General features: G+C 59.9%; 47 protein-coding genes. 18 read left to right on the top strand and 29 right to left on the bottom strand.

Going from position 1 to position 57,517, the window contains the following annotated elements:
- Nucleotides 1-84 precede the first annotated feature (84 nt).
- The 3 genes from GGU46_RS18210 to GGU46_RS18200 all read left to right on the top strand — a co-directional run bounded on the left by GGU46_RS18210 (nucleotide 85) and on the right by GGU46_RS18200 (nucleotide 3,108).
- On the top strand, nucleotides 85-1,353 hold the full coding sequence (locus GGU46_RS18210; protein ID WP_183404999.1) for an exo-beta-N-acetylmuramidase NamZ family protein: 1,269 nt from the start codon (nucleotides 85-87) through the stop codon (nucleotides 1,351-1,353).
- 123 nt (nucleotides 1,354-1,476) lie between these two features.
- Nucleotides 1,477-2,424, top strand: coding sequence for a methionyl-tRNA formyltransferase (gene fmt, locus GGU46_RS18205; RefSeq protein WP_183404998.1), 948 nt, complete (start codon nucleotides 1,477-1,479; stop codon nucleotides 2,422-2,424).
- Between the two features lie 195 nt (nucleotides 2,425-2,619).
- Nucleotides 2,620-3,108 carry a dihydrofolate reductase gene (locus GGU46_RS18200; protein WP_183404997.1) on the top strand — a complete coding sequence of 163 codons (489 nt, stop codon included), beginning with the start codon at nucleotides 2,620-2,622 and terminating at the stop codon, nucleotides 3,106-3,108.
- Between the two features lie 162 nt (nucleotides 3,109-3,270).
- On the opposite strand, the gene porU2 is transcribed toward GGU46_RS18200, so the two are convergent.
- A complete protein-coding gene (porU2, locus tag GGU46_RS18195; RefSeq protein ID WP_183404996.1) occupies nucleotides 3,271-7,821 on the bottom strand; it encodes a putative type IX secretion system sortase PorU2 in 4,551 nt (1,516 codons plus the stop codon).
- 74 nt (nucleotides 7,822-7,895) lie between these two features.
- On the bottom strand, nucleotides 7,896-8,993 hold the full coding sequence (locus GGU46_RS18190) for a putative type IX sorting system protein PorV2 (protein ID WP_183404995.1): 1,098 nt from the start codon (nucleotides 8,991-8,993) through the stop codon (nucleotides 7,896-7,898).
- A gap of 385 nt (nucleotides 8,994-9,378) precedes the next feature.
- Here GGU46_RS18190 and GGU46_RS18185 point away from each other — a divergent pair, with 385 nt between their 5' ends.
- Nucleotides 9,379-9,744: a PadR family transcriptional regulator gene (locus tag GGU46_RS18185; protein ID WP_139920746.1), complete on the top strand. Its 366-nt coding sequence runs from the start codon at nucleotides 9,379-9,381 to the stop codon at nucleotides 9,742-9,744.
- Nucleotides 9,745-9,793: 49 nt separating this feature from the next.
- The gene (locus GGU46_RS18180) at nucleotides 9,794-12,430 is read left to right on the top strand and encodes a PspC domain-containing protein (protein ID WP_183404994.1); all 2,637 of its coding nucleotides are present in this window, start codon (nucleotides 9,794-9,796) and stop codon (nucleotides 12,428-12,430) included.
- 550 nt (nucleotides 12,431-12,980) lie between these two features.
- Here GGU46_RS18180 and GGU46_RS18175 read toward each other — a convergent pair.
- The 4 genes from GGU46_RS18175 to mce form a co-directional block, all read right to left on the bottom strand.
- A complete protein-coding gene (locus GGU46_RS18175) occupies nucleotides 12,981-14,396 on the bottom strand; it encodes a CCA tRNA nucleotidyltransferase (RefSeq protein WP_183404993.1) in 1,416 nt (471 codons plus the stop codon).
- Between the two features lie 118 nt (nucleotides 14,397-14,514).
- Nucleotides 14,515-14,796 carry a hypothetical protein gene (locus tag GGU46_RS18170; protein ID WP_183404992.1) on the bottom strand — a complete coding sequence of 94 codons (282 nt, stop codon included), beginning with the start codon at nucleotides 14,794-14,796 and terminating at the stop codon, nucleotides 14,515-14,517.
- Between the two features lie 145 nt (nucleotides 14,797-14,941).
- Nucleotides 14,942-15,523, bottom strand: a complete 582-nt coding sequence (locus GGU46_RS18165) for an L-threonylcarbamoyladenylate synthase (protein ID WP_183404991.1) — start codon at nucleotides 15,521-15,523, stop codon at nucleotides 14,942-14,944.
- A 76-nt stretch (nucleotides 15,524-15,599) separates the two neighbouring features.
- Nucleotides 15,600-16,004, bottom strand: a complete 405-nt coding sequence (gene mce, locus GGU46_RS18160; protein ID WP_183404990.1) for a methylmalonyl-CoA epimerase — start codon at nucleotides 16,002-16,004, stop codon at nucleotides 15,600-15,602.
- A gap of 154 nt (nucleotides 16,005-16,158) precedes the next feature.
- Between mce and GGU46_RS18155 the strand changes: the two genes are divergently transcribed.
- The 4 genes from GGU46_RS18155 to GGU46_RS18140 all read left to right on the top strand — a co-directional run bounded on the left by GGU46_RS18155 (nucleotide 16,159) and on the right by GGU46_RS18140 (nucleotide 18,812).
- Nucleotides 16,159-17,373, top strand: coding sequence for an IscS subfamily cysteine desulfurase (locus GGU46_RS18155; RefSeq protein ID WP_183404989.1), 1,215 nt, complete (start codon nucleotides 16,159-16,161; stop codon nucleotides 17,371-17,373).
- A 95-nt stretch (nucleotides 17,374-17,468) separates the two neighbouring features.
- Entirely contained in the window at nucleotides 17,469-17,885 is a 417-nt protein-coding gene (iscU, locus tag GGU46_RS18150) for a Fe-S cluster assembly scaffold IscU (protein ID WP_054412183.1), read from the top strand.
- A gap of 94 nt (nucleotides 17,886-17,979) precedes the next feature.
- Nucleotides 17,980-18,390, top strand: coding sequence for a hypothetical protein (locus tag GGU46_RS18145; protein WP_183404988.1), 411 nt, complete (start codon nucleotides 17,980-17,982; stop codon nucleotides 18,388-18,390).
- A 95-nt stretch (nucleotides 18,391-18,485) separates the two neighbouring features.
- Nucleotides 18,486-18,812, top strand: coding sequence for a HesB/IscA family protein (locus GGU46_RS18140; protein WP_183404987.1), 327 nt, complete (start codon nucleotides 18,486-18,488; stop codon nucleotides 18,810-18,812).
- A 409-nt stretch (nucleotides 18,813-19,221) separates the two neighbouring features.
- On the opposite strand, the gene GGU46_RS18135 is transcribed toward GGU46_RS18140, so the two are convergent.
- The 12 genes from GGU46_RS18135 to murI all read right to left on the bottom strand — a co-directional run bounded on the left by GGU46_RS18135 (nucleotide 19,222) and on the right by murI (nucleotide 32,958).
- Nucleotides 19,222-22,284: a T9SS type A sorting domain-containing protein gene (locus GGU46_RS18135; RefSeq protein WP_183404986.1), complete on the bottom strand. Its 3,063-nt coding sequence runs from the start codon at nucleotides 22,282-22,284 to the stop codon at nucleotides 19,222-19,224.
- 715 nt (nucleotides 22,285-22,999) lie between these two features.
- On the bottom strand, nucleotides 23,000-24,529 hold the full coding sequence (locus GGU46_RS18130) for a carboxypeptidase regulatory-like domain-containing protein (RefSeq protein ID WP_183404985.1): 1,530 nt from the start codon (nucleotides 24,527-24,529) through the stop codon (nucleotides 23,000-23,002).
- Between the two features lie 42 nt (nucleotides 24,530-24,571).
- Nucleotides 24,572-24,961 carry a curli-like amyloid fiber formation chaperone CsgH gene (gene csgH / locus GGU46_RS18125; RefSeq protein WP_184094105.1) on the bottom strand — a complete coding sequence of 130 codons (390 nt, stop codon included), beginning with the start codon at nucleotides 24,959-24,961 and terminating at the stop codon, nucleotides 24,572-24,574.
- Between the two features lie 107 nt (nucleotides 24,962-25,068).
- Complete coding sequence (locus tag GGU46_RS18120) at nucleotides 25,069-25,614, bottom strand: hypothetical protein (protein ID WP_184094108.1); 546 nt, start codon at nucleotides 25,612-25,614, stop codon at nucleotides 25,069-25,071.
- A 237-nt stretch (nucleotides 25,615-25,851) separates the two neighbouring features.
- Nucleotides 25,852-26,820, bottom strand: a complete 969-nt coding sequence (locus tag GGU46_RS18115) for a hypothetical protein (RefSeq protein ID WP_183404982.1) — start codon at nucleotides 26,818-26,820, stop codon at nucleotides 25,852-25,854.
- Nucleotides 26,821-27,056: 236 nt separating this feature from the next.
- Nucleotides 27,057-28,451 carry a CsgG/HfaB family protein gene (locus GGU46_RS18110; RefSeq protein WP_183404981.1) on the bottom strand — a complete coding sequence of 465 codons (1,395 nt, stop codon included), beginning with the start codon at nucleotides 28,449-28,451 and terminating at the stop codon, nucleotides 27,057-27,059.
- Nucleotides 28,452-28,470: 19 nt separating this feature from the next.
- Nucleotides 28,471-28,896 carry a curli production assembly/transport component CsgF gene (locus GGU46_RS18105; protein ID WP_183404980.1) on the bottom strand — a complete coding sequence of 142 codons (426 nt, stop codon included), beginning with the start codon at nucleotides 28,894-28,896 and terminating at the stop codon, nucleotides 28,471-28,473.
- A gap of 69 nt (nucleotides 28,897-28,965) precedes the next feature.
- Nucleotides 28,966-29,592 (bottom strand): CsgE family curli-type amyloid fiber assembly protein, encoded by a 627-nt coding sequence (locus tag GGU46_RS18100; RefSeq protein ID WP_183404979.1) that lies wholly within the window; start codon nucleotides 29,590-29,592, stop codon nucleotides 28,966-28,968.
- Between the two features lie 145 nt (nucleotides 29,593-29,737).
- Entirely contained in the window at nucleotides 29,738-29,983 is a 246-nt protein-coding gene (locus GGU46_RS21915; protein WP_215906390.1) for a hypothetical protein, read from the bottom strand.
- A 60-nt stretch (nucleotides 29,984-30,043) separates the two neighbouring features.
- Nucleotides 30,044-31,228 (bottom strand): glutathionylspermidine synthase family protein, encoded by a 1,185-nt coding sequence (locus GGU46_RS18095; protein ID WP_183405094.1) that lies wholly within the window; start codon nucleotides 31,226-31,228, stop codon nucleotides 30,044-30,046.
- Nucleotides 31,229-31,288: 60 nt separating this feature from the next.
- Nucleotides 31,289-31,981: a hypothetical protein gene (locus tag GGU46_RS18090; protein WP_183404978.1), complete on the bottom strand. Its 693-nt coding sequence runs from the start codon at nucleotides 31,979-31,981 to the stop codon at nucleotides 31,289-31,291.
- Nucleotides 31,982-32,127: 146 nt separating this feature from the next.
- Nucleotides 32,128-32,958 carry a glutamate racemase gene (gene murI, locus GGU46_RS18085; protein ID WP_183404977.1) on the bottom strand — a complete coding sequence of 277 codons (831 nt, stop codon included), beginning with the start codon at nucleotides 32,956-32,958 and terminating at the stop codon, nucleotides 32,128-32,130.
- A 107-nt stretch (nucleotides 32,959-33,065) separates the two neighbouring features.
- Between murI and GGU46_RS18080 the strand changes: the two genes are divergently transcribed.
- From GGU46_RS18080 to GGU46_RS18065, 4 genes are all read left to right on the top strand, one after another.
- Nucleotides 33,066-33,299, top strand: a complete 234-nt coding sequence (locus GGU46_RS18080) for a hypothetical protein (RefSeq protein ID WP_183404976.1) — start codon at nucleotides 33,066-33,068, stop codon at nucleotides 33,297-33,299.
- 98 nt (nucleotides 33,300-33,397) lie between these two features.
- Nucleotides 33,398-34,939: a hypothetical protein gene (locus GGU46_RS18075; RefSeq protein ID WP_215906389.1), complete on the top strand. Its 1,542-nt coding sequence runs from the start codon at nucleotides 33,398-33,400 to the stop codon at nucleotides 34,937-34,939.
- Between the two features lie 109 nt (nucleotides 34,940-35,048).
- Nucleotides 35,049-36,947 (top strand): ABC-F family ATP-binding cassette domain-containing protein, encoded by a 1,899-nt coding sequence (locus GGU46_RS22660; protein WP_183404974.1) that lies wholly within the window; start codon nucleotides 35,049-35,051, stop codon nucleotides 36,945-36,947.
- Nucleotides 36,948-37,114: 167 nt separating this feature from the next.
- Entirely contained in the window at nucleotides 37,115-37,642 is a 528-nt protein-coding gene (locus GGU46_RS18065; RefSeq protein WP_183404973.1) for a DUF2911 domain-containing protein, read from the top strand.
- Between the two features lie 74 nt (nucleotides 37,643-37,716).
- Here GGU46_RS18065 and GGU46_RS18060 read toward each other — a convergent pair whose 3' ends face one another.
- The 3 genes from GGU46_RS18060 to GGU46_RS18050 form a co-directional block, all read right to left on the bottom strand.
- Nucleotides 37,717-38,490: a hypothetical protein gene (locus tag GGU46_RS18060; RefSeq protein ID WP_183404972.1), complete on the bottom strand. Its 774-nt coding sequence runs from the start codon at nucleotides 38,488-38,490 to the stop codon at nucleotides 37,717-37,719.
- 106 nt (nucleotides 38,491-38,596) lie between these two features.
- Complete coding sequence (locus tag GGU46_RS18055) at nucleotides 38,597-38,947, bottom strand: DUF952 domain-containing protein (RefSeq protein WP_183404971.1); 351 nt, start codon at nucleotides 38,945-38,947, stop codon at nucleotides 38,597-38,599.
- Nucleotides 38,948-39,035: 88 nt separating this feature from the next.
- The gene (locus GGU46_RS18050) at nucleotides 39,036-39,422 is read right to left on the bottom strand and encodes a hypothetical protein (RefSeq protein ID WP_183404970.1); all 387 of its coding nucleotides are present in this window, start codon (nucleotides 39,420-39,422) and stop codon (nucleotides 39,036-39,038) included.
- Nucleotides 39,423-39,709: 287 nt separating this feature from the next.
- On the opposite strand from GGU46_RS18050, the gene hppD reads away from it, so the two are divergent.
- Nucleotides 39,710-40,843 carry a 4-hydroxyphenylpyruvate dioxygenase gene (gene hppD, locus GGU46_RS18045; protein WP_183404969.1) on the top strand — a complete coding sequence of 378 codons (1,134 nt, stop codon included), beginning with the start codon at nucleotides 39,710-39,712 and terminating at the stop codon, nucleotides 40,841-40,843.
- 194 nt (nucleotides 40,844-41,037) lie between these two features.
- On the opposite strand, the gene GGU46_RS18040 is transcribed toward hppD, so the two are convergent.
- Nucleotides 41,038-42,207, bottom strand: a complete 1,170-nt coding sequence (locus GGU46_RS18040) for an LLM class flavin-dependent oxidoreductase (protein ID WP_183404968.1) — start codon at nucleotides 42,205-42,207, stop codon at nucleotides 41,038-41,040.
- 251 nt (nucleotides 42,208-42,458) lie between these two features.
- A complete protein-coding gene (locus GGU46_RS18035) occupies nucleotides 42,459-43,766 on the bottom strand; it encodes an APC family permease (RefSeq protein WP_183404967.1) in 1,308 nt (435 codons plus the stop codon).
- Between the two features lie 441 nt (nucleotides 43,767-44,207).
- Between GGU46_RS18035 and GGU46_RS18030 the strand changes: the two genes are divergently transcribed.
- Both GGU46_RS18030 and GGU46_RS18025 read left to right on the top strand, forming a co-directional pair.
- The gene (locus GGU46_RS18030) at nucleotides 44,208-45,944 is read left to right on the top strand and encodes a phospho-sugar mutase (protein ID WP_183404966.1); all 1,737 of its coding nucleotides are present in this window, start codon (nucleotides 44,208-44,210) and stop codon (nucleotides 45,942-45,944) included.
- 129 nt (nucleotides 45,945-46,073) lie between these two features.
- A complete protein-coding gene (locus GGU46_RS18025; protein WP_183404965.1) occupies nucleotides 46,074-47,231 on the top strand; it encodes a hypothetical protein in 1,158 nt (385 codons plus the stop codon).
- 229 nt (nucleotides 47,232-47,460) lie between these two features.
- On the opposite strand, the gene GGU46_RS18020 is transcribed toward GGU46_RS18025, so the two are convergent.
- Nucleotides 47,461-48,531, bottom strand: coding sequence for a hypothetical protein (locus GGU46_RS18020; protein ID WP_183404964.1), 1,071 nt, complete (start codon nucleotides 48,529-48,531; stop codon nucleotides 47,461-47,463).
- 267 nt (nucleotides 48,532-48,798) lie between these two features.
- On the opposite strand from GGU46_RS18020, the gene GGU46_RS18015 reads away from it, so the two are divergent.
- Nucleotides 48,799-49,917 carry a hypothetical protein gene (locus GGU46_RS18015; RefSeq protein WP_183404963.1) on the top strand — a complete coding sequence of 373 codons (1,119 nt, stop codon included), beginning with the start codon at nucleotides 48,799-48,801 and terminating at the stop codon, nucleotides 49,915-49,917.
- A gap of 168 nt (nucleotides 49,918-50,085) precedes the next feature.
- On the top strand, nucleotides 50,086-51,132 hold the full coding sequence (locus GGU46_RS18010) for a hypothetical protein (protein WP_183404962.1): 1,047 nt from the start codon (nucleotides 50,086-50,088) through the stop codon (nucleotides 51,130-51,132).
- A gap of 6 nt (nucleotides 51,133-51,138) precedes the next feature.
- On the opposite strand, the gene GGU46_RS18005 is transcribed toward GGU46_RS18010, so the two are convergent.
- From GGU46_RS18005 to GGU46_RS17985, 5 genes are all read right to left on the bottom strand, one after another.
- Nucleotides 51,139-52,827: an ABC1 kinase family protein gene (locus GGU46_RS18005; RefSeq protein ID WP_183404961.1), complete on the bottom strand. Its 1,689-nt coding sequence runs from the start codon at nucleotides 52,825-52,827 to the stop codon at nucleotides 51,139-51,141.
- 183 nt (nucleotides 52,828-53,010) lie between these two features.
- Entirely contained in the window at nucleotides 53,011-53,541 is a 531-nt protein-coding gene (locus tag GGU46_RS18000) for a phasin family protein (protein ID WP_183404960.1), read from the bottom strand.
- Nucleotides 53,542-53,715: 174 nt separating this feature from the next.
- Nucleotides 53,716-54,639, bottom strand: a complete 924-nt coding sequence (locus tag GGU46_RS17995; RefSeq protein WP_183404959.1) for an alpha/beta hydrolase — start codon at nucleotides 54,637-54,639, stop codon at nucleotides 53,716-53,718.
- A 100-nt stretch (nucleotides 54,640-54,739) separates the two neighbouring features.
- Nucleotides 54,740-55,894 carry a lysophospholipid acyltransferase family protein gene (locus GGU46_RS17990; RefSeq protein WP_183404958.1) on the bottom strand — a complete coding sequence of 385 codons (1,155 nt, stop codon included), beginning with the start codon at nucleotides 55,892-55,894 and terminating at the stop codon, nucleotides 54,740-54,742.
- Nucleotides 55,895-56,044: 150 nt separating this feature from the next.
- The gene (locus GGU46_RS17985; RefSeq protein ID WP_183404957.1) at nucleotides 56,045-57,340 is read right to left on the bottom strand and encodes an aspartyl protease family protein; all 1,296 of its coding nucleotides are present in this window, start codon (nucleotides 57,338-57,340) and stop codon (nucleotides 56,045-56,047) included.
- Nucleotides 57,341-57,517 lie beyond the last annotated feature (177 nt).

Here is a 57,517-nt window from a genome sequence, read left to right as displayed (position 1 = left end):
GATCTTATTAGATATGTACTGCGAGACGTTCACCGGCGTAAAGCTAGACGAATCCCTGCAGTTTTCCACTTTCCCGCGCTGCCCATGCCCTCCCTACTCTCCGCGAGCCTACTCGGCCTCTCCTTACTGCTTTCCGACTGCGCCCGTCCGCCCCAAACGGCCACGGCTACTACCCCCACCGCGGCGCCGGACACGCCCAGCGCGCCACTGCGCCGGACCATTGCCTCGCCGCCCCAGGTGATTCTGCCGGCTGCCGAGCCGCTGCGCGTGGGCGCCGAGCAGTTTGAGCGGTACGCGGCCTTGCTGAAAGGCAAGCGGGTAGGCTTGGTCGTGAACCAGTCGGCGAAGGTGGGCCGGGCGTTTCTGGTGGATACGCTCTTGGCGCGGGGCGTAAACGTGCAGGTCATCTTCGGGCCGGAGCACGGCTTCCGGGGCGAGGCCGCCGACGGGGCCACCATCAAGGACGGCAAAGACGCCCGCAGTGGCCTGCCGGCCCTGAGCTTGTACGGGGCTACCAAAAAGCCTACCCCAGAGATGCTGCGCAATGTGGATGTGCTGGTTTTCGACATTCAGGATGTGGGCACGCGCTTCTATACGTTTATCAGCACCATGCACTACGTAATGGAGGCGGCGGCGGAGCAAAACAAGGAGGTAATTATTCTGGACCGGCCCAACCCCAATGGATGGTACGTGGATGGTCCGGTGCTGGAGCCCCAGTTCAAAACCTTCGTGGGCATGCACCCCATTCCGGTGGTGCACGGCCTGACGGTGGGCGAGCTGGCCCAGATGATTAACGGCGAGAAGTGGCTGGAAGGCAAGCGCCAGTGCCGCCTGACGGTGATTCCCATGCAGGGCTACACCCACGACACGCGCTATGAGTTACCCGTGCGCCCCTCCCCCAACCTGCCCACCGCCCACGCGGTAGCCCTCTACGCCAGCCTCTGCCTGTTCGAGGGCACCGACGTGAGCGTGGGCCGGGGCACAGCCATGCCCTTCGAGGTAATTGGGGCACCCACCCAGCCCAAAACCCGCCCGTTCAGCTTCACGCCTACCCCCAACCCCGGCTCCACTTCTCCACCCCAGAACGGCAAGCTCTGCTATGGCCTTGATTTGCGCCAGACCGGCAACGACGTAGGCTTTTCTTTGAAGTATCTGCTGGATTTCTATCAGCAAAGCACCGACAAGGTCAACTTCTTCAACAAAGGCTTCGAGCGGCTGGCCGGCACCGCCGCCCTGCGGCAGCAGATTATAGCCGGTAAATCGGAGCAGGAAATCCGGCAGTCGTGGGAGCCGGCGCTGGGCCAGTACAAGGCCCTGCGCAAGAAGTACCTGCTCTACCCCGATTTTAAGTAACTCTCTCACGATGGCAGCCCGCAGAGGGCGCGGAGGTTGGCGCAGAAGGCGCAGAGTCCGTTGAACGATCTGCGTCTTCTGCGCCAACCTCCGCGCCCTCTGCGGGCTAAAAGAACCAGAACAATGCTGCGTATCATTTTCATGGGCACTCCCGAATTCGCGGTGCCTACCCTCGAAGCCCTGCTCGGCTGGGATGGTTGCCAGGTAGTAGCCGTTATAACCGCCCCCGATAAGCCCGCGGGCCGGGGCCGGCAGTTGCAGGCTTCAGCGGTAAAGCAGGCCGCCGAGCGCCACCAGGTGCCGGTACTGCAGCCCACCAACCTGAAGGCCCCGGAATTTCAGGAGGAGCTGCGCGGCTACGCGGCCGACCTGCAGGTGGTAGTAGCCTTCCGGATGCTGCCCGAAGCCGTCTGGAATATGCCGCGGCTGGGCTCCATTAACATCCACGCGTCTTTGCTACCCCAGTATAGGGGCGCGGCGCCCATCAACTGGGCTCTTATTCATGGTGATACGCGCACGGGCGTCACCAGCTTTTTCCTGCGCCATGAAATTGACACCGGCAACCTGATTTACCAGGATGCCGTGGACATTGCCCCGGAAGACGACTTCGGCTCTTTATATGAAAAGCTAAAGCTGGCCGGGGCCCAGCTGGCTTTGCGCTCCGTGCAGGCTATTGCCGCCGGCACGGCCCCCAGCATCCCCCAACAAGAACTGCCCGAGCTACGCCCGGCCCCCAAGCTCCAGAAGGAAACCGGCCGCCTCGATTTCCAGCAGTCGGCGCCGGCCCTGGCAAATCTGGTGCGGGGCCTCTCGCCCATCCCCACGGCCTTTACCCAACTGCCCGACGGCCGCACGCTCAAGGTGTTCAAGGCCCTACCCCTCGACGACGAGGAAGCCAGCGGCCCCGATACCAGTGTGCCCGGCCGCTGGTTTACTGATGGCCGCACCTACCTGCGCGTGCAAACCGCCAACGGCCTGCTGGATTTGCAGGATGTGCAGCTGGAAGGCAAAAAGCGCATGCCGGTGGTTGAATTTCTGCGCGGCTTCAACGCGGCATCGTTGGTCGGCTGATGTGGCTGACTTCGCTCCGATGCCTTTGGTACCGGATTAGCTGACCAGCGTGCAGCCTGCACGGCATCCCCTACCCCCTGTTGCCGGCTAAACCTTTCCGCGTGGAAGTCAGCACGAAGCCAACCGGTCAGACGCCTCCGGCGTCGGACCGGGAGCACCACTGTAAACTTCTCGCATAACCAGCATTCCTTTCTTATGACCTCACTCGTGGTAGCCGTGGCCGAAAACGGCGTGATTGGCGGCGACAACCAGCTGCTCTGGCACCTGCCCCTGGATTTAAAGCACTTCAAGCAGCTCACCCAGGGCCACCCCATCATCATGGGGCGGCGCACGTTTGAGAGCATCGGGCGGCCCCTGCCCAACCGCACTAACATTGTGGTAACCCGCCAGCTGGACTGGCAGGCCGAGGGTTGCGAAATGGCGTACGCCGTACCTCAGGCCCTGGAGCTAGCCCGCACCTACGCCGAGGAAGTTTTCGTGATTGGGGGCGGCGAAATCTACCGTCAGGCCCTGCCCGCCGCCGATGTGGTGTATCTGACGGAGGTGCATCATGCCTTCGAAGGCGACGTGACCTTTCCGGAGCTGAACCCGGCCGAATGGCGCGAGGAATCCCGGGAGCGGCACGAACCCGACGACAAGCACGCCTACCCCTTCAGCTTCGTCACGCTCCGGCGGCGCCGGTAAAGTGGTGAAATAGAGAGGCGGCGAGTTGCCGTTCTTGCCGTTGGTATCACTAAAACAAAACGAAAAGCCCCGACAGAAAATCTGTCGGGGCTTTTGTCTTTGCGGAACAAGGGAGCCGGTGCCGCTGAGTCTATCAGCTTGTCCAACTCACCATGTTCACCATTAGCGCAGCAGTACCAGCTTGCCCCAGCCTTTCTTGAAGGCCTGGTCGGCGCTGGTGGCGCGCTGCTCAAACTTGCCGCTCGGGTCATCCAGCACCACCCGGTAGAGGTAGGTGCCGTTGGCCAGCCGGTCGCCGTAGTCATCGGTGCCATCCCAGGCGTACTCCGAGATGTTGTTGCCGATGCGCAGGGGTCCAAGGTCGGCCATCATAATTTCCTTGACCACCCGCCCCGTCAAGCTTACAATCTGGATTTTCATGTTGCGCGGCACCGTGCTACCCGTGAGCGTGAACACAAACTTCGTTTTGCTGATAACCGGATTGGGGTACGGGAAAACGTTGGTAATGGAAGAGTTGCTGATCACCTCGAAGGTAATGCGGTATGGCTCGGAGCCGGCCAGGTTGCCCGAGCCGTCGCGGCCCTGCACTTCCAGCGTGTACACCCCATCGGCCAGGGGCTTGGCCTTGCCCGGTTGGTACTCCAGGCGCGCCGTACCCTGGGCCGAGTCGGCCACAAAGGTGATGCCGGCCGCATTCAAGTCTACTGGTACTGAGGAGGTAGCGTTGGGCTGGGTCAGGGTCACGATGAAGGCCGAGCGGTCCTTCATGGGGCGCAGCCGGTCGGCGTCGCGGAGTTGAATGCTGATGATGGGCTGGGCCGAAACAATGTCGCCGTTGAGCAAATGGCGGCCGTCAAAAGCCACATCAAGCACCGGAGCCGTGTCGCGGTTCTCTACCTCGAACGAAGGCAAAGCCAGCTCATTGTTGAAGTAGAACTGCTCCGGCTGCCGGCGCGGGTTCATCGTAATCTGGCCGCTGAGCGTGCCACTCAGGCCCACAATGTTCAGCTTCACCTCGTAGGTGCGCTGGGAGTGCGCCAGCAGCGGACTGCCCCGGAACACCAGATTTTTCTGCACCACCCGGTTGGCGTTGTCGCGCACCAGAATGTAGGCCACCAGCGGGTCCTGGAAGTCGAAATCGGACACGTTCTGGAAGGTAACCGGAATGGTGAGCGTGCCAGTGCGGGCCTGACGGGCCAGGGTAGCCGCGTCGTAGGCCGTGGGAGTGGCAGTCAGCACCACGTCGCGGCGCACTACCCCTTCGGGCACGCCCTGGTACGTAACCAGCCACTGCTCCAGCTGGGGCGCCGGTCCCGAGCCGGTTTCGCGCAGCACGGCCTGCAGCTGCAGGTAGGGATACTGCTTGGCCGATATACCGGCCAACGACTGCGTGCGGTTGCCAACGTTGGCTATTAGTTCCTTCACGGTGCCCAGGGAGTCAATGCCCAGCAGGCGCAGGGTGTAGTTGCCGGTGGGGCTGGTCCGGATGGTGTGGTGCAAAGACTGCCACTCCTGGGCCGGGCCAATGCGGGTTGACGTGACGGTAGCTTCCCGGGTACCGGCTTCCGTGAAGCGCCACTGCCCGCCGGGCACGGCCACCTCAATACCGGTGCGCTCGTCGCGGCGGAACTGGCCGGGGTGGCTCTGCGACCAGCCCCCGTTACGGCCATTAATCACCCGGAACGAGCTAACGGCCCACTCCGGGCTTTCGTCACCCTGGGGCGCGCGCAGGCGCAGGCGCCAGTACCATACCACACTGTCGCGCCCGGCGAAGGTGGGCAGGGTCAGGTTCCACTCGGGTACCATTACGGCGGCCACGGTGGTTTTCTTGAGCTGGGCGCTGTTGAAGGTCTGCACCGTGTCCAGCTCCATATCATACTCCCGGCTCGTGAGGGCAAGGGCATTGTCCTGGCCTACCAGGCGCACGGCCGTGCTGCCTACAATGCCGAACTCCGGCGGGCTCAGGGCCGTGACGCCACCCGTCAGGAAGGTATAGGTAACGGTAGCCTGGTTATTGGTTTCATCCAGTTCATCAATTTTATTAGCCGGGTCCACTTCCACCAGAAAGGTATTGAGGCCCGCAATGCTACCCGTGCCAGGATTCGCAATGGTCAGCGTGTAGGTAGTATCGCGGCGGGCCTGCCGCAGGTTCTCGAACAGGAGCACCTCGTTGGGCCGGCCGTTGTTGTAGCTGCGCGTTACCCGAATATCCAGGGGGCTGCCGGCCAGGCTGCGGCCCGGATTGTTCACGTTCACCTTCAGGCTGAAGCTGGGCGCCGTGAGCGGAATTACGGCGGGCGAAAACTGCACCTGGCTGTTGGCCGTCTGGAAATCGGGCTTGAGGGGCGAGAACAGGCGCAGGGCCGGGTCGCCCTGCCAGATGGTGTTCATCAGGGAGCTGATGCTGGAAGGCGCGGTAGTATTCTGCAACCGACGGTTCGCCTCCTGCTGCACTTCCGCCACAGGCTTGCCGTACCACACCGGATCAGAGAAAAGCAACTTCACAATCTCGGTGTGCAGCTCATCTAACGGTTCCGGAAAGCCAAGATCCGATTCGCTCAGGAAGCCGATTACGCCCTTGGCTTCGGCCAGCACATAGTTTTCTCCAAAAGAGCCATAGGATGTAAAGGCATTACCGGCCGAGCAGCCGCTTATGTACCATACCGGATATTTGCCTTGGTTGGCAAATCCAAAGGCAGGGTTCCTGATATCCGCAATAGGCCAGGCCAACACGTTGGGGCCGCCATGACCGAAGTAGGAAATAAATGACAGACCGGCGTTAAAATCCTGAGCTAGGTTCAGTGGAGTAGTGCCCGGAATGTTGTTTGGATAGTCTGCCCGGCGATAGGTCTTTACCACAGTACCGGCGAATGGAGGCCGCTGTACGTAGGAGGTGTACTTATCGAGGTACCCTCCGAATATAGTAGCATCAAGCGGGCTTTGGCTGCCTACCATGTGCAGCACGTTGCGCCGCCAAGGCTCGTATCCCAGCGCCTCGTGCTCCTTTAGCTTGTTTAAATAATTCAGCACCTGCTGAGGCGTCTGGGCCGGTACCCGCCCGGTAATTATGCGCGGCCAGTACTGGCCGTTCTGCCAATCGGCGGTGAAAAAGATGTCGGAGATGCCGCGCGTGCTGGCCGGCACCAGATTGCGCACTACTGCCGAGCTGCCCGTGTTGCCCAAACAGTCTCGGTAATTCTCAGGGTCTTTGCGGAAGGAAACGCCACAGAACTCGCTTACCCCAATCCCCTTACCCAGCAGCAGCAACGACTTGGGCCGGGTACTATTTGCCAGCATCCACTGGGCAAATTGTCGCACGGCCAACGCCGATTGCTCGCCGTAGTGAAACTGGTCGTAGAGCTGCTCAGAGGTTACTACCAATGTATCCCAGCCAGTACTAGCCCGGTAGTTGGCATAGGCCCGTACGGGATTAGCCGTGCTACCAGCCGCATGCATAAGCACCCGGCTGGTTACGATGATAAAATCGTGCGCGGCCGGCGAAATAGACCGGAAATACACCCGCTTGGCAGGCACCGGCACCAGGGCGCGGCTGGCATCGGCCAACAGCAGCCGCCGGGTACGTGCGGTGGCATCCGCAAACACAAAGCCGCGCTGGTTGGCACCGGCCGTCTGGCCTTCCACGCGCTGCACGGCATAAGGGTCGGTAATATCGTAGCCCCGCACCGTAGCCGGAATGGAGTCGAGGAGGTAATAAGCGGGGCCGCTTAGAGTAGAGTCGTTGCTGAAAAACAGCTGACTTTGGCGCTGGGGCCAGCGGACTGATTGCCCGTAGATAAGTTGGGCGAAGGCTACCCGGGCCCGGTCGCCAACCCGGGCGTTGCTGCTGGTGCCCAGCAGCTGCGTTACCTGCAAACTCACGCGTCCGTCAGCCGACCTGTCGGAGGGTAGCAGGGTGTAGGTTCCGCGGGCGTAGTCGAAGTTGGAGTATTCGAGTGTGCCCAATGTGCGGACCGTGCCGCCCGCGCCCACCACACTTATCTGCGACCGGTGGGCCCCAACCGTTTTACCCACTACCTGCACCACCACCCGGGGGGCCGGACCGTTGCTGGCAAATGCCCACACCGAGTCGAGGGTTATTGTAAAGGTATTGCTGCCAAAATCACCGCTCAGGAAATGTTCTCCCCGCTCCGACCAGGGCTGGTAGGAGTTAGTTTCGTCGTTGATGACGTTGTAGGCATCGGTGTACACGCGCAGAGGCTGACGCAGCCGCCGGGCGTGCGGAGCCCCGGTAGCGGCCGGGTTCGTCTGCGTCATGCGCCGGCCCTGCGTGGCGGTTGACCAGGTGAGAAAATACGCGGCGGTATCGGTAAAGAGGCTGTAGTAGGGTTGGGGGTTGTCATCGGCATTCACGAACATGCCCCGGTCCAGAGTGCCGTCATTCTTCTGCCCGAAAAACTCGATAAACGTGCTGGCGTCAAGCGCCGACTGGTTGCCGCCTACGTGAATGGCAACCTGCTTACCCCGCCGCCAGAGCTGCAGCTGCTGGGGGCTCACGCCACTGATGCCGGCCTGCTGCAGGTACTGGTAATCGAGGCGGTAAAGGCCGTCGCGGGCTACTTTTACTTTATAGTACTGCTGGCCGGGCACAATCCACTCGTTGCCGTACGGCCCAGATTGGGCATACGCAACCGGGATGCTGAGCACCAGGAGCAGTAACGAAAGCCACCACTGTTTCTGGTAAGCCTGTTTCATACAAAAGCTACTTATATAATTTCCGGGTAGTTGACTAACGCCACCAGGGTAGGCCGGCGGCGCGGGACGCAGGCCTATTTGAAGCCGTAGCCCAGCGACACGATAATAGAGGTGGGCTGCGACTGTTGCCCCAGCTTCTCCACGGCCAGGCGCGAGAGGGCCATATCCAGGCGCAGGCCGCTCAGGGCCAGCCCTACCCCCAGGCTGGGCTGCACCTTCCACTCTTCCTGCCCCGTGAAGGACTGCACCTGCTGCATATTGCCCACGCCACCGCGCAGGTACACCAGCTGCTTGTAGCCTACCTCCAGGCCCACGCGCGGGTCAATACTAACGGCCCTCGACGACACCAGCGTGTTGCGCTGCCCATCGGTGGTCAGCTCCAGGTCCACGGCGGCCGTGGCGGTAAACTCGCCGGGCAGCTTCATAGTCCGCCCAAGGCCGAGCACGAAGGTGGGCAGCGTGATTTCGGTGCTATTTTTAGGAATAGAGTCCGTATCCACGGCGTAGCCCTCGTATTGCTTGGAGTTGATGGACCAGGCGTTGTAGGTAGTGGTAATGTCGCGGGCCATCAGGGCCAGGCGCCAGTTGTTGCGCTGGTACTGGGCGCCGGCATCAATGCCAAAGCCAAGGGCGTTGGCGAAATCCCCGATGTTGCGGTACACCACCTTGGCACTGGCCCCTACCTGCAGCCCCTCCACCGACCCGATTTTGCGGGCGTAGGACAGTAGCATGGCGTAGTCGGCCACCGAGAAGTAGCGGATGTTATCGTAGTTGATGTAGCCGTACTCGTTTACCAGGGCCCGGGTGTCGGCAATATCATCAACCCCCAGCCGAATCAGGCTGGCCCCAATGGCGCTCTTGTCGTCGAGGGGCATGGAGAAGGCGGCATAATCGTTTTTAACGATGCCCGAGAACAACTCGGAGTGCATGAGCACGGCATCGTACTTGGTTTTCTGGCTGACCAGACCGGCCGGGTTCCAATAGCCGGCGGTGGCATCGTCGGCCAGGCTGACCTGCACTTTGCCCATGCCCAGGGCCCGGCCGCCCACCCCTATGTTGAGAAATTCATTGCTGTATTTGGGCGTCTTGGTCTGGGCCAGCGCCGGAGCCAGCGCCCCTATGCTCAGGCCAAAGGCCGCGAATAAGGTAGTACAGCGGAAAAAGTGCGGCATAGAAAAGTAAACCAGATAGGAACAGATGAAAAGTTGACGCGGCTGCAACGCAAGATACTCATTAATAGTGCGCGCCTATTTGGACTTCTCGGTTAACCCTGACTTTCAGCCGCTAAAAAGCGCCACTGTTTTCCTGGTTCGCGCTTTTCCGCTCCCGCGCAAGAGCTGGCCCTACCCCCGCCTACCTCCCCCAAGCTGCCCCGGCTGCCCATCCCTACCCCCTCTTCCTGCCCGCAAGCCACGGCCGCCCGGCCCGTCGGCGCACAGACGCGGGCTAATTATTCGCTAAGAAAACGCAACCAAAAATTATTTTCACTAGTACCTTGTGTTACATAGTACCTTTAGTTACCTTTGACTCATTCTTCACCGATATCTGCCTCAGCCCATGAAAGTCGAGAACACCCAAGTGCAGATGCGGAAGGGCATCCTGGAGTTCTGCATTCTGGAAATCATTGCCCGCGGAGAGGTTTATGCCTCAGATATGCTCGAAGAGCTCACCTCAGCCCGCATGATTGTGGTGGAAGGGACGCTCTACCCGCTGCTGACGCGCCTCAAGAACGCGGGCCTGCTGGACTACACCTGGAAAGAATCGACCAGTGGCCCTCCCCGCAAGTACTACACCCTCACCGCCGCCGGCCTGGAGTTTCTGCACCAGCTGCGCCTGACCTGGGAAGAAGTCCAGGATTCCATCCGCATCATCCGCCAGAAGCCTCACGCTGCTGGCAGCCTCCCCGCGGAACCGCTGCTCTAAGAGCCGCCCCTCACCTTTCCAGTTATTCTTGAATTGTTGCAGCACTGAGATGAAAAAGAACATCAGCATCAACCTTCAGGGCATGATCTTCCACATTGAGGAAGATGGCTACGACGTGCTCGGCCGCTACCTGGCGGAAGTGAAGGCCCACTTCAGCGGCTACCGCGGCCACGAAGAAATCGTCGCCGATATCGAAAGCCGTATTGCCGAGCTGTTCGCCGCTCGTCTCTCGGGCCTCAAGCAAGTCATTACGCTGGAAGACGTGGAAGCCATGACGGCCAAAATGGGCCGGGTGCGCGACTTCCAGACGGCCGATGAGGCCGAGGACGACGAGGAGATTCTGGCCGAAGCGGTGGCCACGGGCTCGGCTCAGGGCACCTACACCGGGGCGCGCACGGGCAGCGGCTACTCGGCCGGCAGCGGCAGCACGGCTTCTGCCGCTACCCCCGGCGCCGCCGAGGAGGGCTCCAAGCGCCTCTACCGCGACATGGCCAACCGCAAAATTGCGGGGGTAGCCGCCGGACTGGGTCACTACTTTGCCGTTAACCCGCTCTGGGTGCGGCTGGGCTTCCTGGTGCTGCTGATTGTACTGCCCATCCTGCTGGACAATACGCCCCTGGACAACTTCAGCGAGAAGCTGCCCGTGGTATCCCTGCTTACCTACGCCATCCTGTGGGCCGTGCTCCCTACGCGCTACGACGGCACTCCTACCGATGACGATCCGGTGTTCAAAAAGCTCTACCGCGACACCGACACCGGTAAAATCGGGGGTGTATCCTCAGGCTTGGCCGCCTACTTCCGGGTAGATGTGGTCCTGATCCGGATCCTGTTTATCGTGGGTCTTTTCGCCGGGGGCTTTGCTTTCCCGCTCTATATTATTCTGTGGATTCTCTTGCCGGAGGCGAAAACCGCCTCCGACAAGCTCCGCATGCGCGGCGACGCCGTTACGCTTTCCGCCCTGGATGAAAATCTGCGCAACAACCCGTACGCGGCCGGCTCCGAGGATGCACCAGCCAACAATCGTCCGGTGGGCACATTTCTGGAGAACTTCTTTCAGAACATCCGGCCCCTTATCAACTTCCTGGGCTCGGCCATCCGGGTGGTAGCCGGGGGTGTGCTGGTGCTCACAGGCTTCTCGCTGCTGCTCTCCATTACGATTATGCTGGGGGTAGGCCTGGGCGTGATTTCGGCCTCCGACAACCTCGACTTCGGTCCCCTGCAGCCCTTTGTACTCTTCAATGATATTTCGCCGCTGGCGGTACTGAGCTTCTACCTGCTCACGGCCATTCCGGCGCTGGCCCTACTGCTTTCAGGCCTGGGTCTGCTGCTGCGCCGCACCATCCTGAACCGTACGGCTACGCTGAGCCTGCTGGGGCTGTGGCTACTGGGCGTGGTAGGCAGCTCGGTGGCCGGCACCCGCCTGGCCCGTGAGTTTCAGCGCGAAGAAGAAGTAACGCAAACTACCCCGCTGCCGGGCCTGACCAAGCCCAGCCTCGTGCTGGAGCGCCGCCAGCTCGACAACGACCAGTGGGTGGATCTGGATATTGTGGGTATCGACAGCGGACAGGTGCCCCGCCTGGAGCGCATCATCTCGGCCAAAGGAGCTACTGATTCGCTGGCCCGCCGCTCGGCCGCTACCTCCACCCTGCACACGCTGCGGGTGCTCAACGACTCGACCCTGAGCGTGGATGACCACTTCACTTACCAGCCCAAAGCCCGCTACCGCGACCAGGAAATGCGCCTGCGCCTGCTCATGCCCCAGGGCCGTACCTTCCGCATGAGCGAGGCCTTTGCCGACTGGCTGAACTCGGAGGACTTCGTGAATGAGCGGGCCCCCTACCACCCCGAGAAGTTCCTGTTCCGCATGAAAGGCAGCCTGGTGGAGTGCGTGAACTGCAAGGAAAACGACCTGCGCGGTGGCCCCAACGATGAGACCGACGAGGGCGACGACTACAACGAGGGGCGCAACGACTCAGATGACGACGACAACATCAGCCTGAACTTCAGCGAGGTAGAACCCTTCAGCACGGACGAGAGCAGCTACGGCTCGGAGCGTCAGCGCTTCGATGAAACCGACTTCAATCACGTGAGCATTGTGGGCCCTTACCGGGTAGTGCTGCGTCAAAGCAGTGGCTACGGCGTGCGGGCTGCCGGCAACGGCCGCGCCCTGCGCGACATCAAGATTGAGCGCGAAGGGCAGCAGCTGACCATTCAGCCCCGTAACCGCGACCTGTTCGACTCCCGCCGTGGCTCTTCCGACGACGTGCTGCTCATCATTGAAACCCCCGAGCTGAATGAGCTGGAGCTGGTAGGTGGCACCCGGGCTCAGATAAACGGCTTCAACTCCGGCGACTTGCGCGTGCAGCAGGCCGGGGGCACCCAGCTCCGCTTCCAGGGCAACCTGCAGACGCTGCGGCTGGAGCTGGCCGGCGGCTGCCAGGCCGCCCTGCAGGGCAGCGCCGACCGCCTGAAGCTGGAAGGCACCGGCGGCTGCGAAGTAGCCGCGGCCAACTTCACGGCCCGCCGCGCCGATATTGACGCGGTGGCCGGCTGCAAAGTACGCCTCCACGTTACCGATGAGCTGGAAGCCAACGCCGTAGGCGCCAGCCTGATTGAATACAGCGGCAAGCCCGGTACCGTAAGCCGGGAGGCGGTAGGTGCCGCCAGCATCCGCGCTATCGATTAGCCAGCAGGGGGCCGGGAGGTACGCTACCTCACTTCCCGGCCTACGGGGTTTCTCACAGTCTTGGCTTGCTAATCAGGGCCTTACCTCAGGCTTGCTGTAACCCTCCCTCTCTGCATCCGTTTTACATCACAGTAGCACAATATATATCGCGCTTGAGCTGCCTCAGGCAACTATCCTCCTCGAACCTGCATCTATTGCCTTGTCAGCACGACGCGCATAAAGGGTCAATCTGAGTGAGTGAAAAGGTGAGACCCGAAGGAAGCTACGGCCTACCCCCTGCTGCAACAGGAAGGCCGGGGCTTCCTTCATTTTTTTGTAGTGAACCAGGGAAAAGGTGAGTCGGCCATTCGGGCCGGCCATAGTTAGGTAGGCCCGGCGGCGTGGCGTAGCGGTAGCAAACCCTACCCCCTTCAAAGAACTAAAGCCCGAGCGGGCCGACACCCAATCGTTCAACGATTAGGCGTCGGCCCGCTCGGGCTTTGATTTCTATTACCTGCCTGTTCCTCTGCCCCTCGGCTGCCCCGCTGATTCAGCTCAGGCGCCAACCGTATCACTTCACTACTTCCAGGCCTTTCCGTTTGCCCAGCTCCAGCAGCAGCGGGAAGGCTTCGTCGTACTCGTTGCGGACCTTGCCCTCCAGGATGGCTTCCAGCAGGGCTTCCTTTAGCTCTCCTACCTCGCGGGAAGGCTTCAGGCCGAAGGTTTCCATGATGATTTCACCGGTAATAACGGGCTTGAAGTTGCGCAGGTGGTCTTTTTCCTCCACCTCCTTCAGCTTCTGCTCCACCACATCGAAGTTGCGCAGGTAGCGGGCCACGCGCTGGTGGTCTTTGCTGGTAATATCGGCGCGGCAGAGCAGCATCAGCCGGTCAATGTCGTCGCCGGCCTCGAACAGCAGCCGCCGCACCGCCGAATCCGTCACGATTTCCTTCACCAGGGCAATGGGCCGCAGGTGCAGGCGCACCAGCTTCTGCACCTGGCGCATTTCTTCGCCCAGGGGCAGCTTCAGGTCCGTAAAAATGCCGGGCACCCAACGCGCGCCCTTGTCTTCGTGGCCGTGAAAGGTCCAGCCCACGCGCTTGTCGTAGCGCTTGGTGGCGGGCTTGGCAATGTCGTGGAGGATGGCGGCCCAGCGCAGCCACAGGTCGCCGCCGGCTGCCACCACGTTGTCCAGCACTTGCAGGGTGTGGTAGAAGTTGTCCTTGTGGGCGTGCTGGCCTACCTTCTCTACCCCGTGCAGCTGGGCCATCTTCGGGAAGATGAGCTGCAGCAACCCGCACTGAAACAGCAGCTTGAAGCCGTAGCTGGGTTTCGGGGCCATAATAATCTTGTTCAGCTCCGTCGTAATCCGCTCCTGCGACACAATTTTGATGCGCTCCTTATTGCGGGCCAAGGCATCAAACGTGTCGGGCTCAATGTCGAAATCAAGCTGGGTAGCAAACCGAATGGCGCGCAGCATGCGCAGCGGGTCGTCGGAAAAAGTGATGTCGGGGTCGAGAGGGGTCCGGATCAGCTTGCGCCGCAGGTCGCCTATGCCGTCGTAGCGGTCCACGAGGGCCCCAAAATCGGCGGGGTTCAGGCTCAGGCCCAGGGCGTTGATGGTGAAGTCGCGGCGGGCCAGGTCTTCTTCCAGGGTGCCGGCTTCTACCTCCGGCTTGCGGCTTTCGGCGCGGTAGCTTTCCTTGCGGGCACCCACAAACTCCACCTCAATTTCGGGGGTAGGCAGCATGGCCGTGCCAAAGTTCCTGAACACCGTCACGCGCGGCCGGCCCGGCAGCCGGCGGCCAACGGCCTGAGCCAGCTCAATTCCGTCGCCCACGCACACCACATCCACATCCTTGCTTTCCCGGCCCAGGGCCAAATCCCGCACGTATCCCCCAATAACGTAGGCGGGGTAGCCCAGCTCGCCGGCAGCTTCGGCAATGGTTTGAAATAAAGGCAGGGCGGGCAGTTGAGGCTGATTCATGCGGCAAAGGTAGCACGAGCGGGGCTACGGCAGAGCCAAAACCGGCCGCATCGGGCAGCAAAAAGCTCCTCCGGCGCCGGGCCGAAGGAGCTTTGCATGCGGTAGCCGCCGGGCAGAATTACTGCTTAACGGGAGTTTCTTCTACCGCGCCGTTAGCGGGCTGGTCACGTACAACGGCCGTGTCGCCGGTGGTCGGCGTGGTGGCTTCGTTTATTTCAGCAGCCGCCTTGTCGGTGGTATTTTCGATGGCGTCGCCGGCAGCCTCGGTGTTAGCGGCAGCATCATTGGCAGCGCTTTCAGCGGTGGCTTCCGCGTTTTCCTGGGTTTTCTCCGAGCAAGAAGTCAGAGCGAAAGGAGCGAAAGCGGCCAGAACGAGCAGAGATTTGAAAGAGAATTTCATGACGAAGATATTCAGGGTGAAACTTTCCTTCTATACGCTTACCCTCCATAAGGTAACCCCTGGTTCCTGCTGCCATCCCCTATTTTTTTGTTGGGCTTTCGGCACGGCCTCTTGGCAGCAGCCCTGTGCCTGGCGCAGGCGTGTTTTAGTCGCGCAGCACTTCCAGGCTGCCATCGGGCAGCACCCGTACCACCCGCGAGGGCAGGGAGCGGGTTTCATCGTCCTGCCGCCAGCGGGCCACATAGTCGGCCTGGCGAACCAGCACGGGGTTCACCTCCGAGAAAATGGCGGGGGTAGGCTCGCCGCTTAGGTTAGCCGAAGTAGACACCAGCCCGTGCCCCAAGCGGCGCACCACTTTCTGGCAAAACTCGTCGGTGAGCACCACCCGCAGGCCAATGGTGCCATCGGGGGCCAGCAGGTTGGGGGCCAGGTGGCGGCTGCCGGGCACCACGTAGGTAGTAGGCCGCATCTGGGTGGCCAGCAGCTCGGGCAGGTTAGGAGGCACTACCTCGGCGTAGCGGGCAAACATCTGCTCGTCGGCTACCAGCACAATGCAGGCTTTTTCGGCGGGGCGCTGCTTGAGCTTGTACACCTGCTCCACGGCCCGCGGCAGCTCCGCGTCGCAGCCCAGGCCCCAAACCGTGTCGGTGGGGTAGAGAAGTACTTGCTGCATCAGCAGCGCATCCACGGCGGCCTCTACTTCTTCCCGAAAGAATTTCGTGCTCATTTATCGGTGTTTTGATGTTCGTCGGTCCGGCTGCATGGGTACCAGCAGATATGTACTACGTGGCTTACTGCCTTCTCTACTGAATAGATTGGCACAGTTCCACCAGCACGCCGTTGGCCGACTTAGGATGGACAAAGCACACGAGCTTGTTGTCGGCCCCCTGCTTGGGCTCCTCATTCAACAGAATGAAACCCTCGGCCCGCAGCCGCGCCATTTCCGCCCGAATGTCATCCACTTCAAAGGCTACGTGGTGAATGCCTTCGGGCTTTTTGTCGAGGTAGCGCGTGATGGCGCTTTCCGGGGAGGTGCCGGCCAGCAGCTCTATCTTGGAGCCTCCTACCTGAAAAAACACGGTATCTACGGCTTCGGAGGCCACATGCTCGCGCTTGTAGGGCTCTTGGCCCAGCAGCTTTGTGTACAGGGCCGTGGCGGCTTCCAGGTCTTTAACGGCGAGGCCGAGGTGTTCGAGGTTGGTGAGCATGAGTTTGATCGAAAAAGCGGGGTAGCCGCATAGCGCGGCTTCTTTGTATTTGTTCTACTTTTGCATCACAAATGTGGGAAGAAAGTAAAACCAGTTGCTGGTTTTTTGTGTTCTACCTGCGAATGATTCTCCGCTGAAACCAGACCCCCGAGCCATGCTCAAGCTACCTATTTACCTCGACAACAACGCTACTACGCCCCTCGACCCGCGCGTTCTGGAGGCGATGATGCCGTACCTGACCGAGGTATTCGGCAACGCTGCCTCGCGCAACCACCCCTTCGGCTGGGCCGCCGAAGAAGCCGTGGACTACGCCCGCGAGCAGATTGCCGGCCTGATTAACTGTGACCCCAAAGAAATTATCTTCACCTCGGGCGCTACTGAATCCGATAACCTCGGCATCAAGGGCGTATTCGAGATGTACTCGCAGAAGGGCAACCACATCATCACGGCCACTACCGAGCATAAAGCCGTGCTCGACACCTGCAAGCACATCGAGAAGCTGGGTGGCCGCGTAACCTACCTGCCGGTTAACGCCGAAGGCCTCATCAGCCTGGAAGAGCTGGAAGCTGCCATGACCCCGGAAACCATCCTGGTGACCATCATGTACGGCAACAACGAAACCGGTACCATTCAGCCCATCCGCGAAATCGCCCAGATTGCTCACAAGCACGGTGCCCTGTTCATGACGGACGGCACCCAGGCGGTAGGCAAAATCCCGGTGGACGTTATTGCTGACGGCATCGACCTGATGGCCTTCACGGCCCACAAGATGTACGGCCCCAAAGGGGTAGGCGCTCTGTATGTACGTCGGAAAAACCCACGCGTGAAGGTAACCGCCCAAATGGACGGCGGTGGACACGAGCGGGGCATGCGTTCCGGCACCCTGAACGTGCCCGGCATCGTGGGCCTTGGCAAAGCCTGTGAGCTGGCCAAGCAGGAAATGGCCGCTGACACCGCCCGCCTGAGCGTCATGCGCGACCGGCTGGAGCGTGAGCTGCTGACCCTGGAGGAAAGCTACGTAAACGGCTCAGTGGAGCACCGCTTGCCCCACGTAGCCAACATCAGCTTTAAGTATGTAGAAGGTGAAGGCCTGATGATGGGTGTGAAAGACCTGGCCGTATCATCCGGCTCGGCCTGTACTTCTGCTTCCCTGGAGCCTTCCTACGTGCTGAAAGCCCTCGGCCTCAGCGACGATTTGGCCCACAGCTCCCTGCGTTTCGGCCTCTCGCGCTTCACCACCGATGAGCAGATCGATTACGCCATCAACCACGTAAAAGAAGCCGTTACCAAGCTGCGCGAAATGTCGCCGCTGTGGGAGATGTTCAAAGAGGGCATCGACCTCAACTCGATTGAGTGGGCTGAGCATTAATTTTTAGAGCTTAGAACTGAGCACCAACACCATAGCTTTGTTGCTCAGTCTAGGTTCTGAGTTCTAAAATCTGACATCTAATTTCCTCAAAAGCCATGGCTTACTCTGATAAAGTAATCGACCATTACAGCAACCCCCGCAATGTGGGCACGCTGGACAAAAGCAAAAAGAACGTAGGTACTGGTCTGGTAGGTGCCCCGGAGTGCGGCGACGTAATGCGCCTGCAAATCGAGGTGGACGAAACTACTAACACCATTACCGACGCCAAATTCAAAACCTTCGGTTGCGGCTCGGCCATTGCTTCGTCGTCGCTGGCAACGGAGTGGCTGAAAGGCAAGACGGTTGATGAGGCCCTGGCCATCGACAACATGGAGATTGTGGAAGAGTTGGCTTTGCCGCCCGTAAAAATCCACTGCTCGGTGCTGGCCGAAGACGCTATCAAGTCGGCCATCAACGACTACCGCGTGAAGAACGGTCTGCCGGAGCTGGAAGTAGCTAAGTCGCACCATTAATCAGCGGGCTGGTAAACAAGATGAGTGACTGGAGGCTGTGCACAACGGCTGCCGGTCACTCATCTTGTTTATGGCCCCTACCCCATTTACGCCAATGGATGTTACCCCTTCCGACGTACACGTAGAAAGTGCCCGCATTCAGCGCCAAATAGAGGACTATCTCGGTCTGGGGCCGGGGAACCTGCTGTTTGAATTTCGGCAGCTGGAGGGACAGACGCGCCTGGACCTGATTACGGTTAACCCGCGCCACCACCAGAGCTTTCTGTTCCGGTATGAAACGGGCTCTGACCGCTTGGAGGCCCTCCGCAAGATGCTGACGTACGTGCAGCGCTACCGCGACGAAGAAAGCTCCTATACCATCCAGTGGCGCGCGCGCGGCGATAAGGAGCTGCAGACCTCCTATTTCCGGGCCCACAACGTGTACGAGGCCCTCGATAAACTCTATTACGGCCGTGACTTAACCACCATTACCGTATTTAGTGTAGTTCTGAATCCCAGTTCTTAGAATCTTTCTGAACAAGGACCGTATCTTTGGTGTTCTATATCTGACATTTCGTTTTGAGCGGCGCGTACCGGCGCTTGAACTAGCTTTTTTGACCCATGATTACCGTTTCTGACAAAGCCAAAGAGAAAGTTGAAAAGCTCATGCAGGACGCCGAGCTTGACGATACGTATCGTTTGCGGGCTTCCGTGGCCGGTGGCGGCTGCTCAGGCCTCAGCTACAAGCTGGACTTCGACAACGAGGTGAAACCCATGGATCAGGAATTTGAGGACAAGGGCGTCCGGGTAGTGGTTGATATGAAAAGCTTCCTGTACCTGGCCGGCACCCAGCTCGACTTCTCGGACGGCCTTAATGGCAAAGGGTTCTTCTTTGATAACCCAAATGCCTCCCGCACCTGCGGTTGCGGGGAAAGCTTTTCGGTATAGCCCTGCCAGCCTATCAAGCATACGGCCTCTGCACTGAACAGTGTAGAGGCCGTATGCTTTTGCACTGCCTCTACAGGTATGGTCATCATCAGACCTAGCCATCATGGGTCGCTGAGGAACAGTATAAGCCCACCCAGCACAGTTAAGCGTCACGCAGGCTGACTAACCCCAAAATTCATTGTAAGGCATTAGGACGTCCTGTTGAAACTGTTTGAGCACTACTTCAGGTATTCTGTGCGGGCGAAGCGAAAGAAGAGCTTAGCAGAGCGTTCTTCTCATTCATTACCCACATATCCTGATTCGTTTATTCACGCTACACTACCAGTATCTGCTGGTAGCTGGCCGCTACAAACAAAAAGCGCCACCCTGTCTGGGTGGCGCTTTTTGTTTATGGGAAGAAAGTCAATGACTACTTCTTCACGATGCGGCGGGTTACTTTGGAGTTGCCCTCACCTACCGTTACCATGTAGGTTCCAGTACCCAGGTCGCCCATGTTAAGCGTACCATTGGCACCAAGCTTCTGGCTGCGGATCAGGCGGCCATTGCTGTCGGTGATGGTAACCGTTACACCTTCCGTCGCGCCTCCCAACTCAATGGTCAGGATGTCTTCAACGGGGTTAGGATACATATTCACGTCACCACTGCGCAGGAAGTTGATTACTACCGGCTGGCTCAGCGACACGGTACCATCAAAGTCGATTTGCTTGAGACGGTAGTACGAGGTGCCAGCCAGCGGCTTCTCGTCAGCAGCCGTGTAGGTAGTGCTGCTAGAGGTGGTGCCTTTGCCAGCGCGGAAGAGGATTGTCTCGAACGAACGACCGTCGCGGCTACGCTCCACTTCAAAACCTTTGTTGTTGAGCTCAGCGGAAGTAGCCCACGTCAGAGCAACCTGATTGCCGCGAATTTTGGCATCGAAGGAAACCAAGGTAACAGGTAGCGGCGAGGGAGCAATGATACCGGGAATCGTGTTGGGCGTCGGGGGCGACAGGTAGTTCTCCGCGCCGCTGGCAATTACATTAACGTTGTTGTCAATGTTGTTGTACTCGAACGTGTAGAAGTAGTACGTCTTACGGATGTCGAGACCTTCAACCGTTACCGAAGAGTTGGGGCCGGCGAATACAGCAAAGTAACCCGGTGCTACTTGCGGACCCTGACCGTAAGTCTGGTTGCCCGTTTGGTAAGATACCCCGTCCATAGGCTGATTGCCGGAGGGCAGCGTGGGGTTTTCGCTGGCTACTATCAGGCGGCCTTCTCCGTAACCCAGGCCAGCGTAGTTGGCGGGCAGGGTGAAGGTTACAGTGGCCGTGGTGTTGTTGCGCACTACATTGGCTACTGCCCGCTCTCTGGGCTGGTTATCAATCGGCAAGCCGGAGAGCAAGGAGTTGGCGGTAAAGTTCTGCGTCGATTTATCATCGAAGTCATTGCTCTGGTAGCGCAGGGTTGCTTGCGCGCTACCCAAGTTGGTCGGACGGAACCGAACGTAAATCTGCTGATTGATGCTGTAAGTAGAAGTGTTGGGCTTCAGCTTAACCGTGTCAACCGTGAAGTTTACGTTGTCGCGCGAAATCTCAAATTGCGGCGTGTTGTCCGGGTTGAACGTCGTGTTAGCGCTTAGGAGTTGCGAGATAGTAACCGGCTGCAGTACGCGCTCAGCTACTACCGTAATAGCCTGTGAGGTAGAACGGGTGTAAATCTCAACGTTTCTTACTTGCTGGAAAGCATTCTGCAACTGAACAGAAGGCTCGCTGGTACCCTGTACACGCACCGCCACCCCGAGGGCCGGACGGCTGGCATTCAGTACGCTGGCCGTAGTGGAGAAAGCCGAGGTAGGCACGAAACGAACGTAAATGGTGGTCGGCGTTACGTCAGAGCCATTGTTGCGCGCTACTACGATGGTGTTGTTCGTAGCAGTAACGTCGCTGAAGTCGGCTTTCTGAGAAACTTGGAAGGCCGGCGGAGCGGTAACTGTGATGTCGCGCAGCAGGTTGGTGCCCGAAAGCAGGTAGCTCTGCGGTGCCGAGGGCACCCCGGGAACCGTGGAGAACAAGTTCAGACCGCTAGACGATACGTTCACTACCGATTCGCCGCCGGTGCTGTTAGCCGTGATGTTCACCACTTGGGTAACTCCCGAGCTGGTAGCGGTAATGTTACCGGTAAAACCACCCGAGGCAATGGGGCCAGTCAGCTGCACCTCAATGATACGGCCGGATACAGAGCCGTTCACCGGATTAATGGTGATAGGACCGTTCACGAAGCTGCCGCCTGCCGAAGCGTCGCGGAACAGGATGTTGTTGTTCGAGCCGGTAAGCACCAGCGGTGCGGTGAGGTTACCCGCATTGATTTCAAAAGTAAGCGTCTGAGCGGAACCGCTGCTGGACACTGTTTCAAAATCAAGCGAACCTGGGTTCACTACAATAAACGGACCGCGCGGGGCAGGAGTAGCCGTGCCGCTTACTGCCAGGGTTACAGAAGGGTTGCCGTTTCCGGTAGAGGAAATCGTGATGTTATCGTTGTAAGAACCGGCTGTGGCAGGAGCAAATACAGCCTGGAGGCTGGCATTCACGGAATTGTTAACCGGAGTCAGCGTTACGGTTTGAACAAAGGTGCCGGTTGTACCCTGACGGATCAGAAAGCCCGTGGGAGCCGTTACGGTAACAGCAGCCGTCAGATTAAAACCCGATACGGTAAAGCTGCTGGGAGCAGACACCAAGCCTTCCTGGGTGCTGGCAAACGCGAGGGAAGTGGGCGTAACGCCTAAGGTAGCCGGAGGCAAAACGCCCGTACCTGCCACACTAGCCGTAGTGCTTGTACCTGAGCTAGCGAAGGTAACGTTACCCACGTAGTTCGAAGCAACTGTAGGGTTAAACACTACATAAACTGTTGCATTTACGGTGCCCGTATTGCCTTGTCCTACTGTCGTAGTCTGGCCGTACGTGCTCGTCGCGCTGTTACTTACCAGGAAACCAGCAGGTGCCGTAACCGTGACATCACCCGTGAGCGACGTACCAGTCACCGTGAAGGTCATCGGCGACGAGGTCGTGTTTATCACCTGGTTTCCGAACCCACGAGCCGACGGCGTAACAGAGAGGGTAGGTACGCCTTGGGTACCAGTACCCCGCACGTCGATGAAGGCGTTAACTGTGCTACGTCCACCGCCCGTTACTCGAATATACTGCCCGTTGGTTGTACCAACAGTAGTGGGCTTAAACCGCACATACAGCGTGCCACCTGCGGCAGGCAGCACCACAGTGTTACTGAAATTGGTGTTATCAGTGCTACCCTCAAAGGAAGTGGCGTTGCCAAAGCTTACCTCAAGATTGTCCGAGATACCCGTGGCCGTAACGGTGTACTCCTTCGCGGGAGAAGAAACCTGCCCAACCGGAACACTCCCAAACTCAGTGGGATTGTTTTCATCCGTAGAGGGGGATACAGTAATGGATTGGGCCTGCCCGATGAAAGGAAGAGCTAACATAACCATTACCAGAAAAACCCACAGCCGGCCTAAGTGGCCCGGCTCTCGGTTACTCAAGTATTTGTTTTTCATGAGTTATTGAAAGGAGAATGTTTGCGAACAGAAAACTGTAAAAAGTGACCCGACTACACCTACGACAATCCCAAAGGGCCTGGAAGTTGTCAGGGTCACATACGGGGGAGGCAATCAATTAGATTAGCATTTTTTTGAGATTATATAAAAACATTTCGGATCAAAAATCCTTAATGTTGTCACCTTCTGCTTCACAATTCATGCCAATTCCATATGTATGTAGTACTCTTTAACGCAACTAGCAGGTTATATACGCCCTCATACGCTCTCTGAGGAAGAAACAAGTTTCATCAGGATTTCCCCTAATGCGCCAAAATTGACTTCATCCGTAAAGGTGCATAGTTCTGCGGGGGTTACAGCACGTAGTAAAGCAAGTAGATACAAAGGTATGGTAAGTTGCATTAATACAAAGAACTGCTTAATAACTTAATATCTAATAAGTTATATACTTTCATTTCATAAGTAGCGCAGAACACCCGGCATATGATCAGTGGGGTGCCCATACGCTGGCCATTTCGCTCTTATTTTATTTGGTTTCACTTGATAGGCACCACTGGTAACTCTGTAACTAGCCGGATACGAAAAGAGAGGATAGGCTTTCGGCCCTACCCTCTCTTTTCGTATCCGGCTAGTTAAAGACTACCTACTTCCAGTCCGGTAAGGTGGCATTCTGGAACAACCGGGTACGGTTGCGTCCGTCTAAGTCCATGGTGAAAACATCGGGAACGGAGCGGTTCACATTGTTAACCTGCACAAAAATGATTTTGGAGCCGTCGGGGGCGTAGCGGGGAACGATGTCATTAAAGCCAATGGGCTTTATGGAATTACCGGAACTGCCTTGGCCAGCGGAGACATCTATCAAGCCAGTACCGTCTAGGTTTTGAGAGAAGATGTGGGCATTAAGTTGGCGGCCGGTGCCATCATCAAAGGCATCTAGGTCGCGGGTGTAAAGAACGCGCCGCCCATCTACGCTAAAGGATGGGGAGTCGAGACGGCCAGGCAGATTGGCTACCAGCAGGGTTGGGTTAGAGCCATCGGCGTTGTAAAGATAGAGCTCCGAATCGTATACACTCACCCCTACCGTTTGCACTATCAGCCGGTTACCTTGTCCGGTCCAGTCGCACTCCCGAAAGTGCCGGTTGGCGGGAGCCGTGGCCAGCAGCGTCAGGCCGGTGCCGTCGCGGTTAATACGGTACAGCTTGTTGTAGCTGCTGTAAATCAGCTGGGCTCCATCCGGCGACCATCGGTACCCAATGCCTTGATTGAAGTAACCATCTACCGGCAACAGGGTAACCTGGCGCACATCAGACCCATCCCGGTTCATGGTGTACAGCTGAAACTGGCCGGTGGCGTTAGATGTGTACGCCACCCGGTCGCGGTTGGGGCTGAGCTGGGGCGCGGTTTCTATAAAGGGCGAAGAGGTCAGGCGGAGCAGGTTGGCGCCGGTATCATCAGAAGAGTAAATGTCCGTGTTACCGTTTTCTTCCCGGACAAACAGGTAGCGGTTGTCCGGCTGAGCGCGGGTCTGGAAGCTCCAAACGTCGCTCTTGACCACCTCCCCGGCCACGTCCCGGACCGTTACTTGCCAGAAATACGTGGTATTGAAGCGCAGGCCCGTGACTACCACTGCCGTATCCTTGGAATTATTCAAGAGTTGGCGCCGATCCGTGGAGTTGCCTTCGTACAGAATCACATCATTACGCAGCGAGTCGCTTTTGCCGTCAGGGTCCGTAACCCGCCAGCGGAGCGTAAGATTAACTGGCTGCCCGGTGGCCTGGGTGGCCGGGCTGGGATTGGCTGGAGCGTTGGGGCGGCGGTTGCTGCCAGACGCTTTTTCCAGCACTACCTTCACATCGGTGGCAGTGCTCAGGTTTACCTGCACATTTACGGCCTCCGTCTTGTAGTCGGCCTTTTTTACGTTCAGGGTGTATTTCCCTACCACCAGGCCCGCCAGCTGAAACTGGCCCTGCGCGTTGGTAGTGATGGAAGAGGTAGCCGGCGTGGTGGTAATCACCGCGTTGGCAATAGGAGAATTGTCTCGGCTGTCGGTTACAGTCCCCGTTAAACTACCATTCTGGGTAGGCTCAATCGTAGTCTCCTCGCAGGACCACAAGCATAAACACAACACAAACGCTACCAGCACACTTAGTTTAGTGCGTAACAGAGCAGGCATAGGGCAAAAGAAAGAGGTGGGAAAGGAAGGGCGCGGAAGTACTTAGTGGCTGTTAGCGGGGTAGTGCGTCAGGGAGTCCTGGGCCAGCAGGTGGCCTTGCTGATTGAACAGCCGCAGGTGCACCTGGCACTCATCGGAGCCGGAAAAGCTTACGCTAGTCTGAGACAGGGCTTTTTCCTGGGCGGGGGCCACCGTGAAGCTGCCCATTTGGGTGTTTTGCGTGCTGCCGCTTTCCCCGCGCCGGCTGGTAAGCAGCTCGTACCGGACCAGCAAGGGGCTCGGGGTTTGGTTGCGGCAGAAACCGGTAATCAGAAGCATGCCGCCCTGTTGCTGGGTAGTAAGACGAGCCTGACAATCGGCAGGGCCGGACCAGGCAGATAAGCCGGATAAAACAGTGGCAAGCGGCAGCAGGCAAAACCAGTAGGAAAGCATAGGTGCGGGAGGTGAGATGGATGCAAGCAGAACAAAACGGGGCAGCCGGCGGGCAAAAGCGCATAAGGCCGGGCAACTGGCGTAGCTGCCAGTTGCCCGGCCCCGGCTTAGGGCTGGAAGGTTCTGACACCCTGCTCAATAGTGAGCCGAATGCCATTGCCTTGCATCTTGATATTGTACCCCGCCGGCGCGGCCGAACCGGTTTCGCGCTGGGTCAGCTCGTTGTTGCTACCCAGTTGCTGCACCGTGTACTGGCGGCCATCCACCCGCAACTCCTGCTCTACCTTGTTGTAGTCTCCCTCCTGCCGAATGGCCGATGAGGTGTTGCTGCCCACAATCAGGGAGTTAACGGAGTTAGCTACGCCGTTCTGAATAATTTCATACTGATTCAGCACGCCACTCTGCGAGGCGTTAATCACATTATTGACCCCACTCTGGCGCAGTATGGCTTCGTTGCTGGCTCCCACCTGCACCAAGGTAGTGCGGTTGGCAACCGGCAAGGCTGTGCTCTCCGTTGCCACCGGCTGGGCTCCTAATTGTTCAATCAGGACTTGCTCTGCACTCTTGCCTTCCTGGTTTTCACTCTGGGCTTGCGCCGAGAAGGACAGCAGTAGCGCAGGCGCTACCATAAGCCCACAGATACTTCGTTTCATGAGCAAACAGACTTAAATGAGAGAAGTAAATAAGAAGCGAATAGGTACGGTCGGGGCCCGGAAATAAGGGGCGGATATAATCCGACCTCATAAAGATAAGTTTAATTTTTTAATTAAAAAATACAAATAACAGATAGCTCTAAAAAACTGATAGCATCTCACAGACCGGAAGGTACCGCGAGATGCTACCAAGTAATTGGGCAGATGGGGAATGATCCGCCCCGGAAAAGTACGCTACTAGCGGTTCTGCGACACCACGCTCATGTTGTTGGTGCCCGACTGGGTTACGTAGCTCTGGTTGCCGGAAAGGCCCTGCAGAGTAGTAGCCTGGTTGCCCGAGCCCGACTGGGTTTGGGTAGCAATGTGTCCGCCCGTACCGTTCTGGCTGATGTAACCCGTGTTGCCCGGGGTTACAAAGAACCCAGCGCCGTCCTGATCCTGTATGGCCACGCTTCCGGTGCCCGACTGCTCAATCACCGCGTTGTGGTAGTCCAGACGCTGATTCTGCACACCGGTGTTGCCACTGCCGGTCTGGGCGATGGAGGCTGATGAGCGGTAGCTGCCACCACCGTTATTGCCCTGATCCTGATAAGCCTGGTTGCCGCTGGCACCGGCAGTCTGGCTGATGTTGGCCGTGTTTTCATTACCACGCTGAATCTGGCTGCCGATGTTGTTCGTACCGAGTTGCAGAATGTTGGCGCGGTTGTCTGAAGGGCTGCCGGGGTAGCCAGCGGCGGCCGTCTGGGTCTGGTAGGCCTGGTTCCCTTCGCTGGCGCTCTGGAAGATATCGGCCTGGTTGCGCGAGCCTTCCTGCGTTTGCACCGAGATGTTGCTGCCGCTCAGCTGCGTAGAGCTGGCGCGGTTGTCATTGCCCGACTGCGTCTGGTAGGCCTGGTTATTACCATCAATCGGCTTATTGTCGCCCTGCTTCACGTAGGCCGAGTTATTGGAGCCCGACTGGGTCTGGTAAGCCTGCTGGTCATTGTCGCGCTGGTCCGATACGGCAAGCTGGCTGGTACCCGACTGCGTCTGGTACGTTTTGTTGCGCAGGTCGGCCTGGGTGGTGTAGGCTTCGTTGGCGGAGCCAGTCTGCGTTACATATACACCGTGGTCGGTACCGGTCTGCGAAGAGGTTTGGATGTTGCCTTGAGCGAAAGCGCCACCAGTGGCCAACAGTGCAGCTACGAGGAAAGATACCTTTTTCATGGATTGGGGAATTGAGGTTGTTGGGAAGGGTGAGACTTTTTTAATAAACTCTTATTCCCTCCGGAGGAACAGTACAAATATATATTGAATAAGTTAAAAGTCAATAGTCAATTGAAAAGAATAGTTAAATTTTTTATTTATATAGTTACATACATCACTAACCGCTGTCTTTCAGTTCGTTGCAGAATTGAAATTGTACCCTGATGGTAAATTTCTATTGTCTCTTCAGTGTCTGGCTACTTTCCACTGGCTAGCTTGAGAGTACGACCAAAGTAGAAGGTTGCACCCAGGCGGGCCGTCCAGAAGTAGTCGTTGTATTTGCCCAGCTGAATCCCGTCGAGGTTGTCGGAGAAGTAGTAGCGCGCGTCGCTCCCCAGGCTGAGCCCTACCTTATCAGTCAGGAGCACTTCTACGCCGGCTCCGCCCAGTACGTGGGGTAGCACTCTGGCCCCTACACTTTGGTCGGCGCGCGTGGTGGCGCCGCCGCCCAGCAGCAGATAGGGGGTAAACCGGTCGCGCGGAAAAATGCGGTAGTGAGCGGCCAGCTCCGCATAGTTAAAGGTTTGCCGGAAATAGTCGCCGGCGCCCAACTCGAAGCGGCCCAGGTGAAAAACGGCGCCCAGCCTGGCGGCCGGGGTAGGCTGGTAGTGCACCGCCAGCTGGCCGTTGGCCCGCAGCTGGGAGTTTTTCAGGTCGCCGACGTAGCGCACCGTGGCCCCGCTAAGGCCAAGGCCCAGCTGCGCGCGCCGGTCGCGCTGCACGCGGCCCAGCACATCCATATCCTGGTTTTCATTCTTTTCCTGGAAATACTGGGTGATGCCAGCCCCGTTGCGCTCCGCCGGATTGCCCGGCACCCACAAATTGTCCCGGATTCCCTCGTACACCAACGCCTGCACCGACTTCTCAATGGCTTCCTTAACGGCCATTTCCGTGGGCTCATTATACGTAAAGCCGGTTTCGGTTTCGAGCAGGCGCTTGAAGTTTACAAACCGGAATAAGCTGGCATCTACCTGCTGCGAGAGAATGGTTTTGCTGGTGTACACCGTTTTCAAAATCTCGCCGGTGCTGGTGCTGATGGCCCGCAGGTACACCGTAACGCGGTCCTGCCGGTACTGGCCCGAAGCGCCGGCTCCGAAGTAGCGCAGGCCCGCCCCACCCGTTACCATGTTGGCATCGTAGGAAATAATACCACCTTCCAGGATTACGCCCGCAAACAGCAACGAGGGTAGCATGGGCTCTTTTTTGCCCGTCAGCTCCTGGTATTCGGCGCGGCTGGAGCGAATGATCTTGCGCTCATTGAGCAGGTTACCCAGGTTCTCGCGCTCAATGGGGTTAAACCACCGCGACTCTTCCAGGGCCCGCAGCAAAATGCTGGTGGCGCCCTGCGTAATGGCCGTAGAAAAGCTGGAACCGGCCTGCGAGGGTTTGTACTGGCCCGTCTGGTCCCGGAATTTGTACACGGCTACCACAATCCGGTCTTTGGGGGGGTCAGGCAACTGCTTCAGGTCGCTGATAGCGCGTACCTCCGCTCCTAGTCGGGCTTTTTCGGTGGTAAGGGGCTGGTGAAAGTAAGGGGCACAGCCTACCAGGCTCAGTAGCAGCGCGTAGCAGCCTGAGAGAAAAACTCGCATGATGGTGCTGGGTTAATGCTTACAGACTAGGAATAGTAATAGTCGTCTGGTTGCCGGTGTTAGCGTCAGTAATCTGAATACTAAAACCGCCGCCATTCGGCGTTACCGCAATCTGGTAGCTGCCTACCGTGTAGTTGCCCTCCTGCAATGTGTTGCCGTTACCGAACTTATTGCCCACCAGCTTCTGGGCCAGCTGCCCCAGAATCTGCTGGTTGAGGCTCTGCTCAAACTGCTTGAGCGGATCAACCTGGAAGGAGGTTTTCGCGGCGGCCGCGCTTGGGTCGTCAATCGAGTTTTGGGCCTGCGCGGCGCTCAGCAGCCAGGAGTAGTTGAAGGTGTTGCCGCCCCCGAAAGCCGGGTTTTTGGGTTCGTACACGAAATCCTGGGCGGAGGCAGCCGCTACGTGCAGAAACAAGCCGCAGATAAGTAAAAGTAGGTGCTTCATATAGGCGGGAAGGAAGGGTGAGTAGCAGAAAGAAGGCCGGACAGGACTTGGTGGCAGTGGAAAGGCGGGTTAGTACAGCTCCGTGCTGACCCGCTCGCCCCGTTCCAGCTGACGGCTCAGGTTGAGCTGCTGCACCAGGTAGTCCTGAACGTAGCCGATGGCTTCGCGGGCGGTTTCCTGAATGATGTCGTAATTGGGCTGAAGCGGGAATTCCAGCAAGTCGTTGTCGTTAACGCGCACCGTTACGAAAGTGGAGTTTGCCCGGCCGGGCTTCTCCCCAATGATGATGGTGTACTCCTTTACATCGGCCGGAGCTTCCCACTGACTATAGAACAAATCGTAGAAGTCGCGCCCGGGCTTGGTAATGGACTGGTCCATCACCAGCTCACTGGTTTCGGCGCCGGCGGCCACCTTGCGCCGGGCCGACTGCAGGGAATCGAGGCGCAGCAGCAGCCGCAGGTTTTCCTCCAGGTTGCGGGGCGACTCAGCCCCGGAGGTTGATTCGCGGGTTGGTACCTGCTCTCCGGACTTGCCGGTAGCATCGGCCCGGGCGGGCCGTTTGCGCTCGGCCTGGGCGTAGCTTTCGGACGCGAGGCACAACAGCAGAAGCAGGATACAGCCCAGGGCCATCATCCAGGGACGCCACCAAAAGATGGGCTGCGGTGGCTGAGACTGAGGCTTGGTAGCGGCGGCCATGCGCGTATCAGGTAAAAACCAAAAATGAACCGGGAGAAGAAGCTGAGTTAAGCTTAAAAAGCAGAACTCAGCAACAGAAATGAATTAGTGGCATAAATGTAAATATTTACAAAAATAATACAAGTAATAAATCTATTATTTGAATTTATTCATGTTGATATTTAACTAAATCAAAATAATTCAACTTCCGTTGTTTGTTGCTCTGGCAGTTCAATAATGCAAAAGCCCCCGCCAATAGTGGCAGGGGCTTTTCTGGAATTAACGCGAAGGCACCCAACTCCTTGCCCAGCCGGCACCAGCGGCCTCGCGGGAAGACATCCATGGAACCGGGCGCGGCCATTGGGCTGGACGGCAACTGTAAGAAGTGGCTACTTCCACCTGAAAGCGCCATGCAGCTAAGCCTGCCCACGCTACCCCCTCCCGGGCTTACAAGGCCCCACGCCGGCACAGCTTATGCCAGCACGTGCGGCACAAACTCCGAGAGGTTGGTTATAACCCCCGCTTCGCGTCGGAAGCCGATGGCGCAACCCTGCCCGGCCCAGAATACACCGGCCTGGTAGAGGCGGCCGGCCTCATCGTGCGGCAGCTCCGCAAAGCGCTGATAAATGACGGGCTGGGCAGCGTATTCGCCCGGCTCGGGAAGCACGGGGCCAGCCGCGCCACCAAGTTCGGCTACATCCTGGCCCTCGCGGCCCAGTACCGGCTTGCGCACCTGGTGCCCCACGAGTTCTGTGGCGGCCGTTTCCAGCAGCAGCGGGTGGTGCGGAAAACACCGCCAGAGCCAAGCCAGCATGCCTTTGCTTTGGAACAGCAGGGAGTAGGCCGGGTTGGCAATGATAACGTCACGGCTACGCAGCAGATCCGTCAGGTTGCGGGTGAGGTCGGGTTCCTCCTCGGCCAGCAGCTCCCAGGGCACCAGCTTGAACACAAACCCGAACCGCTGCCATTCCTCCGGTCCGGTCTGGGCCCATACCCCGCGCTCCTCACCCTGGGTGGCCACCTGCATATCATCTACGGGGCAGATGTGCACCTGCGCGAAGCCGGCCGTCAGGGCCGCTTCCATCACCACGGCGCAGTTGGTGGCGTCCTCGGCGCTACCGGGCAAATGCACCAGCAGCAGGCTGGGCTCCAGGTCTTCGTTCAGCATCAGCCACTGCCGCAGCTGCTCCTGCAGGCCCTCCACCAGGCCATTGGCCTGCCGGTCTTCGTCGGCCAGGCCGGCGGCTACCAGGCTGGCCCACTGCACCACGGCCGTTTCGGGCAGGCTGGTGGCCGTATCAGCGTTGAACTCCAGCAGCTTGGGGCCATCGGGGGTTTGGGCCAGGTCGAAGCGGCCGTACAGGTGCCAGTGCCGCTCGTCGTTCCAGGAGTGGCGCACGGCCTCCCACAGCACGCCGGGGATGGACAGCTCCCGCAGCAGCGCATCCGGAATGGGGTCCGGAATGGACTGCACCAGCAGGTCGTAGAGGGTATCAGCGGCCTGCAGCAGCTCATCGGCGGTGGCTTCGGGCAGCTGCACGGCTTCGCGGGCTACATAGTTCTGGCAGGCTTCTTCCACGGCCCACTCCCAGCCCAGGGCCCGCACGGCCGGCTCCACATTACCCGCAAGGGGTAGCAGCTTGATCTGATTCTGCATCAGCACACGAAAAACAGGTAAAGAAAATAACCAACGGTTTTTGCGGTAAGGGCCCGGGCCCTACCCCCCAAACCCGCGGCTACCCCCACGGCTCCCAAAACCAGAGCTGCGGCCCGAGCTGGGCGCGCTGCTGCGGATGGTGCTGCGGCCGTAGCCGGTGCTGCGCGTAACGGTGGTGCTGGGCCGGATGCCCGAGGATGCGGGGGAGGTGCGGCTACCCGAAAATCCTCGCCCGAAGAAGCCCCGCCCCTGCTCCCGCTCGTTAGCGACGCGGGCGCGCCAGCCGTTGTTTTGCTGAATCAGGCCGGGGTTGGCATAAGCGCCCACATTAGGCGTCAGGAAGCGGCCGGCCATATAGCCAATGCCTCCCCACATGAGCACGTCCATCATGCTGGTGCCGCCCACCCGGTTTTCCGGATTTACGCGGCTGTACTCCTGCATTTGCCGCTGCAGGGCCTGGCCCTGCAGGGTATCCACCTTACCATCAAAGTGCCGCAGCACGGCGGCTACCTCTTCTTTGCCGGCGGGCCGCTCGGCCGTGATTTTCCACTCGCCGGGCTTTACCTCGGTCATTTCCGTGATAACACCTTCGGAGTAGGAGTCGGCGGCACGACTCCAGTCGCCCTCCGTGGTCTGGGCCTGGTTGGCGGAATTGTCGGAGCAGGCGGGCAGCAGCAGGCCAAGGCTGGAAGCGGCGGCCACCAGCAGCACGTTGCGCCGCCAGTCGCGGAGGGGGTAGTAGGGTTTGTTCATGGCGAATGAGGTAGGGCTAAGGGTTAGAAAGCAGCCGGCAAGGTAGTAAGCCCCCACCGGACGCCGGACGGGTTGGGTGGGCCCGCGGCAGCTGGTAGCGGCCAGGGAAAAGCAGCCGCAGGTTTTGCCCCCACGGCCGCCCCGGCTTACTCCCAGAGGGGGTAGTGCTCCAGGTGCACTTGCTGCCCGAAGAAAATACGGGTGCTTTCCTCAAAAGATCGGGTAAAATCCGAGACGTAGAAATGATGTACCGGTGGCCCGCTGCCGGGCCGGGCGGCCAGGCCGTTCTCCGTCAGGTAGCGCTGCACGTGGGCGGCCACCACGTCGGAGGCATCCAGCACTTCTTTTTGCCCCTGATAGAAGGCGGCAATCTGCTGCTTGATGAGGGGGTAGTGGGTGCAGGCCAGTACCAGGGCCTCGATGTCCTCCAGGGCCGGGTTCGACAGGTAGGTTTCGATGACGTTGCCGGCAATAGAGTTATCAAAAAAGCCTTCCTCAATCATGGGGGCCAGCAGGGGCGTAGCCAGGCTCCGAAGCTGCACGCCCGCATCAAGATCATCTATTTTCTTGCGGTACACGTTGCTGTTGACCGTTTGCTTGGTCCCGATCAGGCCCACTACGCGGCCCGCGTACTGCTGCCCGACGTGCGCCACGATGGGGTCGATAACGTTGAGCACCCGCGCCTTGGAGCCTACGTACTCGCGCACCAGCTCGTAGGCCGCTGCTGAGGCGGAGTTGCAGGCAATCAGAATCACTTTGCACTGCTGCTTAAGCAGCAGGTCGCAGATTTTGACCGCGTAAGCCTGAATGGCGGCCGTGCTTTTGTCGCCGTAGGGCAGGTGGGCCGTGTCGCCGAAGTACACCAGGCGCTCGTGGGGCAGCACGCGGCTGACGGCCCGGGCCACGGTGAGGCCCCCGATGCCGCTGTCGAAAACACCGATGGGGCGCGTGGTCAGGTCAGAAGAAAGTAATGCCATAGCGCGGCGAAGGTACGAGGGTTGAGCAGGGAAGAATACGCGGCGGGCAGCAGCACAATCCTGACAAGTTTATATATTTCCTGCCATCACCCGTCCTGTCCTGAGCTATGAGTAGAATTCTGGAAGAAATTGACCAGGCCCTGGCCACCTTCGACTCCAGCCAAGGCCGCCCCGTTGCGATTGAGCTGGGCGAACGAAAATACACTCAGCTGGTGCTCGATGTGGCTCACCTGTACGCCGATGGCGGCACTTTAACCCACAACACCGGCCGTCCTCTGGCCTACCGGGGCCTGGAAATCCTGCGCGACGACACCAACCGCGACCGGGTGCGCGTGATATAGCCGCCCGGGCTGCTTTCCGGTGGCGGCCGGCTCTTCCCTTGGCGCTGACTGCGCATCTTTGGGCTTTCTTTGCCGCTCCCGCGCCAGGTAGCGGCCCGATGGTACTGCGTATGCCCAATGTGTTTGCCCCGGCCCGTTTTGGGCGGGGCTGGTGGCTCTGGCCGGGGCTACCCTTGCTCGTTATTCTGCTTATTCGGCTAGGCGCTCTGCAGGCGGGCGGCGCCCTGGCTTTCCCCGATGAAGAACGGCATCTGAAGTCCGTGGAAGCCGTAGAGGCCATTTTCCGGGGTGATGTGGAACGGCTTTGCCTGCACCTAGCCAACACCCAGGGCCGCCCCGCCGATGCGCTGTTGCGCCTGCCCGTGGCCCTGGTGCAGGTAGGGCTGCACCGCTTCTGGCAGATTCCCCCTGCTTCCCCTACCTCCCTGCTGGTGCCGCAACTCCTGAACTGGGTGGTGCTGCTGCTGAACATGGCGCTGCTGTGGCGGCTGGCCCGACGCTGGCTGCCCGCCGCTACGGCCTCGGTGGTGCTGGTGGTGTACTCGGCCCTGAGTAGCACCCAGCTGTACGTGCGCCACCTGCTGCCTTATGATACGGCCCTGGGCGTAGTGCTCCTGGCACTGGTGCTGCTGTCAGCCCCGGCCGCCGCGGTCCGCAGCCCCTGGCGTAGCGGATTGTTGGCCGGGGGGCTGGGTTTGCTGGCATTTGCCGTGTATCCCGGCTACTATTTCGCGCCTTTGCTGCCGGGGGCGCTGCTGTTGGCTAGCCTGCCCCTGGCCGCCTGGAAACGGGCTCTTCTGGGGTTCGGAACGGGCGCGGGGGTAGTAGTGGTGCCCCTGGAAGTGCTGACCCGCTTCGGGCATATTTCCTACCTGCGCACCTTGCAGCACCTGCCCGCCACCGTCATTCAGGGCGACTTTTCCGAAGGCTTCTCCTTTCTGCCCCGCTACCTCTGGCAGGTAGAGGGCCTGACGGGCGCCCTGCTGCTGCTGGCGGCCTTGCCGGGCCTGTGGGCGCTGCTTTTCCGCTACGCCAGGCCGGTTACGCGCGTGGTGGCGGCAGTGCCCATAGCAGCTTGGCTGGGCCACGCCTGCCTGGGCTACTTTGCGCACACCCTGGTGTTCTACGGGCGGATAGCTCACTTTTTTTTGCCGTTTCTGGCCTTGTACGCCGGCTCCGCCCTGCAGCTGATCCGCCCCCGCCGGCTGCAGCAACTGACGGCGGCGGGGCTGGTTGCGGCCGCCTTCTGGGGGTTAGCCCGCTTTGTACCGACCTACTTCGCGCTGGCTTACCCGCGCGATGTGCTGGCCGCCTATCCGGGGGTAGCTCCCGGCCGCCTGCGCTACCTGAACGAGGGCGGCCTCAACGCAACCCTTAATTACGCTGTACCTCCCGGCAGGCCCCAGACAGGCTCTGCCCTTCCCGATTCGCTGGTGCTGGTGAACTGCACGTTTCTGTATCCGTTGTTGAGCCCCGACTGCCAGCCCGTGCGGCTGCCAGCGGCGCACCAGCCCGTGCTCGACGCTCCCCACTTCCTGACGTTGCCGGCCTACGGGTTCGAAGGTTTCAGTCCGGCCATGCGGGAGCAGCTTCAGCGGTGTGGCTTCCGGTGCCGGGTGTATAAGGTGGTGAAATTGTGAAGTGATGAATTTGCTGTTCAGCATGCGCAAATGCCGCAATTCGGCCCGCTAGAACAGCAAACTCACAATTTCACGAATTCACCACTTCCCCAACTCGTACCTTTGCGGTATGAATCTGCTTTCTGCTGAGAATCTTTCGAAAAATTACGCCGACCGGTGGCTGTTCCGGGAGTTAAACTTTGGGCTGCAACAGGGGCAGCGCGTGGCCTTGGTGGGCATCAACGGCTCGGGCAAAACCACCTTGCTGCGTATTCTGGCCGGCTTGGAGCCGCCGGATACGGGCGAGGTGAGCGTGCGCAAAGACATCCGGGTGTCCTTTCTGGGGCAGCAGCCGGTGTTCGATGAGTCGCTGAATGTAGAGCAAACCATTTTCGCCAGCCAAAACGATACCCTGGCCGCTATCCGCGACTACGAGCACGTGGTGAATGACCCCAACCACTCCCCCGCCGACCTGCAGCGGGTAATGGAGCTGATGGATACTTACAACGCCTGGGACTACGACGCGCAGGTAAAGCAAATTCTGGGGCGCCTGGGCATTCTGGGCGACTTACTAGAGCGGCCCGTGAGCAAGCTTTCAGGCGGGCAGCGCAAACGCGTGGCCCTGGCCCGCGTGCTGATTGAGGAACCCGATGTACTCATCCTCGACGAGCCCACCAACCACCTGGACCTGGCCACCATTGAGTGGCTGGAAAACCGGCTGGCCTCCCCTACCCTTACCCTGCTGATGGTAACCCACGACCGGTACTTCCTGGACAAGGTGGCCAACGAAATTGTGGAGCTGGACCAGGGCCGCGTGCACCGCTACCAGGGCAACTACTCCTATTTCGTGGAAAAGAAATCGGAGCGGGAGCAGATGGAAACCGCCGAGGTGGAAAAGGCCCGCAACCTGCTGCGCAAGGAGCTGGAGTGGATGCGCCGCCAGCCCCAGGCCCGCGGCACCAAGCAAAAAGCCCGCATCGACGCTTTCTACGAAACCCAGGAGAAAGCCAAGGGCCGCGTAAAAGGCCCCGAAATGGAGCTGTCGGTGAAAACCACGCGCCAGGGCGGCAAAATCATTGAGGTGGAGCACCTGCACAAGCAGTTTGGGGGCAAGGTGGTGCTGAATGATTTCAGCTACGTGTTCAAGAAAAAGGACCGGATTGGTCTGGTGGGCCCCAACGGTGCCGGCAAATCCACCCTGCTGAACATGCTCACGGGCAAGCTCGCGCCCGACTCGGGGGTAGTGGATGCCGGCCAGACTACAGTGTTCGGCTACTATACCCAGACGGAGCTGGACTTCGACCCTTCGCAGCGCGTGATTGACATTGTGAAGGAGGTAGCGGAAGTGGTAGAAATGGCCGACGGCAGCAGCGTGACGGCCTCGCAGTTTCTGCAGCACTTCCAATTTCCGCCGGCCCAGCAGTACACGCTGGTTAGTAAGCTCAGCGGGGGCGAAAAGCGTCGGTTGCAGCTGCTGCGCGTGCTCATCAAGAATCCGAACTTCCTGATTCTCGACGAACCGACCAACGACCTCGATATCATCACGCTCAACATTCTGGAAGATTTCCTGCTCAACTTCCAGGGCTGCCTGATTATCGTGTCGCACGACCGGTACTTTATGGATGCGCTGGTGGAGCAGGTGTTTGCCCTGGAGCCGGGCGGCAACATCCGGCAGTTTCCCGGCAACTACACCGACTACCGCGAGTGGCAGAAGGAGCAGGACGCCGAAACGGCGGCCCGTCCGCCCAAGGGCACGGTTTCGGCCGCGCCGGTAGCCGCGCCCCCTACCCCCACGGCGGCGCCCAACCCGGCCAAGCGCAAGGCTACCTTCGCGGAGAAGAAGGAATACGAAACGCTGGAAAAAGAGCTGGAGCAGCTGGAAACCCTGAAGCAGCAGCTCATCGAGAAGCTCAACTCCGGCACCGGCTCCCACCAGGAGCTGGCCGACTGGGCCGCCCAGCTGAAGCGCACCGATGCCGACCTGGACAGCAAAGGCGAGCGGTGGCTGGAGCTGGCCGAGTTCGTGTAGGGCTCCGCTAAAACCCGATGAGAAAATACCGAATGCCCGGCCGAAGCAATGCTTTTGCCGGGCATTTGGGCGTTTGGGTGGGGTAGGGTTTGGCTGGTCTTCTAACTTAATGCAGCCGAGCCGGTTTAGCGGCTGTCTGTTTCTTCCATCATCACATTTCCTACCCCATGAAATCAATTCGCACGTTCTCTTTTCTACTGCTCCTGAGCCTGCTGTGGGCTCACACCTCCTTCGCCCAGGGCCAGGACGACCCAGCCAAGCGGCCCAGCCCACCCGCTACGGCTACCGGCAAAATTGGCAAGGCCAACGTAACCGTAGCCTACAGCAGCCCTTCGGTGAAAGGCCGCACCATTTGGGGCTCGCCGCTGGTGCCCTACGGCCAGGTGTGGCGCGCAGGCGCCAACGAGGCCACCACCTTCACCACCGACCAACCCCTGAAAGTAGAAGGCAAAACCCTGCCGGCCGGCACTTACAGCCTGTTCACCATCCCGACGGAAAACCAGTGGACGGTCATCTTCAACAAAACCGCCCAGCAGTGGGGCGCTTATAAGTACGATGAGAAGCAGGACGCCCTGCGCGTAACCGCTACCCCCCGCAAAGCCGCCAACCTGCAGGAAAAGCTGGTGTACGAGGTAACGCCCAAGGGCCTGGTGCTGCGCTGGGAAAACCTGGAGCTGCCCGTGTCTATGAAGTAGGCGCCTCCTTCTACGTGCAAAACAGCCCCGTTCTACCTTGGTAGGCGGGGCTGTTTGCATTAAGAAACAGGAAGCTACTTGCGTGAAGGGGTAGCTTGGGTGAAGTCAAACTGCACCGGGCGTTCATCAAAGAACACCACCAGCCGCAGCCGCTGGGCGTAGTCTCGGCGCGGAAAATGCACCTGCCCTACCGCCCGCTGGCCAGGCTCCAGGGTGGTTTTGCGCAGCACCGTGGCCTTCAGGCTCTGCTGCTGACTGTACAGCTGATCGGCTTGCTGGGCGTGTTGTTCGCGCTGCTCCTCGAAGTAGGCATCGTCGCTCTGGTGGCGAGAGTCGCGCTCAGCAACCTGCTCGGCGGTTTCCTTCTTTTTGATGCTGGCTACATCTTCGGCAATGTGGGTAGCGGTGGTCAGAATCTCAAACCAGCTTACGTTGGTTGCTTTAGCAGCTTGTTTATCCAGCTTGGCGGCCAGCTGTTGCAACTGCACTTCCGGATCCAGAGCCGGCACCCGGCTCTCGAAGATACCCTTGGCCAACTGCTTCTCTGCCACCGTATCGGGGGGCAGCATGAGGTAGTAGAAGGTTGCGGGCGCTACCTGAATGGGTCGGTCGGAGTAGTTGCTGATTTCCGTTTCAAACACCAATGCCGTTGGCTCGTAGCGAATAAAGCCTACGCGCACCTGCACGCTGTCGGGGTGCTGGGTCAGGCTGGTAGGGTGGCCGTTCACCCAGGGGCCATCGGGCCGGGCGGGCGTTAGGCTCAGAAAGGAGGTGGCCGTGCAGGCCGTTAGGCTGGCCGCTACCACAGCAGGTAGCACCAAGCGGATAAGCGTAGATAAAGTAGCCATTGAAGTCAATAAGCAAAGTAGTTGGAGTAGTGGCAGCCCGGCCAGTCTGTGTACAATTAGGCCGTACCTATATAGTATATATCCTAAGCAATAATAATTCCAACTCTTATCCCGCTAGCTCCGGCGGCAGCTGAAACTCGCCCGCCGCGTCAGCGCCCAGGGGCCATACCCGCCGGATAGCCTGAAGCGGCACCGGCCCAAATACATGCGCGAAATGCTGCTGCCGGCTCTCTACCCACTCCCGCTCTACGCGCACCCCAGCTGCTGCCAGAACGTCTTCATCCCACTCCAATAGCCACAAATCCGCGCGCCCGGGGTAGTAGCGCCGGGCGGTTTCCAGAATCTGGTGCTGCTCGGAGCTATGGATGAAGCCTTCCGCGGTCAGGTCGGGGCTGGCGAAAAAGCCGGTTTGCTGGGCCTGCTCCCAATCGGTGGGTTCGGCAATGCGGTAGAGCATGGTCGTTATTCAGAAAAGAGAAACAGGCCGTTTGGCATCACGCACCGGTGATACCAAACGACCTGTTTTTGGGTACGGGTGGTGCCGTTTAGGCTTTCCAAACCTCTTCCTGCACGGCTTTGCCCACCGTGAGCACCAGGCGCGTGGGGTTAGGTACCAGCGTCAGGCGGGCTTCTTTGCCGGAGTATTTCTCGGAGTCAATCCAGACGCCTTCCTTCGGCGTAGGCTTGCCGCTGGTATTCACGGGAAGGTAGGCGGTCGGGAGCAGCACATCGGTGTCGGAGCCCAGGGCATCGTGCACTTTCTCCAGGGCCGCCTCCAGGAAGGAGCCATATTCTTCGTTGAAATCGTCTTCCAGGTCGTGCAGCTCTTCCTCTACGTCATCGTAGCGGGCATCATCATAGGTGAGGGTCTGCAACTCGGCTTTCTTCTCGATGAGGGCCACGAGGGCGCGGTTTAGCTCTTCCGAATTCATAAGCGTAAAGCAATGGGTTATGGCTACAAAGGTGAAGAGGATTTAGCAGTTTCGTATGCCTTCTCCGCCTTTTGGCTCAATTCTACGAAGAATGATCCATCCGCGTCTAAGCCGCCCGGCTGATCTGCTGTTGCCAAGTCAGTAAGCGCACCTTGGGTGTTGGCCTTTGGCCCTTGTGCAGGGGGTAGGAAGCGGGAAACAAACCCAGCAAGGGGCCGGGCATGATTTAGCCTAAACCTGTATTTTTACCCAGGCAATCCACTTACCCCACCCTACCCCCTCCGCCCATGGAAACCATGACTTCACCGGCCGTGCAGGCCCAGCCCGCCCACGATTTTCTGCCCCTCAATGGCACTGACTACATCGAGTTCTACGTGGGCAACGCCAAGCAATCAGCCTACTACTACCAGGCCGCGTTTGGCTTTGAGCTGGTGGCTTACGCCGGCCCCGAAACCGGGGTGCGCGACCGGGCCAGCTACGTGCTGCAGCAGAATAAAATCCGCTTTGTACTGACCACTTCCCTGCTGCCCGACTCCGACATCACGCGCCACGTAGCCCAGCACGGCGACGGGGTGAAGGTGATGGCCCTGTGGGTGGACGACGCCCGCAAATCCTTCGAGGAAACCACCAAGCGCGGGGCCAAGCCGGCCTTCGAGCCGTATACTATTGAGGATGAAAACGGCTCGGTAACGCTGGCGGGCATTTATACCTACGGCGAAACCATTCACACCTTCGTGGAGCGCAGCAACTACCGCGGCGCCTTCATGCCGGGCTTCGTAGCCAAAACCGGTACCGTGCCCCAGGGCGAGGTAGTAGGGTTGCTGCACGTGGACCACTGCGTGGGTAACGTAGGCTGGGGCGAGATGAACCAGTGGGTGAAGTTCTACGAGGACGTCATGGGCTTCAAGCTGCTGCTGACCTTCGACGACGATGACATCAGCACGGAGTATTCGGCCTTGATGAGCAAGGTGGTCAGCAATGGCAACGGCTACGTGAAGTTCCCCATCAACGAGCCCGCTGAAGGCAAGAAAAAGTCGCAGATTGAGGAGTACCTCGACTACTACCACTCGCCCGGCGTGCAGCACATTGCCATTGCCACCAAGGACATCCGGGCCACCGTGACGGAGCTGCGCCGCCGCGGCGTGGAGTTCCTGACCGTGCCGGCTACCTACTACGAGGACCTGCTGGAGCGCATCGGGGCTATTGATGAGGACCTGGAAAGCATCAAGGCCCTGAACCTGCTGGTGGACCGCGACGAGGAAGGCTACCTGCTGCAGATCTTCACCAAGCCCGTGGAAGACCGCCCCACGGTGTTCTATGAAATCATCCAGCGCAAAGGCGCCAAGAGCTTCGGCAAAGGCAATTTCAAGGCGCTGTTCGAAGCCATTGAACGGGAGCAGGCCCTGCGCGGCAATCTATAAACCGTTGGTTTGAGTAAAACAAAGGCCCGACGCTGCTAGCAGCATCGGGCCTTTTACTTATCTACCAGAACGTCCTGTCGAGCTTGTCGAGACATCTCGCACGCTGATGTTGAGGTAGTAATTCAGACGTCAGCACGCGAGATGTCTCGACAAGCTCGACAGGACGTTCCTGATACATTATAGCTCATCTCTCCCTACTTCAGCGGCGCAGTGGTTAGGGGCGTGACGGGGGTAGTGGCGGGGCGGCGGCCCTGGTAATCGGGCATGCTGATGTTGGGCAGGCGCGGCAGCACGTAGCGGGCAAAGTAGTCGGCTTCGTCCAGCAGAGGGTAGCCGGAGAAGATGAAGGCCCGGAAGCCCATATCCATGTAACGCTGCAGCTTTTCTACAATCTGGTCGGGGTTGCCGACCAGGGCCCCGCCAGCCCCGGAGCGGGCCTTGCCGATGTCGGTCCAGAGCAGGGGCTCCACGAAGCCTTCCATATCGGCGTGCTCGCGCAGCTGGTTCTGGCGGTGCACCCCCAACGACCACGAATCCTGGGCGCGGCTCTTGATTTCGGCGCCCTTCACCGGGTCAAACTTCGACATGAGCTTTTTGGCATAGGCGCGGGCCTCATCCTCGGTTTCGCGCACGATGACGTGGATGCGTAGGCCAAAGTCGATCCGGCGGCCGTGGCGGGCGGCGCGGGCGCTCATATCCTGCATGGTTTCGTAGAGCATTTCCTCGGTTTCGGGCCACATCAGGAACATGTCGCAGTACTGGGCACATACCTCCCGGGCGCCTTCCGAAGTGCCCCCGAAATAAAGCAGCGGACCGCCGTTTTGCTGGTAGGGCTTGGCGGGGTCAGCGGGCATATCGAACTGGTACAGCTCGCCCTTATGCACAATGCGCTCATGGGTCCAGGCCTGGCGCAGAATTTCGATGGTTTCGGCGCAGCGCTGGTAGCGCAGGGCCGGGTCCTCGCGCAAGCCCGGCAGGTCGGAGTTGATGATGTTGATGGTCAGGCGGCCTTCCAGCATGTGGTCCAGGGAGGCCAGGGCCCGGGCCAGCATGGGCGGGTGAATTTCACCGGTCCGGATGGCCGTGAGCAGGTTGATGCGCGAAGTTTGGGGCGCTATGCCCGCGGCAAACGTCATGACATCCTGCCCCACGGTGTAGGAGGTAGGCAGCAGAATATTGGAGTAACCCAGCTGCTCCGATTTCAGCACGATGTCGCGGCAGTGGGCCCAGGAGCTGCGGTAGGCGCCATCGAGTACGCTCAGGTACTGGGTGTCGCCGCCGCAGAGGTCATCAAACCAGGATATTTCAGCCACCCGCTCCGGGGTCCGGATGGGCACGGTGGTGATGGGGAGGGAAAGAGGCATTTTAGGTGGGTAGGACTGGTGTGTAAAAGGGAGGTCGATAGTAAACCGTAAACAGAAAATGTCATGCTTGATCTGGCGTCCGCCCCGCGAAGCATCTCTCCCGCTTCGTTGTGGTTCACTAGCCCAGGGTTTAAACCCTGAGCTATGGAGCGGTTGACACCACTAGGTCATCTAATTAATCAGAGGAAGCGGTCCTTCGCGCTGCTCAGCATGACAACGAGTTTTCCTGAAGCCAATGGGTAGCCCCACAATCAGCCAACCGACGGCTTCCTCTTCCGGGATAGAAAGTACAGCCCCAGCCCGACTACGGCGGCAATGCCTACGTCGCGGGCCTCGGTGGCGGCGCTGTTGGAGAGTAGCCACAGGCAGAGCAGTACGCAGAGCACAGCCACTACTACCCCACCCCACACCTGGAAAGGGGCCGGCTGCGCCGGGTTTCGGCGGCGCAGCACGGGTAGGGCGGCGCAGGTCAGGGCGAAATAGGCCAAGCGGATGATGGTGCTCAGGGTCAGGGCGTAGATGAACGTGCCCGACACGGCCAGTACCAGCTTCAGGGCCGCCGATACCAGCAGGGCCACGTAGGGCGTGTGGTAGCGCGGGTGCAGGCGGCCAAACACGGCCGGAATCTGCCCCTGTTCGGCCAACGCAAACAAGAGGCGCGGGCCCGTCAGCATGAGGGCATTGAGGGTGCCCAGGGCCGTGAGCAGGGCGGCCACGGCAATAAAGGCCCCACCGGCCGGCCCCAGAAACTGCTGGCTGGCATCGGCCAGGGGCCGCTCCGAGGCAGCCAGACCCGGCAGCGTGCCGATGCACACCACCTGCACCAGCCCGAATAAGCCCGCTACCGTGGCAATGGCCGTAAACAAGGCAAACGGTACCGTGCGCTGGGGCTGCTGAATCTCGCCGGCCGGAATGGCAGCCACATCAAAGCCCGAAAACGTGAAAATGAGCAGCAGCGCGGCGCTGGAAAAGCTGACGTAAGTAGGCGGCACGGCAAATGAGAAGGCCTGCCAATCGACGAAGAACAGCCCTACCCCCGTAAACAGGCCCAATACTACCAGCTTGCTCACGGTAAACAGGTTGTTCACGAGCGAGGCCGTGCGCACGCCTACCCAGTTAATAGCCGTCAGCCCTGCAATAAGCCCGGCCATGAGGCCGAACCGGGGCAGCCCCGCCCCTACCGCCGGCCAGAAGTAGGCCGCGTAGCTCACCAGCAGGTTGCAAATGGAGGCAAAGCTAGCCAGGCGCGAAATCCACAGCAGCCACCCGACTTCAAACCCCACCAGTGGCCCGAAGGCCTCGCGGGCGTAGAGGTAGGGCCCGCCGGTGCCATTGAACCGGCTGCTGACCTCGGCAAAGCACAGAATGATGAGCGTGACAATGGCGGCACTCACGCCGTAAGCCACCAGGCTATAAGCGCCTACCAGGGCGTAGAGCTTGGAAGGCAGCCCCAGAATGCCGGCCCCGATGGTGATATTGATGATGAGGGCGACAAAATCCCAGCGGCGAATGCCGCGCACCAGGCTCGCGGGCGAGGTAGCCAGAGTAGAGGAGGTCATGCAGTAGCGCAGGAAGGCGAAAGGAAACGGGCGGCGGGTAGCCGCGGGCACAGGGTGTCAGCAGGTCGCGGTGGGGCGACAACAACACGGGCGGTTTCCTATCAGCTTGGCTGGCATCATGCGGTACACGGGGTTCCCGGGGCGGGAACGGCGGCGGCAAAGATACTCCTCCGGCTTTCCCGGGCAAGAGGAAGGCTTGACGCCTCAGGCAGGGGTAGGCGCCGCTGGGTTATGACAAGAGCCAGACGATTTTCCTACCCCCTGACTAAGGCGCAACCCTGCCGTTCACCTTACTCAGGTTCAACTATTTCTAGGCAGGAATCAACTAGTACTCTTTGTCTTTCTGTGAGATCAAGTTCCGAAGGGCCTATCTTGGCCCACGGAAAACCTGTTTTCTTTACTCCCGTTATTCGAGTTCCTTCAGTTCAAACCTTCCCGCGTATGGCCCTGACGCCTGACATTCACGAGAAAATCAATACCTGGCTTACGGGTAGCTACGACGCCGAGACTCAGTCGGCCATTCGCCAGATGCTGGCGGAAAATCAGGAGGATTTCCTTTCCGATGCGTTCTACCGCAACCTGGAGTTTGGTACCGGCGGCCTGCGCGGCATCATGGGCCCGGGCTCCAACCGCATGAACCGCTACACCCTGGGCATGGCTACCCAGGGCCTGAGCAACTACCTGCTTCAGAACTTCCCCGGCCAGGAAATTAAGGTGGCCATTGCCCACGACTCGCGCAACAACAGCCCCGAGTTTGCCCGCATTGCCGCCGACATCTTCTCGGCCAACGGCATTACGGTGTACCTGTTCGAGGCCCTGCGCCCTACCCCCGAGCTGTCGTTTGCCATCCGCCAGCTGGGTTGCCAAAGCGGCTGCGTAGTAACGGCCTCGCACAACCCCAAAGAGTACAACGGCTTTAAGGTGTACTGGAACGACGGTGCCCAGGTAGTGGCCCCGCACGACAAGAACATCATCCGGGGAGTAGAAGCCATTCAGTCGGTGAGTGAGGTGAAGTTCCAGCCGGAGCCGTCGCGCATTCACCTGATTGGGGCCGAACTAGACGCCGCCTACCTCGCCAAGGTGAAGGAGCTGAGCATCAACCCGGCTGCCATACAGCGCCAGCACGACCTAAAGATTGTGTACACGCCCCTGCACGGCACGGGCATTACGCTGGTGCCCAAAGCCCTGGCCCAGCTGGGCTTCACGAATGTGCACGTAGTAGAGGCCCAGGCCACGCCCGATGGTAACTTCCCCACGGTGCAGTCGCCGAACCCCGAGGAGAAAGTAGCCATGCAGATGGCCCTGGACCAGGCCAAGGCCCTCGACGCCGACCTGGTGCTGGCTACCGACCCCGACTCGGACCGCGTGGGCATTGCCGTGAAGGACAATAAGGGCGAGTGGGTACTGGTAAACGGCAACCAAACTGCCGCGCTGCTCACGCACTACCTCCTCTCGGCCCGCAAACAGGCCGGCAAGATGACCGAGCAGGACTTCATCGTGTACACCATTGTGACCAGCGAAGTACTCGGCGACATTGCCCGCGCTAACAACGTGAAGGCCTACCGGACCCTGACGGGCTTCAAGTACATTGCCGGCATCATCCGGGAGCTGGAAGGCCGGGAAAACTACATTGGGGGCGGCGAGGAAAGCTACGGCTACATGATTGGCTCCTTCGTGCGCGATAAAGATGCTATTTCGGCCTGCGCTATGCTGGCCGAAATGGCGGCCGTTGCCAAGGACCACGGCCACACCTTGTATGAGGAAATGGTGCACATGTACGCCACCTACGGTTTCTACAAGGAGCACCTGATTTCCCTGACTAAGAAGGGCCAGCGTGGGGCCGAGGAAATTCAGGAAATGATGGCCGGACTGCGGGCTAACCCGCCCCGCACCATTGCCGGCCAGCCCGTGGTGGAGCTGCGCGACTACAAAACCGGCCGCATCCGCGACCTGCGCACCAACCTGGAAACCGAAACCGGCCTGGAAAGCTCCAACGTGCTGCAGTTCATTCTGGAAGATGGCAGCAAAATCTCGGCCCGCCCCAGCGGCACCGAGCCCAAAATCAAGTTCTACTTCAGCGTGCGCCAGCCCCTGGCCTCCGCCGTGGACTTCGACCTGGCCGACCGCCTCGCCGGCGAGAAAATTCAGACTATTATTGATGATATGCAGCTGAAATAAGCTCGACTTCAAGTAGTATTGTACCCCAAAAGCCTGAGCTATCTAGCTCAGGCTTTTTTGTGCGCCACCCTCGTCTTCTGCCTATACAGCAAGCGCGCTGTTAGCCGCCCCACTGTTTTACTAATTTCTATGCTCCGATTCTACTTTTTACTGCTGTGCACACTTGGCAGCTTTGCGGCCTTTGCTCAGGGAATTGCAGGTTACGTCGTCATGCCCGCGGGTGATACGCTGCGGGGCTACGTGAAAGAACAGAGCCTTCACCTGATTGAATTTTATCCGCTTACCGACAGTAAGCCCCAGTATTTCCGCCCGTCCCAGGTACGGGCCTATGGCTTTGGGGCCAGCGCCCCGCATACCAGCCGCCCGGTACGGCTACGCTCGGGGCAGGATTCGCTGTGCTTCGTTCAGGCCGTGCTGAGTGGCCCAGCCAGTTTGTATGGTTATTTTGCTGACAGCACGAAGCTGATGCTCGCTCCCCCAACTTCTGACACTTTGTATGAGTTGACAGCCCGCAACTGGCACCTGCTATTTGGTCGTTACCTGGGCAACTGCCCTTCACTGGACATGACGGACAAGCGCGTGCTGAATCTTGCGTTTAATCAGCGCTCGGTGCGTGACTTAATCATCCGGTATAATCAGTGCATTGCACCCGCCTGGCAGCCCACCCGCCTCAACACGTCCGTCACTGAACCCAGCCTAGTGCTCCAGGCAGGTGTTGTTTATTCCATCCTCACCGACCGGACCCGCATCTATGCCACCAGCCCTGATTTACGGCCCGGAGCGCTGATCAGTGCGGAACTGCGGCACACACGCTCTAGCGGATGGTGGGTTTCGGCGGGCGGTACGCTGCAGCATTTACGCGGTGGACTGCAGCCGTACAATATTTATACGGGTACTTCCCTGTACACTACCACCGTCACCGAGAGCTACCAGTTGAATAGTGTTGCCTTGCTGGGCTCTTTCGGCAGAAATTTCGGGCAGCCGGGTAAAATCCGGCCGTTTGCCTTCCTGAGCGTCGGCGGCAATCTGTTCTTTAGTTCTTACTACCGCATTCACCAGGAAAATTCCCATCCCTTGTTTCCTGCTCCCGCCGACGCAGACACCAACCAGTCGGGGGAATTTGGCCTGCAGGCTAGTGGGGGAGCAGGCCTTTTGTTTCCGTTGCGCCCGCAGCGTGAGGTGCAAGTTCACTTCAGCTACGGTCAGAACGCACTGGTGTTCTCCCCTGATTTCCTCCGCACGCATGTTTTCACATTGCAGGTAGGGTACGTACTCGTAAAAAAATAGCCCGGGCCGCGGCCACTGCCCAGGGGCGGCCGGCAGGGGCGGTAGCGTGCTTTCCCGGCCAACGCGCGCGCAAAATCTGGCTGTGCACAGCCCCTGGCACGCGGCGCACCACTGCGCTGAAAAAACACCGGTTGCTACGGCCCCTTCCGGCAGCCGCAGCCACGTTGCTCAGTACGCGTGAGGCGGAGCCAGTAAACCCCTGCCGACGCACCCCGACCGTTCACCAACTCTAAAACACAAAGTTGAAGGAGGCTTGCCCCAATACACCGCGCAGGTCGCGGCTGCGGCTGTTGAGGGGCACGAAGTAGCTGGCTTTGGTATCGAGCAGGATGTGGCGGGTTTTGATCAGCTCTACCCCCAGCCCCAGGTTCAGGTTCGGGATAAAGTCGTTTTCCTGGTCGTCGTTACGGTTCAGGATGAAGCCGCCTACCTGGTAGCTGGTGTACAGGTTGAGGTAGCGCCGCCGGCCCCGGCCGAAATTGCGCGGGTAGAAATCCTGCCCGAAGTTGATAACGAACAGCTCATTCACGAAGGCCGAATCGGACTTGTTAGTGGTCGTGGGCTTGTACACGCCCAGGTTGAAGTAGCTCTTGCCCCGCGTGAACAGGTACTTGATGGCGTAGCCCCGGTAGGCCGGGCTGGTGAGCCCCGGCTTCGGGTTATCGAGGCGCAGGTAGCCCACCTCTACCCCCGGCATATTCACGAAGCTCACCCGGCGGTTGCCGGTCGGGAAGCTGATTTCATCGAAGAGCCGGAGCGTTACGTAGGCTTGGCCTGCGTGGCTCTGGAGCAGCTCCTGCTGCTGGCGGGTGTGGCGCAGGCGGGCTTCGTTTCGTTCCAGCTCTTCCTGCAACTGCTCCAGTTCCTGCTTGGTTAGCTTGGCTTCGCGGAGCTGGTTTTGCACTCGCCCGATAACAGTTATTAGTTGCTGGGTTTCGGCCTCCAGTTCCTGCCGGCGCGGGCTCAGGATGTAAGAGTTAAGGTTGTTTTCGAGCACGTAGCCCAAGCTGGCAGTTAGCGAGTCAAGGCGGGGTAGCAGGCCGACGGGCACGCTGAACTCGGCTGTGAGCTGCTCGGGCGTTTCCTCCTGCTTCTGCACGCGGGTGGCCCGGCTCCGGATAAAGCTGGTCAGGGCCGCGCGAGCCTCAGTGTACTTGGTTACGCCCACGCTGAGCCGCTTCTGAGTTTCGTAAGTGTCGGCTTCCCGGTCGGTCTGGGCCAGGACCGGCAGCGCGGCGGCGGCGGTCAAGGCGGCGGTCAGGATACAGCGGGTAGCGGGGGGTAGTAAAGAGAAAGACATAGCAGATGGCGTCTCCGGTAAGTGGAAGACGGTGCTAAATTGAAGCCTGCTTGCGCAACCCCGCGCACCACTTTTCTATCTTTGCAGACTTTTAACTACCTCCCACAACAATCCATATCTTATTAATTATCAATAAACTACTTGCTATAACCCCAGACTTATCCAGACTTTACAAAACGCCAGACAGCCGCTATTACCGCCTGCGCTGCTCATTCTTTTCCGCTGCTTTTCCTGCCTATGCCGCGACTCTACCTTTTATTCCTTTGTTTGATTGCAAGTGCTGCCGCCCGGGCCCAGGGCCTGCCGGGCTACATCCTGACCCCGGCCGGCGACACGGTAGCGGGCTTTGTGGCCGAGAAGAAACATCAGGTGATTTACCTGTACCCGGCGGCCGGCGGTAAGCCCCAGGTGTTCCGGCCGGCGCAGGTGCAGGGCTACGGTCTGCTCGACCGGCCGGCTATCCGGAGCCGGGTGGTGCACCAGGCCTCCGGGAAGGACTCGGTGTGCTTTGTGCTGCCGGTACAGCTGGGGCGGGCCAGCCTGTACTGCTACGCCGCCAGTGAAGGCGGGCTACTGCTGCAACCGGCCGGCCTCGACACCCTGTATGAGCTGACGCCAGTTACTCGGTCGTTGCTGTTCAACCGGTACCTGGTGGGGTGTGCTACCCTGGTTCCGTATAGTGAGGAGATGCTTGAAATGCGCTTTTCGGCCGAAAACGTGGAGAAAGTATTGCGCCGCTACAACCGCTGCCTCGACCCCACCTGGCAACCCACTGCGGTCCGCAAGCACTCCCCGTGGCGGCATGGGCTGGGCCTGCATGCCGAGGCGTTGCGCGGGAGCCTCACAGATGATAACGCATGGGCCGAGCGAACCATTACCACCGCAGGCTGGGGCCAGCGCATTGGGCTGGAGTGGACGGCCGTGCGAGCCAGCGGCCTGCAGATGGGGGTAGTGGGCACATTTACTTACCTGCCCATAAGCAGCCCGGAGTACCTCGTGCAGACCCTCACGGGGCAGGCGGAGACAGAGCGGCGCACCAGCGCCACCGCCCAACTTCTGACCTTAGCTATTTCGGCGGGCAGGCGGCTGGGGCGCCCTACGCGGCCGGGTTTCTACGTGGGTGCCGGGGCGGGCTCCACGGTGCTGCTGCACGAAAAAGGCCAAACCCAGCAGCGCCCTGCGGGCAGCACCATGCCCTTCCAGACCACAGAAACATATAGTGTGGGCGGCGAGGCCATTTTGCCTCACCTGGAGGCCCAGGCGGGCGTGCTGGCTCCGATAGGTCCCCGGCACGAAATCCGCCTGACGGGTATCTACCAGAAATTCGTTTTCACTTCCTTTAGCACCATCGGGCTGCGGGTGGCTTACGTCTGGTTCCGAAAGTAAGCCTACCCGCCCGGCCTCCATCTAGTGGTAAGTCTCCAATTTTATCCTTGGCCTATAGCTGGCCTTTCCTTCTTATTCTCTTTCTCTACCTGAATGCTTCGTTTTTGTACGCTGCTGTTGTGTTTATTAGTTGGCCACACGGGATGGGCGCAGGGGCTTCCGGGCTATGTGCTGACCCTAACGGGCGATACGCTCCGCGGTATTGTGGTGGAGCGCGGGCAGCAGCTCGTAGCCCTACACAGCGCCCCGAAGGCAGCCCCGCAGATATTCCGGCCGGCGCAAGTGCAGGGCTATGGCCTGCGCGGGCGGGCGGCCATCCGAAGCCAGGTTGTGCGACTGGCCTCCGGTCAGGATTCCACCTTTTTCGTGGTGCCAGTGCAGCTGGGGCGGGCCAGCCTGTACGCCTACCCCAACGAAACCGGCCTGCTGCTGCTACCCCCGGCCGCCGATACGCTCCAGGAGCTGACGGCCATTAACTGGCACGTGCTGCTGAACCGCTACCTGACCGGCTGCCCTACCCTCGACCACTCCAACAACCGCATCATTCAGCTGAGCTTCACGGAGCGCAACGTCCGGCAGGTGTTTATGGAGTACAACCAATGCCTCGACCCGGCCTGGAAATCAACCCCTAGCCCTACCCGCACGGTGTGGCGCAACGGCCTGGGCTTACAGCTAACGCCCCGGCATCAATTCCTGGATTCAGATGGCCTGCTCAGTAAAAACAGCATACCCGTAGGGTTGGAGTGGGTGCATGTGCGGGCCAGCGGCCTGCAAACCGTCCTGAGCGTCAGCTATGCGGCCTGGTCAAACCGAACGGAGCTGAACCCGCCTTTTCCGCAGGCCCTGACGGAAGAGCAGACGTTTTATCGGCAGCAGACGCTGGACCTTGCCATTGGCATCGGGCGGCGCCTGGGGCGACCGGGGCGCGTGGCTGTAGTGCCGGGCATCGGGTTCGGTGGGCTCTACTTCCTGCACTCCGAGGCGACGGTAAAGGAGCGCCCACGCGGCAGCAATATTCCGCTGCAAACCAGCAACGTGTACCGCGGCGATAATGGCCTGATGGTTCATGCTGAGGCTACGCTGGGCGCGGTACTGCCGCTGGGCAATCATCAGGAAGTGCGCCTGGGCGCTTTCTACCGGTATTACCTCTATGGGGTCAGAGGGGTATGGGGCGAGGCAAGCCTGCAGCTGGCCTACGATTGGTTTCGGAAGTAGCCGGGGCTACTCCCCGCGCCGCTCGTTTTTGGTGCCCAGAATGAACAGAACCAGCAGCAGAAACGCGGCCACGCCCAGGCTGTACCAGGTTACCACGGGTAGGCCGCGGTGGTAGGGCATGGAGGCGGGGTAGCGGCCCAGCAGGCTCAGGCCGGCAAATACAATCATGGCTACGGCCACGGCCGCCAGAATGCCCCGGCTCACCAGCTGGTCGGCTTTGCGCAACAGCTGCTGGTAGCCGCTCAATTCCACCCGCACCCGCAGGTCGCCGCGGGAGATTTTGCGCATGATCTGGCGCACATCGGTGGGGAGGGTTTGCAGCAGGGCCAGCAGCTGAGTGCCCGTGTACAGGGCTTCGTTCTGAATGTTTTCGGCCGAATACTGCTCAGCGATGATGCGCGTGCCATAGGGCCGCACGAACTCGAAGGTGTTGAAGCGCGGATGCAGCACCTTGCCAATGCCTTCCAGAATCACCAGGGCCCGCAGAATCAGGAACACGGCGCCGGGCACCTGCAGCTTGTAACGGTAGATAACCCCCTGCAGCGCATCGGCCAGGTCCGACATGCTCATTTCCTTCACGTCGAGGGTGGCGAAATCCTCGATGAGCTGGGCCAGGTCGGCCTCGAAGGCGCGCATGTCCGGTATTTCCGAGGTCAGGGCCAAGCGGCGGAAGTTCAGGGCCATGCCGCGCGCGTCCTGCCGGGCCATGCCAATAAACACGCCCGCAAAGGCATACTTCTGCTGCTTGGTCAGGCGCCCTACCATGCCAAAGTCGATGAGCACCAGCGTACCATCAGGGCGCACCAGCACGTTGCCGGGGTGCGGGTCGGCGTGGAAGGCCCCGAACTCGAAAATCTGGGTCAGGTAGATGTCCATGCCGGTTTCGGCCACCTGCTCGGGGCTCAGGCCCCAGGCCAGCAGCTGGGCCTTGTCGGTAATCTTGCAGCCGCTCACAAACTCGATGACCAGCATTTTGCTGGTACTCAGCTCCCGGTAGGGCCGCGGGATATAGAAGGTTTCGTAGCTTTCATACAGCTTCCGGAACTGCTCCATGCTGCGGGCCTCGGAGGTGTAGTCCAGCTCCTTGGTCATGCTCCGCTCGAAGGCATCCACAATGTCCTGGGGGTTGCTCAGGCCCTGGCGGCGCAGAAACGGGGCCGTCAGGCGCACCAGCTCGTGGAGTAGGCTCAGGTCGGTGCGTACTTTTTCCTGCACATCGGGGCGCTGCACCTTCACCACTACCTGCTCGCCGGAGCGCAGCCGCGCCCCGTGCACCTGCCCAATACTGGCCGAACCAAGGGGCACCTCATCAAACTCCGCAAACACCTCTTCCAGGGGGCGGCCCAGCTCCTGCTCAATAATCTGGCGGGCCTGGGCTACCGGAAAGGGCGGCACGTTGCTTTGCAGCTTCTCAAACTCGTCGATCAGGGGCTGGGGCAGCAGGTCGGCGCGGTTGCTCAGGGCCTGGGCCAGCTTAATGAACGTAGGCCCCAACTCCTCAATAATCATGCGGATGCGCTGCCAGCGGGTGGTTTCAAACACGGCCGGCTCCCCATCGGGGCGGGCCCGGCGCCGACTCTGCGGCACCAGCCGGCGCAGGGCGGTACTCGTTACCACGTCCTCGAACCCGTAGCGGATAAGTACCTCGGCTACCTGCCGGATGCGCGTGAGGTTGGAAATGGTGTTTTTGAACATGAATCGCAGATTATGCGGATGGAGTTAATGGCGCTGATTCCGGCGGTAAGATCAGCATTGGCCCCGAACTTTCCGGCGGAGCATCGTTTCGGGGCAGCCGCAGCAGCTTACAGAAAACCCCGGCCACACAACGCAGCCAGGGTTTATCTGTCGCAAAGGGGGTAACACGCTGTGCTACGCAGGCTAACTGCCGGTGTTGGAGGTAGTATCGGTGGGCGAAATAGCCTTTTTGGCGGCTGTTTTGCTTGTTTTTCCCGTTGGGCTTTCCGGCGTGGCCGCCATTTTGGCTTTGCTGCTGGTGGTGCTTGTTTTGGTATTCGCGGCTTTCACGGGGGCTGCTTTGGCAGCGGCAGGGCCTTTGGCGGCAGTGGAGCTGCCCTTGGCCGCCGCCGAGGCGGCACCTGCCCCGGCAGAACTACCTGCTTTGGCCTTCGAACTGCTGCCTTTCACCGTGCGCTTCAACTCTTCCACATCGGCGTTGGTAGCCAGACCGGCACTTTTCATCAGGCGCGAGGCCAGGCCTTGAAACTGCTTTTCCAGCTCCTTGCGCTTGGTGTCGGTGTTTTTCTTCAGGTCGTCCATGATGCGGGCCCCCTCCTGCTCCGAGAGCTTGCTATCCTGCACCAACTTATCAATGGTGCTCTGCACTCGCTCATTGGTAAGCGACACGAGGCCTACGCCGGCGTTAACGAACTTCTTAAACAGGTCTTCCATGGGGCTACGGGGTAGAAAATGGGTGAGAAGGAAAAGAAACAACAGGCAAGCGCGGGGCTGCAGGTGAGAAGGGCGCTACCCCCTCGAAACTACGAAAAGCCAGTATATACCCTACTGAACAGCCGATTTTCGGAGCCACCGCGCCGCTCCCGGCCACGGGTCAGTAAGTTCGGGTTAGTGGTTGGCGGGTACTGGCTCAGCCCATATCTGTTGGGTGAAATCGGCTACCCGGCGCAGGGCTACGCGGGCCTCGGGCACCCAGCGCCAGAACAGGTGCCACCAGTGCACCAGCCCCTCAAATACCTGCAGGGTAACGGGCGTACCGGCCGCACGGGCTTTCTGCACGAATTCCACTACATCATCCCCGAGCACCTCGGCGTCGGAAACCTGAATCAGCAGCGGCGGCAGGCCCCGCAAATCGGCCCGCACCGGGGAAACCAAGGGGTCGGAGAGCGGCGTAGCAGCGGCGTACAAGGAGCCCCACCCCCGGATTTCCAACGCCTCCAGCACCCGGCTTTCCTCCTGGCACACGCGGCGCAGCATTCCGGTTGGCAGTACCAGGTCGGTCCAGGGCGACAGGCCCACGGCAGCGGCGGGCAGCGTTTCGCCCTGGTTGCGCAGGGCCAGCAGCAAAGCCAGCGCCAGCCCGCCCCCCGCCGAGTCGCCGGCCACAATAATATCGGGGCCGGCGTAGCCCTGGGCCACTAGCCAGCGGTAGGCCAGCAGGGCATCGTCGAGGGCGGCCGGGAACGGATACTCGGGGGCTTTGCGGTAGGCAATGCTCAGGGCTGCTACCCCGCACTGCTGAGCCAGGGCCCCTACCAGAGCGCGGTGCGTGTTCAGGGAGCCCACCACGTAGCCGCCACCGTGCAAATACAGCAGCACCCGGCCCGGCGTGGCCCCAGCCGGCCGAATCCATTCGGCGGGCATGCCCTCCACCTCGGTTTCCTGCAGAAACACGTTCCAGGGCATCAGCTGCCCCACCGAAGCCACCTCCAGCGCCAGCCGCACGGCCGCCAAGCCCGGACGGCGGCGGGCCAGCGAGCCGGTAGCGGCCACCAAAAGTTGCTTCAGGAGCAGATGCTGGGCAGAAGGCATTTATTTCACTAGTAGGAAGCCAAGAATGTGGAGTGAAGCTGACAGCAGCGCCTGAAAGAAAACCAGCTCTTACAAGGCTTGCAACCCTACTCCTGCTTTTTTATTTGTTTATCCGGTGGCCTTTGTAGCCCCGAATGGCAATAGGAATCCAGCCTAATACGGGAATAAAGAAGGTGAGGGTAAATGGATTGCGCCACAACATGCGCCAGTACGCGCCGGGGCTGCGCAACTTCAGGTCAAAGTCGTGGTGGCCTTTGCGCGCGTACTGCCGCTCAAACTCCCGAAACAGTGCGGGCCAGGCCCAGGGCAGGAAAAACGGGAAGTAGCGCCAGTTCTCCCGGATGCGCTGCCACAGCTCGCGCCAGCGGTAGGGCCGTTGGCCGTACTGTTGCACGGCGGCATCCAGCTCCTCTTGCATCTTCGCCCGAATCTGCCCCGACAAAGCCTCATACTCGGGGCGGGTCAGCTCACTGGTGGTTTTGGCGGTCAGCTCGTAGGGCCGGATGCGGCCGCCCAGCACGAAGGTGAGCCGGGCCGGAAATGCCATGTAGAAAAACCAGGGCTGCAGCAGCACCATCAGCAAAATGGGCCCCATCGGGATAAAGGGAATCCCGATTTTCTTGCTTAGGCGGTTGACCCAGTCCCAGCTGTAGGCGTAGGGGTTCAGGTACTCGCCGTTGATGGTGTAGAACGGGATGATGTCGGTGCGGTGCTCAATGCCCAGGCGCACAATGCTGGTGGCCAGGCGCTGCAGCTCATACTTCCGGTTGAACCCTTTCCCGATGCCGGCCACCCCCTCGGGGTAAAGCATCAGGTTGTGGTCCTGGTAGTACATCATCGTCTCGAAGTTGAGAGTGGTGGCATCCACGCAGCCACACTTCTTCCAGAAGTTTTTAAGCAGAAACGGGTTCATCAGCACCGACTGCGACAGCATGGGCGCGGAGAGTGGGCGGGGCAGGTCGCGGAGGCGGGGCAGGCGCCGCCACAGGTGCGAAAGCGCCACCATGGCATCCCAGGGAAAGGCCATGCCCGAGTGGTTGGAGGCGAAGAGGAGGGGCCGGTCGGGCCGGTTGCGCTGCGGGAAGTTCTCGAACCCTATCAGCTCGGAGCGAAACCACACCCGGTCGAGCAGCTGCAGAATAGTGCGGTCCAGGGTTTCTACGAAGTTCTCATCGAAATAATCGGAGTAAATGTGCTGGTTAGCCTGGAGCAGGGGCGGCACCTGCCCCTGCGCGGCCGACGAAGGGAGAGCCATGCGGGGAATGGGCGGAGGGTGGGAAAGCGACCGGAACGGCGGACGGTGCCTAATGTAGGAATTTTGCGCGCTGCGGGCCGGGTACACTGCTTACGGCCGGCGCCCGACAATGGCCAACCGCGGCCCGGAACCAGAAAGGCTACCCGCCTGCTAAATCTGGCGCTTCAGGCGCACGGTGGTGGTAAACAGGTCGCCGGTACTGGCGCGGCGCAGCACAAACAGCAGTTGTCGCCCATCGGCGGAGTGCAGCAGGCGGCTGAGCTGGGTCAGGCTGAGGGCTTCCGCCGGCAGCAGGTTAATGGACAGAATTTCGTCGCCGGGCTGAATGCCCGCATCGGCGGCGGGGCCGGTGGCTTCTACCCGCAGCACCCGGTATTGGCGGTAGTTGGGTCCGGTGGCCAATACCTCAAACCCGCACATATCATGCTCGAAAGGGTCGCGGTATTTCTCGTTGGGGCGCAGCAGCAGCTGGTTGTGGGTGTAGTCGATAATGACGGTGAAGCGCTTGAGCAGCTCGAAGCCCAGGTTGCCGTTGCGGGGCACTTCGGCGCGCTGGGCCACATCGGCCGCGTCGGGAAACGAGGTGAGCAGGGCCGGCACCCGGTAGCGCCCCAGCTCCAGGGCCGACACCCGCCCCAGGTACCCGTTGATGTTGCCGTTGAGGCCCCGGCCCAGCTGGCTGCGCAGGCGCTGGGGCGGCAGCTGCAGGCGGGCATCGGAGGTGGTTTCCAGGGATAGGGCGTGGCCCGCCCCCGTATCGAGCACCAGCTTCAGGGGCAGCTTCAGAGAATCGTTGAGTTGCACCGGCAAGGTGAGGTAGGACTTGCGGCCCTCCATGTCCAGGGGCAACCGGGCCCAGCGCCGCCCGCGGGGCGCCCGAAACTGCGCCGGATCGTGAAAGGTCAGGGCTTCGGCTACAGGATCTACTTCTACCACAAAGCTGCGGAACACATCGGCCCCCAGCAGGCCATGAACCGGAATACCCACGTAGCCCGAGAGGTTGAGCACGTCCTCGGACAGCATCAGAAAGCTTTGGGCGGGCGCCTTGATTCCGCCGGGCAGGCTCACGGCAACGGCCGGTATCTGAAAAGCCTCCAGCGGATTTTCCTCGCCGGCGCCGGCCACCAGAAAGCGCCCTCCTACCGTCAGGTTCAGCTCCTGCCGCAGGCGCGGGTCGGTAATCAGGCAACTGTTGATGCCCGTATCCAGAATAAAGTTGTACGGCCCCTGCTTGTTGAGCCAGATGGGCAGAATAATCAGGTTACGCTGCAGCAGAAAAGGCGTACGCACCTGGCGCTGCCGGCTTTTTTCAAACTGAAAGGAAGCCTGCTGCGCCTGCCCCGCCCGCGCCCCCACCAGGCCCAGCAGCAGCCCCAGCAGCACGGCCATCCTGACCGCCCGAGCGCGGCCCGAAAACAGCGGAATAATGCAGATACGCGGGAGCATGGCAGGGTGGAAGTGGGCTTGGTAAGATAACCAAAAATCCTATTCCGTGCACGTGCGTTTTCGTGGCCGCGCCCCCTCTACCTTAGAAGGTGTTGGGGAATTTTGGTCATCGATTGAGGCAGAGGGTGATGTTGGCAATCAGGAGCCACGTGACGTGGCTGACGGGGGTGAATTCGT

Source organism: Hymenobacter latericoloratus, assembly GCF_014199535.1.
Classification (GTDB): Bacteria; Bacteroidota; Bacteroidia; order Cytophagales; family Hymenobacteraceae; genus Hymenobacter; species Hymenobacter latericoloratus.
The sequence above is the reverse complement of the archived record's forward strand: the minus strand, read 5'-3'. Positions and strand labels throughout refer to the sequence as shown.

Coding starts and splice junctions, on each gene's coding strand:
- GGU46_RS22660 (WP_183404974.1), top strand. CDS start 35,049: ATGAATCTGCTTTCTGCTGAGAATCTTTCGAAAAATTACGCCGACCGG.
- GGU46_RS18065 (WP_183404973.1), top strand. CDS start 37,115: ATGAAATCAATTCGCACGTTCTCTTTTCTACTGCTCCTGAGCCTGCTG.
- GGU46_RS18025 (WP_183404965.1), top strand. CDS start 46,074: ATGCTCCGATTCTACTTTTTACTGCTGTGCACACTTGGCAGCTTTGCG.
- hppD (WP_183404969.1), top strand. CDS start 39,710: ATGGAAACCATGACTTCACCGGCCGTGCAGGCCCAGCCCGCCCACGAT.
- mce (WP_183404990.1), bottom strand. CDS start 16,004: ATGCTCACCAACCTCGAACACCTCGGCCTCGCCGTTAAAGACCTGGAA.
- GGU46_RS18035 (WP_183404967.1), bottom strand. CDS start 43,766: ATGACCTCCTCTACTCTGGCTACCTCGCCCGCGAGCCTGGTGCGCGGC.
- GGU46_RS18095 (WP_183405094.1), bottom strand. CDS start 31,228: ATGCAGAATCAGATCAAGCTGCTACCCCTTGCGGGTAATGTGGAGCCG.
- GGU46_RS18100 (WP_183404979.1), bottom strand. CDS start 29,592: ATGGCCGCCGCTACCAAGCCTCAGTCTCAGCCACCGCAGCCCATCTTT.
- GGU46_RS18060 (WP_183404972.1), bottom strand. CDS start 38,490: ATGGCTACTTTATCTACGCTTATCCGCTTGGTGCTACCTGCTGTGGTA.
- GGU46_RS18130 (WP_183404985.1), bottom strand. CDS start 24,529: ATGCCTGCTCTGTTACGCACTAAACTAAGTGTGCTGGTAGCGTTTGTG.
- GGU46_RS18165 (WP_183404991.1), bottom strand. CDS start 15,523: ATGAGCACGAAATTCTTTCGGGAAGAAGTAGAGGCCGCCGTGGATGCG.
- GGU46_RS18115 (WP_183404982.1), bottom strand. CDS start 26,820: ATGAAAAAGGTATCTTTCCTCGTAGCTGCACTGTTGGCCACTGGTGGC.
- GGU46_RS17995 (WP_183404959.1), bottom strand. CDS start 54,639: ATGCCTTCTGCCCAGCATCTGCTCCTGAAGCAACTTTTGGTGGCCGCT.
- fmt (WP_183404998.1), top strand. CDS start 1,477: ATGCTGCGTATCATTTTCATGGGCACTCCCGAATTCGCGGTGCCTACC.
- GGU46_RS17990 (WP_183404958.1), bottom strand. CDS start 55,894: ATGGCTCTCCCTTCGTCGGCCGCGCAGGGGCAGGTGCCGCCCCTGCTC.
- GGU46_RS18075 (WP_215906389.1), top strand. CDS start 33,398: ATGGTACTGCGTATGCCCAATGTGTTTGCCCCGGCCCGTTTTGGGCGG.
- GGU46_RS18020 (WP_183404964.1), bottom strand. CDS start 48,531: ATGTCTTTCTCTTTACTACCCCCCGCTACCCGCTGTATCCTGACCGCC.
- GGU46_RS18090 (WP_183404978.1), bottom strand. CDS start 31,981: ATGAACAAACCCTACTACCCCCTCCGCGACTGGCGGCGCAACGTGCTG.
- GGU46_RS17985 (WP_183404957.1), bottom strand. CDS start 57,340: ATGCTCCCGCGTATCTGCATTATTCCGCTGTTTTCGGGCCGCGCTCGG.
- GGU46_RS18105 (WP_183404980.1), bottom strand. CDS start 28,896: ATGAAGCACCTACTTTTACTTATCTGCGGCTTGTTTCTGCACGTAGCG.
- GGU46_RS18140 (WP_183404987.1), top strand. CDS start 18,486: ATGATTACCGTTTCTGACAAAGCCAAAGAGAAAGTTGAAAAGCTCATG.
- GGU46_RS18055 (WP_183404971.1), bottom strand. CDS start 38,947: ATGCTCTACCGCATTGCCGAACCCACCGATTGGGAGCAGGCCCAGCAA.
- GGU46_RS18180 (WP_183404994.1), top strand. CDS start 9,794: ATGAAAAAGAACATCAGCATCAACCTTCAGGGCATGATCTTCCACATT.
- GGU46_RS18155 (WP_183404989.1), top strand. CDS start 16,159: ATGCTCAAGCTACCTATTTACCTCGACAACAACGCTACTACGCCCCTC.
- GGU46_RS18110 (WP_183404981.1), bottom strand. CDS start 28,451: ATGCGAGTTTTTCTCTCAGGCTGCTACGCGCTGCTACTGAGCCTGGTA.
- GGU46_RS18040 (WP_183404968.1), bottom strand. CDS start 42,207: ATGCCTCTTTCCCTCCCCATCACCACCGTGCCCATCCGGACCCCGGAG.
- GGU46_RS18030 (WP_183404966.1), top strand. CDS start 44,208: ATGGCCCTGACGCCTGACATTCACGAGAAAATCAATACCTGGCTTACG.
- GGU46_RS18210 (WP_183404999.1), top strand. CDS start 85: ATGCCCTCCCTACTCTCCGCGAGCCTACTCGGCCTCTCCTTACTGCTT.
- GGU46_RS18000 (WP_183404960.1), bottom strand. CDS start 53,541: ATGGAAGACCTGTTTAAGAAGTTCGTTAACGCCGGCGTAGGCCTCGTG.
- csgH (WP_184094105.1), bottom strand. CDS start 24,961: ATGCTTTCCTACTGGTTTTGCCTGCTGCCGCTTGCCACTGTTTTATCC.
- GGU46_RS18120 (WP_184094108.1), bottom strand. CDS start 25,614: ATGAAACGAAGTATCTGTGGGCTTATGGTAGCGCCTGCGCTACTGCTG.
- GGU46_RS18005 (WP_183404961.1), bottom strand. CDS start 52,827: ATGTTCAAAAACACCATTTCCAACCTCACGCGCATCCGGCAGGTAGCC.
- GGU46_RS21915 (WP_215906390.1), bottom strand. CDS start 29,983: ATGGCGCTTTCAGGTGGAAGTAGCCACTTCTTACAGTTGCCGTCCAGC.
- iscU (WP_054412183.1), top strand. CDS start 17,469: ATGGCTTACTCTGATAAAGTAATCGACCATTACAGCAACCCCCGCAAT.
- GGU46_RS18170 (WP_183404992.1), bottom strand. CDS start 14,796: ATGAAATTCTCTTTCAAATCTCTGCTCGTTCTGGCCGCTTTCGCTCCT.
- porU2 (WP_183404996.1), bottom strand. CDS start 7,821: ATGAAACAGGCTTACCAGAAACAGTGGTGGCTTTCGTTACTGCTCCTG.
- GGU46_RS18175 (WP_183404993.1), bottom strand. CDS start 14,396: ATGAATCAGCCTCAACTGCCCGCCCTGCCTTTATTTCAAACCATTGCC.
- GGU46_RS18080 (WP_183404976.1), top strand. CDS start 33,066: ATGAGTAGAATTCTGGAAGAAATTGACCAGGCCCTGGCCACCTTCGAC.
- GGU46_RS18135 (WP_183404986.1), bottom strand. CDS start 22,284: ATGTTAGCTCTTCCTTTCATCGGGCAGGCCCAATCCATTACTGTATCC.
- murI (WP_183404977.1), bottom strand. CDS start 32,958: ATGGCATTACTTTCTTCTGACCTGACCACGCGCCCCATCGGTGTTTTC.
- GGU46_RS18200 (WP_183404997.1), top strand. CDS start 2,620: ATGACCTCACTCGTGGTAGCCGTGGCCGAAAACGGCGTGATTGGCGGC.
- GGU46_RS18145 (WP_183404988.1), top strand. CDS start 17,980: ATGGATGTTACCCCTTCCGACGTACACGTAGAAAGTGCCCGCATTCAG.
- GGU46_RS18050 (WP_183404970.1), bottom strand. CDS start 39,422: ATGAATTCGGAAGAGCTAAACCGCGCCCTCGTGGCCCTCATCGAGAAG.
- GGU46_RS18190 (WP_183404995.1), bottom strand. CDS start 8,993: ATGCCGCACTTTTTCCGCTGTACTACCTTATTCGCGGCCTTTGGCCTG.
- GGU46_RS18185 (WP_139920746.1), top strand. CDS start 9,379: ATGAAAGTCGAGAACACCCAAGTGCAGATGCGGAAGGGCATCCTGGAG.